The following is a 56,190-nucleotide window of genomic DNA, read 5'->3' as shown; positions in this document are numbered from 1 at the left end:
GCGAGTAAGCGTGTGAGGCGTGAGGCCGCCCTCGTTGAGAGCGGCCTCACGCCTTATCATTGAGAGCTGGTGCGCAGGTCGCGCACCCTAAGCGCCCTTTTCAGGGCACGATGCGGTTCCGGTTCACGGCTTGCAGCCGACCCGGCGACCCAGAGAAAGGGAAGTCATGAAAGACGGGATCCACCCTCAGTACGTCGTCACCGAGGTGACCTGTTCCTGCGGGAACGCCTTCACCACCCGGTCGACGGTGGCCAGTGGCAAGATCCAGGCTGCGACCTGCAACAAGTGCCACCCGTTCTACACCGGTAAGCAGCGCATCCTCGACACCGGCGGTCGCGTGGCCAAGTTCAAGGCCCGCTACGCCAAGACGCAGGAGAAGGCTCAGGCCGGTAAGTAGCTTTGCCGCGCAGCGCTCGTGTCGATTGACGCGGGCGCTGCGTTTTTCGTATCACATGATTGCTCGCAAGGCTCTTTCGAAGGATCTGCAATGACGACCGCTGCCGACAACCGCCTGGACTCCCTCCTCGCCGAGTTCCGCGACCTGGAAGTCCAGATGGGCGACCCGGCGCTGCACGCCGACCAGGCCCAGGCGCGGCGGGTCGGGCGCCGCTACGCCGAGCTGTCCCCGATCGCGAAGACCGCCGAGGACATCGCGGCAGCGAAGGACGACCTCGAGACCGCCGAGGAGCTCGCCAAGGAGGACTCGGATTTCGCCGCCGAGGCCGAGCAGATCAAGAAGCGCATCCCCGAACTCGAGTCGAAGCTGGCCGAGCTGCTCGTCCCGCGCGACCCCGACGACGCGAAGGACGTGATCATCGAGATCAAGGCCGGCGCGGGCGGTGAGGAGTCCGGCCTGTTCGCCGGTGACCTCATGCGCATGTACCTGCGCTACTTCGAGCGCATGGGCTGGGCCGTCGAGACCCTGGAGATGGTGCCGACCGACCTCGGCGGCATCAAGGACTCTTCGATCGCCGTGCGCACCAAGGGCACGCCCGAGGGCGGCAACGGCGTCTGGTCGCGGCTGAAGTTCGAGGGCGGCGTGCACCGCGTGCAGCGCGTGCCCGTGACCGAGTCGCAGGGCCGCGTGCACACCTCCGCCGCGGCGGTCGTCGTGATGCCCGAAGCCGAAGAGGTCGACTTCGAGCTGAACATGAACGACGTGCGGGTCGACGTCTACCGCTCTTCCGGTCCCGGCGGCCAGTCGGTCAACACCACCGACTCCGCCGTGCGCCTCACCCACGTGCCCACGGGCGTGGTCGTGACCAGCCAGAACGAGAAGAGCCAGCTGCAGAACAAGGAGGCCGCGATCAAGGTCCTCCGCGCCCGCCTGCTCGCCAAGCAGCAGGAGGAGGCCGCGGCCGCGGCCGGCGCCGCCCGCCTCTCGCAGGTGCGCACCGCCGACCGCTCCGAGCGCATCCGCACCTACAACTTCCCGCAGAACCGGCTCACCGACCACCGGATCGGCTTCACCGCCTACAACCTCGACCAGGTCATGGACGGTGCGCTCGACGAGGTCCTCGACGCCCTCGCGACCGCCGACCGGGCCGAGCGCATGGCCCGCGGCACCGACGATTGATGGACCTTCCGGCATCCCGAGCAACCTGGCCCCGGGTCATCGCCCAGGCCGCGAAGCGGCTCGAAGCGGCCGGCGTCCATTCCCCGCGAAACGACGCCGAGCTGCTGGCCGCGCACGTCTCCGGGCTCAAGCGGGCGCAGCTGCTCATCGCGGACGCGCCGACCGCCGCGCAGCTCGCGGTGTTCGACGCGCTCGTCGCGCGCCGCACCACCCGTGAGCCGCTGCAGCACCTGACCGGTTCGGCCGCGTTCCGCTACGGCGAGCTCGCGGTCGGGCCCGGCGTCTTCGTCCCCCGGCCCGAGACCGAGTTGCTCGTGGACTGGGCGCTCTCGCGCCTTCCCAAGGGCGGCACGGTCATCGACGCATGCTCAGGCTCCGGCGCGGTGGCGCACGCCATCGCGACCGAGCGGCCCGACGCGACCGTGTGGGCCGTCGAGATCGACCCCGACGCCTTCGAATGGCTCGAATCGAACCTCGAAGGCACCGGGGCGACCCCGGTGCTGGCCGACGCGACCGCCGCCTCGACCCTGAACGAGCTCGACGGCACCGTGGACCTCGTCACCGCGAATCCGCCGTACGTGCCCTTCGCGATCGAGGTCGCGCCCGAGGTCGATTTCGACCCGTCCGGCGCGGTCTACGCCGCCGAGGCGGGTCTCGCCGTGATCCAGCCGCTGGCCGTGCGCGCCGCGTCCTGGCTCAAACCGGGCGGCTGGTTCGGCTTCGAGCACGACGACACGCATGGGAAGGCCGCCCCGGAGATCCTGAACGTCAGCGGCTTCACCGAGACCGAGGACCACGAGGACCTGGCGGGCCGCCCGAGGTTCGCAACGGGAAGGCTAGGCTTGTCGCCGTGAGGCTGTTCAATTGCAGGAAGATCAAGGACCGCGCGACCGGGCTGAAGTCGGCCACCAGGGCCGTGACCGGCGGTCGGCTCGTCGTCATCCCCACCGACACCGTCTACGGCATCGGTTGCGACGCGTTCAATCCCACGGCCGTCAAGGCCCTGCTCGCCGCGAAGGGGCGCGGTCGCGACATGGCGCCACCGGTCCTCATCGGCTCGAAACGGGCGCTCGACGGCATCGCCTCCGACATCCCCGACTCCGCCAAGGAGCTCATCGAGGCGTTCTGGCCCGGGCCCCTCACCATCGTCGTGCCCTACACCCCGTCCCTGACCTGGGACCTCGGTGACACCGACGGCACGGTCGCGGTGCGCATGCCGCTGCACCCGCTCGCGCTCGAACTGCTCAAGGAGACCGGCCCGATGGCCGTCTCCTCGGCGAACAAGACCGGGCAGCCCCCGGCCGAGACCGCCGCCGACGCGAAGGCCCAGCTCGGCTCCGACGTCTCCGTGTACCTGGAGGCCGGTCCGAGCGAGGACAACCTGCCGTCGACGATCATCGACTGCGTCGCGCACCCGCCGCAGCTCCTCCGCGAGGGCGCCTTGAGCCTCGACCAGATCCGCAAGATCGTGCCCGACACCCTCGACCGCGACGGCTACGGCCCCGGTCAGGGCCCCGAGGACGACGAGTCGGAGGCGAACCAGGCCGAAGCCGACGAGACCGCCGAGCCGAAGGCCGACGAGGAGTCGGCGTGACCTCGCCGTTCACCGTGCTGCACGTGTGCACCGGCAACATCTGCCGGTCGCCCATGTCCGAACGCATCCTCGCCGGGCTCACCGGCGAGGACGTGTACAACCACGGCGCGGGCATCTCGGCCTTCCACGAAGGCGAGAACATGCAGCACCCCGCGATGGACGAACTCGAATCGCGCGGCTACGACTTCGACGGCCACCGGGCGCGCCACCTCCTGCGCGAGCACGTCGAGGCCTCGGACCTCATCCTCGTGGCCACGATCGGGCACCTGGAGTACATCGCCGAGCGCTTCCCCGAAGCCTTCGGGCGTACCTTCCTCGTCCGCTCGTTCGGGCCGATGGCCGCCGACCTCGCCGACTCGCTGCCCGACGGCGACACCGCCGTCCGCGGCAAGGCCCTCGTCGATGCCGCCTCCACGCGGCGCGGCGACTACGACGAGATCGACCTCGCCGACCCGTGGGGGATGAGCCAGGCCGTCTACGCGCAGATCGCCGACCAGCTCGAGGCGGCGCTGAAACCCGTCGCGGGCGCCCTGGAGCCTCGCGCATGACCAAGATCAAGGGCTTTCTCAAGCCGTGCCTCATCGTCGCGGGGATCGCGGCGGTCATCGCCGCGTTCATCGGCGGCATCACAGCCGGTGGCACCGGCGCGTGGGCCGCTCCGGCGGGAGTAGCCCTGGCCGCGTTGGGTTTCGCGGGTTCTGCGGCGGCGGTCGCACTGGCCGAGACCTTTGACTTGCGTCTCACTTTGCCTATGGCTCTGATCACGTACTCGATCAAGCTCGCGCTGGTCCTGACGATCCTCTCGATCGTCAAGACGGCCGCGCCCGACGCGCTGCCGCCCTTCGCCTACGGCGTCATCGGCGGGGCCATCGCCTGGCTGTCCACCCAGGTCGCCTGGGCATATAAGGCCAAGATCCCCTACATCGAACTCGACCCGCGATCTTGACGAATTCTTGACGCCGAGCGCGACACACGGTGTTTCCCGTAGGTTGACAACTCCGCACCGACGGCACTCATCTCCGCGAACCCGCTGGGCAGTTCCTGTGTAGTAGCTGTTAGAGTTCAGCTCGACATGGCCGACATGGAACCCCCCGATCGCAAGCCCCAGCCGGATGGTTCGGACATGGGCTGGCGCGCGCTGGGATATCTGCTGTCCGGGATCATCTTCTGGGGTGGTCTTGGATATCTGGTCGACCTTTGGCTCGAACTGCCCAAAGTCGGGCTCCTGGTAGGGATGCTTGTCGGTGCTGCAGCAGGGATCTACCTGCTGATCAAGCAGATGTCGCCGTAATTTGACCGACACTGACTGAGAGGCGTGGCTCACGTGACCGACTCAGCCATCGTGCTGGCCGAAGGGGACTCCCACTTCCCGCCCGGTACTGACAGCTTCAACTTCCGGGACTGGTTCACCGGGCTCAGCGACACGGCTCTCGTCCACATGTTCACCACGATCACGTTCGCGGTGTGGGCATCGGTCGCGATTCTCATCGTCTTCTTCCTGTGGGCCTATCGCAAGCCCCAGATCGTTCCCACCAAGAGGCAATGGATCGCCGAATCGGCGTACGGCTTCATTCGGAACACCGTCTCCATCGACCTGATGGGGAAGAAGGACGGCGTCAAGTTCGCTCCGTACCTGGCGACCCTGTTCCTCTTCATCCTGATCATGAACATGTGGGCCATCGTGCCCGGCATTCAGATCTCCCCGAACTCCCACATCGCGTTCCCGGCCATGCTCGGCGCGCTCTCGTGGATCATCTACAACGTGGTGGGCATCAGGAAGCACGGCTTCCTCGGGTATCTCAAGATGACCTGCGTCCCGCCGGGCGCCCCGTGGTTCATCTACCCGCTGCTCATCCCGATCGAGTTCCTGCAGAACCTGATCCTGCGTCCCGTGACGCTCGCCCTGCGGCTCTTCGCGAACATGTTCGCCGGCCACCTCATCCTGCTGGTGTTCATCCTCGGCGGATTCGAGATGCTCAACGCGGGCAACATCTTCATCCAGGGCCTGTCGGTCTTCTCGTTCGCCATGGGCATCGCCATGACCATGTTCGAACTGATCGTCATCCTGCTGCAGGCATATGTGTTCACGCTGCTCACGGGCATGTACATCCAGGGGTCCCTCGCGGACGAGCACTAGCGCTCCCCGAATTCACCCCGACCCAGATTTCGCAATTGAAGAACATCGTGCGCGTGACGGACACGCCACGCTGACACCTAGGAGAAAACGCCATGGATGGCAGCCTCAACGTCATCGGTTACGGCCTCGCTGCGATCGGCCCCGGTATCGGTGTCGCCCTGATCTTCGCCGCGTGGATCACCGCCACCGCGCGTCAGCCCGAGTCGGCCGGTATCACCCGTCCGATGCTCTTCATGGGCTTCGCCCTCGTCGAGGTGCTGGCCCTGTTCGGCCTCGTCCTCGCGTTCATCAACTAACCACCTCACGGAGCGAACATGATTCACGCCGCCGAAGGAGGCACGGCGATTCTCTTCCCGATCTGGCAAGAGATCCTCGTCGGTGCCATCGCCTTCGGTCTGCTGTGCTTCGTGCTCATGAAGTTCGTCTTCCCCATGATGGAGAAGACCTTCGAGGCACGAGTGGACGCGATCGAAGGCGGCATCGAGCGGGCTGAGCGGGCTCAAGAAGAGGCCAATCAGACGCTCGAGGAATACCGTCGCAAGCTCGCCACCGCGCAGGAAGAGGCCGCCGCGATTCGCGACGAGGCTCGTGCCGACGCTGTGGCGGCCAAGGAGGAGATCCTCGTCTCCGCCCGCGAAGAGGCCAACCGCGTCATCGCGGCCGGTCACGCGCAAATCGAGGCCTCTCGCCAGCAGCTCGTCCGCGAGCTGCGCAGCGAGGTCGGCAACCTGGCCGTTGACCTGGCCGGGAAGATCATCGGCCAGCGCCTCGCCGGCGACGCCGACACGACGGCGACCGTGGACCAGTTCCTGGCCCAGATCGCCGACGACACGGCCGAGACGAGCGGAGCACGCTGATGTCGACGACTGGACGCGAAAGCATCGAGGCCGGCCGTGCCGTGCTGGAGGCAGCCGCCTCCGGCGCGTCGGCCGAGCAGCTCACCGAGTGCGGCGATCAGCTGCTGGGAGTGACGCGCTTCCTCGTCGACCAGCCTCGGCTGCGTCGCGCCCTGTCCGACCCCGCCCGTGAGGCGGACGACCGGGAGGGCCTGATCCGCGGGCTCATCGCGGGCCAAGTGGGCGGGACCGCCGCTGACGTGGTGGCCGCGCTCGTGCGGGGCCGCTGGGGCAGCCCGTCCGAACTGGTAGGCGGCACCGAGCAGCTCGCCGTCAAGGCGCTGCTGCTCGCCGCGACCAAGGAAGGCAGCCTGGCGAACGTCGAGGACGAGCTGTTCCGCTTCGGACAGCTCGTCGACGGCGACGCCGAACTGGCCTCGGTCCTCGGCGCTTCGGGCTCCGACCCGAAGGGCCGGTCCGAGCTCGTCGAGCGCCTGCTCGCGGGCAAGGCCGAGCCGGTGACGGTGACGCTCGCTTCCGCCGCGTGCTTCGGCATCGGCGGCCGCAGCTTCCACGCCTCGTTGGCCCACCTCGTCGAGGCCGCCGCCGCGGCCCACGACGAGACCGTGGCCTACGTGACCGTGGCGAGGCCGCTCGACGAGGCCGGGGAGCGTCAGCTCGCGGCCAAGCTCACCCTGGTCTACGGGCGCCCGGTGGCGCTCAAGGTCACGGTCGACCCCGCGATCGTCGGGGGCATCCGGGTGCAAGTCGGCTCGGAACTGTGGGACGGTACCGTCTCGCGCCGCCTCGACGAAGCCCGCCAAGCCTTGGCCGGACGCTGATCCAGCCGGTATCAACAGAAAGGGAAACGTTCAGATGGCTGAATTGACCATCTCCTCAGACGAGATTCGTAGTGCGCTCGACGACTACGTCTCGTCCTACCGGCCGGAGATCACCCGCGAAGAGGTCGGTGTCGTCACCTCCGCCGGCGACGGCATCGCCGTCGTCGAGGGCCTGCCCTCCGTCATGGCCAACGAGCTCCTGGAGTTCTCCGGCGGCGTGATGGGCCTGGCCCTGAACCTCGACGTCCGCGAGATCGGCGCCGTCCTCCTGGGCGACCCGACCAAGGTCGGCGAGGGCCAGACCGTCAAGCGCACCGGCAAGGTCCTCTCCGTGCCGGTCGGTGACAAGTTCCTGGGCCGCGTCGTCGACGCCCTGGGCAACCCCATCGACGACCTGGGCGAGATCGAGGCCGAGGGTGAGCGCGAGCTCGAAGCCCAGGCCCCGAACGTCATCAACCGCCAGTCGGTGTTCGAGCCGGTCGAGACCGGTATCAAGGCCATCGACTCGATGACCCCCATCGGCCGCGGCCAGCGCCAGCTGATCATCGGCGACCGCAAGACCGGCAAGACGCAGGTCGCGATCGACACGATCATCAACCAGCGCGCCAACTGGGAGTCCGGCGACCCGGACAAGCAGCTGCGCTGCATCTACGTCGCGGTCGGCCAGAAGGGCTCCACCGTCGCCGGCATCAAGGGCATGCTCGAAGCGCACGGCGCGATGGAGTACACCACCATCGTCGCGGCGAACGCCGACGAGCCCGCGGGCCTGAAGTACCTGGCGCCCTACACCGGTTCGGCCATCGGCCAGCACTGGATGTACGGCGGCAAGCACGTCCTCATCATCTTCGACGACCTGTCGAAGCAGGCCGAGGCGTACCGCACCGTGTCGCTGCTGCTGCGTCGTCCGCCGGGCCGCGAGGCCTTCCCCGGCGACGTCTTCTACCTGCACTCCCGTCTGCTGGAGCGCTGCGCGAAGCTCTCCGACGAACTGGGCGGCGGTTCGATGACCGGTCTGCCGATCATCGAGACCAAGGCCGGCGACATCTCGCAGTTCATCCCGACCAACGTCATCTCGATCACCGACGGCCAGGTCTTCCTCGAAGAGGGCCTGTTCAACTCGGGTGTGCGTCCGGCGATCAACGTCGGCACGTCCGTCTCCCGTGTCGGTGGCGCCGCGCAGACCAAGGGCATGCGCTCGGTCGCGGGTTCGCTTCGTCTGGACCTGGCCCAGTACCGCGACCTGGAGGCCTTCGCGGCCTTCGCGTCCGACCTGGACGCCGCGTCGAAGGCGCAGCTGGAGCGCGGTCTTCGCATGGTCGAGCTGCTCAAGCAGGGTGTGGCCGCGCCGCTCCCGATGGGCGAGGAGACCATCTCGATCTGGGCCGGCGTCTCGGGTTCGCTCGACGACATCCCGGTCGGCGAGGTCCGCCGCTTCGAGGACGAGTTCCTCACCTACATGCGCGCCAACCACAAGGACGTCGTCGCCCAGCTGAACGCGGGCAAGGACAAGGTGGCCGGCGACATCGAGGACACCCTCAAGCGCGCCATCGCCAAGTTCAAGCAGATGTTCAAGGCCAACGCCGACGACCTGCACGTGACCGACGCCGCCGAAGACGCCCTCGAGGGCGACGTCGACGTCGAGACCGTCAAGCGCGTCAAGAAGGGTTAGCCATGTCAGCGCAGCTTCGTACTTTGCGCAAGCGGCTGAAGTCGACCCAGTCCATCCGGAAGATCACCAAGGCGCAGGAGCTGGTCGCGACCAGCCGCATCGCCAAGGCGCAGGAACGGGTCGCGGCCTCGCTGCCGTACGCCCGTGCCATGACCTCGGTGATGACCTCGCTCGCGAGCAACGCGTCGATCAACCACCCGCTGCTCCAGCCGCGGGCGCAGGTCCGTCGCGCCGGGGTGCTCGTGGTCACTGCCGACAAGGGGATGTGCGGCGGCTACAACGCCAACGTCATCCGCACCGCCGAGCAGCTGGTCACGCGTCTCACGGAAGAGGGCAAGGTCCCGGTCCTGTACGTCGCCGGCCGCAGGGGCGTCGACTACTACCAGTTCCGCGGTCGCACGATCGAGCGGTCCTGGACCGGGTTCTCGCAGAAGCCGGCCGTCTCGGATGCGCAGGAGATCACACGGACGCTGCTCGCGGCGTTCATGTCCGGCGCGGACGACGAGGGTGACGATGCGGGCGCGGACGGTATCCTCGGAGTGGACGAGCTGCATATCGTCCACACCAAGTTCGTCTCGCTGCTGACGCAGACGCCCGAGCCGCGGCAACTGGCCCCCCTCGAAGTCGAGGAGGTGGAGGAGAGCGAGCTCGAAGAGCACGTGCTCCTCCCGGACTACGAGTTCGAGCCGAACCCGGAGGCGCTGCTCGACGCGCTGCTGCCGAAGTACTTGACGACTCGGATCTACGCGGCGCTGATCGACGCCGCGGCGAGCGAGTCGGCGGCGAGGCGTCGGGCCATGAAGGCGGCCACGGACAATGCCGATGAATTGATCAAGACCCTGCGGCGGAGCGCGAACGCGGCGCGGCAGGCGGCGATCACGCAGGAGATCAGCGAAATTGTGGGTGGGGCCAGTGCCCTTTCCGCCGCAGGAAGAGAGTAACGATGACCGACACTAATGGAGTGGGACGCGTCGTACGGGTCATCGGGCCGGTCGTCGACGTGGAGTTCCCGCGCAACGCCATCCCGGCGATCTTCAACGCGCTGCACGTTGACGTCGCCTACGGCGAGCACAACAAGACGCTGACCCTGGAAGTGGCCCAGCACCTGGGCGACAACCAGATCCGCGGCATCTGCATGGCCCCGACCGACGGCATGGTCCGCGGCACCGAGGTCCGTGACACCGGTGCGCAGATCAAGGTCCCGGTCGGCGACGGCATCAAGGGCAAGGTCTTCAACGTCCTCGGCGACTGCCTCAACCTCGAAGAGGGCGAGGAGCTCCAGGCCGACGACTACTGGGAGATCCACCGCCACGCCCCGGCGTTCGCGCAGCTGGAGCCGAAGACCGAGATGCTGGAGACCGGCATCAAGGCCATCGACCTGCTCGCCCCGTACGTCAAGGGCGGCAAGATCGGCCTGTTCGGCGGCGCCGGCGTGGGCAAGACGGTGCTCATCCAGGAGATGATCATCCGTGTCGCCCAGAACTTCGGTGGTTCTTCGGTGTTCGCCGGTGTCGGCGAGCGCACCCGTGAGGGCAACGACCTCATCGCCGAAATGGCCGAGGCCGGCGTTCTGGAGAAGACCTCGCTGGTCTACGGCCAGATGGACGAGCCGCCGGGCGTGCGTCTTCGCGTCGCCCTGTCGGCCCTGACGATGGCCGAGTACTTCCGGGACGTCAAGAACCAGGAGGTGCTGCTCTTCATCGACAACATCTTCCGGTTCACGCAGGCCGGTTCGGAGACCTCCGCGCTGCTGGGCCGCATGCCCTCGGCCGTGGGTTACCAGCCGACGCTCGCGGACGAGATGGGTGAGCTCCAGGAGCGCATCACCTCGCTGCGCGGCAAGGCCATCACCTCGATGCAGGCCGTGTACGTCCCCGCGGACGACTACACCGACCCGGCGCCGTTCACCGCGTTCACCCACCTGGACGCGACGACGAACCTCGAGCGGAAGATCTCCGACAAGGGCATCTACCCGGCGATCGACCCGCTCGCCTCGAACTCCCGCATTCTGGAGCCCGAGGTCGTCGGCGCCGAGCACTACGCGGTCGCCTCGACGGTGAAGCAGATCCTGCAGAAGTACAACGAACTGCAGGACATCATCGCCATCCTCGGCATGGACGAGCTTTCCGAAGAGGACAAGCTCGTCGTGGGCCGCGCGCGCCGCATCGAGCGCTTCCTGTCGCAGAACACGTTCGCGGCGAAGCAGTTCACCGGCGTCGAGGGCTCGTTCGTCCCCGTCAAGGAGACCGTCGAGGCCTTCAAGAAGATCGCTGAGGGCGAGTACGACCACTTCCCCGAGCAGGCGTTCTTCATGTGCGGTGGCCTCGAGGACCTGCACAAGAACGAAGAGGAGCTCCGCAAGAAGGGCTAGCCCTCCCTGCAGTGCTTGAACGAGAGCGGCCCCGGAACCTCACGGTTCCGGGGCCGCTTCGCTTCGTCTAGATGCCGCGGCCGCGCCGGTGCAGCGCGGCCATCACCGCGGGGACGCCGACGATGCCCGCCGCCGCGGCGGCCGCGACCGCCGCCCGCGGCTCGCCCGGGTTCGCCTTCGTCGCCCTGATCGCCCAGCGCAGGGCCTCCTTGCGGTCGCCCGTGGCGGCGTGCCAGCAGGCGATCTGGCCGTAGACGCGCGCGGCGCCCTCGGGGCTGCCGTGGATCTCCGGGTGCCGGTCGAGGATCCACCGCAGCGAGGAGATCTTGGTGTCCCAACGGGTCTCGAAGTGCGAACCGGCCCAGTTGACGAGCGCGTACGGCACGTCCACGTGCGCGATCGGCCGCCGCCGCGAGGCGCGCAGCAGCATGTCCCAGTCCTCGTTCTGACTGCCCGGCGCGTCCTCCGCGACCAGGCCGAGCCCGCCGAGCAGCGCGGACCGGCGGAACAGGAACGTCGAGGAGTGCAGCATCATCATGCGCGAGCGGAGCAGGTCGACATGGCGCACCATGGTCTTCTGCGCCAGGCGCGGGTTCCGGCGGCCCCGGTAGTCGACCTCGATCGCGGTGGTGCACAGCTCGGCTTCGGTGCCGAGTGCGGTGACCTGCGCCGCGAGTTTCCCGGGCAGCCATTCGTCGTCGTCGTCGAGGAACGCCACGAGGTCGGTGTCCAGCGCGGTGATCCCGGTGTTCCGGGCGCCCGCGAGACCGGGTGTGCGGTCGTTCTTGACCACCCGCACGAGCCGCTCGCCGTCGGCGGCGAGCGTTTCGTCCACTTTGGCGCGATCGAAGACCACGACCACTTCGAGCTCACCGGGGTAGAACTGGGTCAGCACCGATCGCAGCGCGGCGCGCACCTGCTGGGGGCGGTCGTGCGTGGGGATCACGACGCCCACCGAAGGCCAGTCAGTCACGGGCGGTCACCTCTTCCAGAGCGGGTTCGTCCACAGGGGCCTCCTCGTCGTCGAGGTAGCCGTAGCGGCCCAGGAGGGGCCGGGTCAGGGTGGAGACCATCCGCCGCGTGCCGTCGGGCAGGTCGGCGGTCCAGGCCTCGTCGGGGTAGATCGGGATGCGCCCCACGGTGAACCGCATCGGGTTGCCGGCCGCCGAGTGGCTCGGGCCCAGATCGGCCCAACCGTCCCCGATGAAGTTGTAGTCCGACTCCGCAAGGTCGAGCCCGCAGAACCGGCCGAGTGAGGCGATCACCTTCCTGGGGCGCTGGATCACCCGCTCGTACCGGACCCGCCGCACCGGCACGCCGCGCCGGGCGAGGAGGCTGAACGCGGCGTTCTGCGCGTTCCACAGCATGGCGGCCTTCGCGGGGGAGTAGCGGGTCATCTGGTCGCCCGTGGGGGACTCGGGGCGGGCCACCTTCTTCGTCCACGAGTACGCGACGCCCCGCGAGTCGCGCACGACGTGCAGCACCCGCAGGTCGATCTTCGGCGACCAGCGCAGGCAGTACGCGAGGGACGCGTGCTTGGAGGAGTCGACCACGACCCGGGCGCGGGTGTCCTTGGCGGCGGCGGTGTAGATCTTCTCGAAGTACTCGGCGTACTCGGTGACGAGCTGGTGCTGCGCGGGGGCGAGCCGCTTCGCCGCGAGCGCCGGGATGTGCCGGGTGCGGTCCACCGTGGCCTTGAGGGCGTTGAGCCGCTCGATGTCGACCCGGTCCCAGGAACCGAAGGCGCGCTGCCCGATCCGCTGCCAGAACTCGCAGTGCGAGAACGTGGCGCCGCACGCGCACATCTCGTTGCCGACCAGGTCCCGTTCCCACAGGTGGGTGATCTCGCCGAGTGGGACCACCCCGGGCAGTTGGCCGAGCAGGCGTTCGAGGAGCGTCGTGCCGCTGCGCCCGAGTCCTCCGATGAAGACCACTTTGACGCGGTTCTCGGACTGCTCGGCCGTGTCGGCGATCTTCACACTCACTGATCCCTCGCTCACCCTGGTGCTCCACTGCTTTCGGGGCCGCGATCCGAGCCGGGCTCGGAAACCCGCAGACGCCCCTTGATGATTCCTATAACGACTCGGGGTGGGGTGGGGGACACGCCCTGGGGCCAAAATTCCCGGAAAATCGCACGCGGACCTCTAACGTCTGATCGCATGGAGCGTTTGGGCCCTTCGCGCGCGGACCGCGGCAGCGGCGCGGCTTCCCCTCGGTCGGACTCGGGACCCGTGAAGCGGGTGGCGTTGGGCGGCATCGCGATCGACCCGGTCACCGAAGCGGAGGCGGTGGCGCGCGTCATCGACGCCATCGAAGCCGGGCGCGGCGGCCAGATCGTCACGCCGAACGTCGACATCGTCGCCGCCGCGCGCAGGAGCCGCGAACTGCGGGCGATCATCGCCGCGTCCGACCTCGTGGTCGCCGACGGCGCCCCCCTCGTCTGGGCCTCCCGAGTGGCCGGGACGCCGCTGCCCGCCCGCGTCGCGGGCTCGGACCTCGTCTGGTCCCTTTCCGAGGCCGCCGCCACACGCGGCCTCCGCATCGCCCTCCTGGGCGGCACTCCGGACGGCGCCGCGCGCCCCACCGAACGCGCCGCGGATCTGCTCGAGGCGCGCTACCCGGGCCTCAAGGTCGTGGGCGCCTGGTGCCCGCCCATGGGCTTCGACCGGGACGACTCGCAGTGGCGCGCCCTCGTCGAACGCGTCGTGGCCGCCGACCCCGACCTCGTCTACGTCGGCCTCGGCTTCCCCAAGCAGGAGCACGTGATGGTGCGCCTCCGCGCGGTCGCCCCGGGAGCCTGGTTCCTCGGCTGCGGCGCGAGCATCGACTTCATCGCCGGCTACCGCCGCCGCGCCCCCAAATGGATGCAGCGCACCGGCACCGAATGGCTCTTCCGGATGCTCTCCGAACCCCGCCGCCTCGTCCGCCGCTACCTCAAGGACGACGTCCCCGAAGCCTTGCGCCTCCTCGCGGAGGCCTACCGCCGGCGCCGATGACGTCATACCGGTATTCATGACGGTATACTTTCGGTATGAGCGCGATGACTACCATCAAGGTCCCGGTTGAGCTGCGCGACCGTATCGCAAGACTCGCGGAAGAGCGACACTTGTCCATGGCCGGCGCGGTCGAGCGCGCTATCGACGTCGCCGAGGAAGAGGAATTCTGGGCTCGCGCGAGGGCCGTGATGGGCACCGTCGAGGCCAGGGTCGGCCTTCAGCGGGAGAGCGAGCGACTCGCGCCTTCATTGGGCGATGAGCTCGAAGCCGAGGACTGGAGCGACATCCTGTGAACCGAGGCGACATCTACCTGTGCGACTTCGGCGACCCGATCGGCCACGAGCAGGGCCACCAGCGTCCGGCCGTCATCGTGTCCCGCGACGACATGGCCCGCTTCGGCATACCGGTCGTCGTGCCGATCTCGCGCACGCGGAAGGAGTACCCGACGCACGTGGAACTGGAGGAGGTCCTCCCGGTCCCGAGCTATGCCCAGTGCGAGCATCTGCGAACGGTCTCGACCCAGCGGTTCGTCAAGCGAGTCGGCGCAGTCGACAGCCTTCAAATGATGAAGATCGAGCTGGTCCTGCGCCGAATCCTCGGCCTGTCCTGAGCGATCAGCGCCGCCGCGCGATGTAGACCACGTCCGTGGCCCACTTCGAGAGCGGCGACGCCAGCGCCGCGTCGGCGGCCCTGGAGGCCCAGCCCCACGGGGCGCGGTAGCAGCCCTGCGTGAACAGCGTGAAGCCCTGCATGCCGACCAGCTCGAAGCCGTGGCGCGCGAACAGGTCCCGCATCTCCAGGTGCGAGAGCTCCTGGAACCAGGTGCTCGCGTCCAGCCGCCCGAAGGTCTTGCGCAGGTGCCGCAGCGATGAGGCGTTGCCGTGGTTCTCCACCAGCAGCAGCCCCGCGTCCGCGTCCGGCAGCGCCGCCGCGGCGAAGTCCATCATCTGGTCCCGCAGATGCAGGTCCACATTGAGCACGAACCGGAACGCCGTCACCAGCGCCGGCCGTCCCGGGTCGACCTCGGGCGCGGCCAGGCCCGGCTGCACCAGGTGCGCGTACCCGGGCGTGCCGAGCTCGCGGCCCTTCTGGAGCATCGCCTCCGAGGTGTCGTAGCCGTGCGAGACCGCGACCATCCCCGCGAGCATCCGCGACACGCGGCCGGTGCCGCACGCGAAGTCGTGGTGGGTCGGCTTGGTCCCGAACGCGTTCGGGACGAACCCGCGCAGCCATCCGGCCTGGCGGTTGGAGACGATCGATGAGAACGTCCCCGGAGCGTACGTCCGCTCGGCGTATTTCTCTACCGCGGTCGGGTCCTGGAACACCTCGGTGTAATTGCTGGCCACGAAGTCCCTTTCGATTTCAAATCCTGGTCCGGTAGCGCAGCAGCGCCACCGCCCACGCGAGGCCCGCGGCCGCGAGCGCGGCCGTCGTCCACAGCGGGCCGAGCGGTGCGACCGCCAGCGGCAGGACCCCGAATCCGAGACCGGCCGCCGACAGCGCCCGCCTCGTCAACGCCCCGAACGGGTGCAAGCCGAACGTGCGCCACAGTTGCACGAGTGGAATCAAATTATTGACCAGAACGGCCGCCGACCACGCGATCGCCGCGCCGACGACCCCCATGGAAGGGATCAACGCCAAGTTCAACCCCACGTTGACGACGAGTGAAATCGAGACGTCGATCAGCTGCCACGAGGTCTTCCCGGCCATCGCCAGCATCGAGTCGACCACCCCGCACGCCGAGCTGATCATCATGGCGGGCACCAGGATCCACACCACCAGCCGCGCGTCCCCGCCCACGTACTCGCCGCCGAACAGACGCAGGTACCAGTCCGCGAGCAGACCCACCCCGAGGTACACCGGCCACGTGAGCGCCACGATCCACGCCGTCGACTCCTGGTACAGCGACCGGGCCGAAGCGGGCTTCCCGGCCGCCATCGCCGCGGCCGCGCGCGGCTGCACCGACTGCCCGACCGCCCCGGAGGCCATCTGCCCGACGATCACGAACCGCGTCGCCACCGTGTACACCGCCGCCGGGCCCAGCCCGGCCAGCGCCGCCACCATGATGATGTCGAGCCGCTGCAACCCCAGCTGCGCCACGCCCGCCGCGGCGCGCGGTGCCGTGAACCCCCAGAACGCCCGGGCCGAGACCCGGTCCGGGAACCCCTGATCCGTCCGCGACCTCCGGTGGCGCCGCGCCAGATACCAGGCCGCCGCCAGCGCCGCGGGCAGGTACGGCAGCACCCACGCGAACGTGATCGTGAACGGCGACGCCGTGCCCGCCAACGCGATCGCGCCCAAACCGACCAGCTGCGCCACCGTGCGCCCGAACTTGTCGATGAGGACCGAAGGCCCCATCAGCCGGTACCCGCGCGTGGCGGCGAGCAGCGCCTCCATCGCGACCGACGCGGGCAGGAACACCGCGATGAGCCGCACCAGATCCGGGCTCTGGAACATCGGCGCCGCCAGCAGCAGGCCGAACGCCGCCGCCATCGACACGATCGCCGCGGGCCACAGGCCGAGCTTCAGGACCGAGCCGACCGCGCCGTCCCGTCCGTTCCGGTGCAGCCGCGCCACCCAGTACACGAGCCCCGTGGGCGTGCCCAGCCGCGCGATCGCGCCCGCCAGCAGGAACACCGAGGTCGCCGCGAAGAACGCGCCGGCCTCGGCGGGCGAGAGCGCCACGGCCGCCAGCCAGGTGACCGCCAGGCCTCCGAACCCGGAGACCGCCGCTCCCACGAGGTTGACCAGCCCGCCGCGGGCCGTGCCGCGCAGCTCCTCACGCCCGGCTTCCTCCGCGGTCGCGGTGGAAGTCAGCGCCGCCAACTCGGCACGCTCCCGAGCCAATCCGCGAGCCGTTCGTCATAGGGCCCGTACAGCTCCGTCAACTGCTCGCGCAACGACGCGGACATCGGGGAGGGACGCCCGCGCGCGTTGTGCCGCGCGAAGGCGAACTCCCCGAGCCACGGCAGGCCCAGGAACCGCAGCACGCGCTCGAACGCGTCCTCCGGCCTGGAGAAGAACTCCCCGGAGTCGAGCACCAGCACCCGGTCCCGGCCCACCTGCTCCGCGAGGGGCTCGAGGAAGTCCGTGTACCGTCCCCGCTCCGTGTACGCGTGGTGCTGGTGGTCGAAGTCGTACAGTGAAGGATCGGCCCGCAGCCGCTCCTCCACACCGTGGAGCCGCGTCTCCTCGGCCGCCACGGCCTCCTCGAAGTCCGCGATCGGCTCGAACCCGCGCGCCACCTCGTGCGCGTGGTGCGACCACGCCCGCTCCACCGGGTCGCGCACCAGCACGATCACCTTGACCCCGGGCAGGTCCCGCGCGAAGCGCGCCGCCGCCAGCGGATGGTAGAGGTAGTACGGGCTCGACTCGAACGCGATCGGGGCGAGCCCGGTGTGGTCGGCGATCCGCCGCGCGGCCGCCTGCGTCGGGAAATGCCCCCGGTACCAGGACATGCCCTTGTCGTAGCCCGTGTCGAAGTAGTGCACGCCCTTGTGGAACACCGGCTTGAGGACCGCCGGATGCTGGGCCAGGGCCCGGTACAGGGACGTGGTGCCGCAGCGCTGGCCGCCGCAGATCAGCAGGCCCGGCAGGATCCGGGACGAGGCCGTCAGTCGCCCGAACGTGCGGGTGGAGTGCCCGACGACGGCTTTCAACTGGCTCGGGATGCGGTCCCTGATCTGGCTCATGACTGTCCCCCCGCCTCGGAGGCGGTGCGCTGGCGGGCGATGTGGCGCAGCAGCGTCGGCAGGAGCCACCGGCCGAGCGCGCCGAGCGCCGCGCCCGCGCGTTCGGCCTGGTCGCCCATGTAGCGGGCGGCGAGGTCCACGAGGTACAGCAGCGCGGTCGGCTCGGCCTCGCCGGGCGCGATCCCCATGGGCGCCAGTACGGCCGGTGCGTCGGCGACGAGGCCGAGCACGGCCGTCGTCGGATCGGCCCCGCGGGTGACGATGTGGTCCTGCAACTGGTAGTGCACGGCGTCGAACCCGTAGGGGACGCCGGTCTCGAAGCGCTCGAGGTCCCACAGGTACACCAGCGTCTCGGTCTCGCGGGTGTTCCACGGGGCCCAGTCGCCGTGCCACGCGCCGAAGGTCAGTTCCGTGCCCGCGTACCGGTCGAGCAGGGTCTCACCCGCGGTCTGGAGCGTGTCGGCGTCGGTCTCGCCGCGGGCGGTGAGGTCCTTGAGGCGCGATCGCAGCCGCGTCGCGTAGTCGGATTCGCCGAGCGGGAAGCGGCCGGTGCCGCAGGCGTCGGCGAGCTCGCGCATGGCGGCGACGCGGCGGGCGGGCCCGGTGTCGGCCGGGGCGTCCCAGGACGGGAGCGCCGAGGTCACCATCAGGTTGTGGCCGTTCCAGTTCCCGGCGTGCAGGAGCCGCGGCACCTGCAGCAGCTTGAGGTCGCAGAACTCGTTGAGTCGCCTGGTGGCGTTCGTCTCGGCCTCCACGAGCTCGCGGGTGAGCGGGTTGACGCCGAGCTTGGCGAACGCCACGGTCGCCGCGTCCCCGTCGAGGATCTGCAGCACCGGTTTGCGGTTCGCCCGCGCCGGTCCGATGTGGATGCTCAAATGCACCTCGTGGCCGAGCACGGACGCGAGGTGGTCGTCGATGCCTTCGGCGCCGCCGACCTTGATCCGGTGCGGCAGCAGCATCCGGTCCAGGCCGAGGCGCAGGGCCCACACGGCGGCGTCGCGCTTGAGGCGCGCGCCGCGCGCGGCGGGCCGGGCGTAGCGGTGCAGCGCGGCCGCGGCGACCTTGCGGTCGGCGGCCGGGATGAGCACGCGCGGCTTGCGCCGGCCGGGCACCACGATGTACGGCCGCGGTGCGTCGTCCTGCGCCGCGCCGGGATACAACTGGTCGAGCACCTCCGCGAGGTAGGTCGCGCGCCGGCGCAGGTCGTCAGTGGTCTTCAGGGCTCGGCTCATCGGTTCTCCGTATCTGGGCCGTGGTGTGACACCCCGGGCGGGCGGCCCGCGGCGAGGAGGACGTAACTGAGCAGGGTGAACAGGAGGGGCGTGACGAGGGCGTTGTAGTAGAACATCGTGATCAGCGAGAAGCCGACGACGGCGCTCCCCGCGATGCCGACCGCGGTGTGGTCGTGGCGGAACCGCCACAGGACCGCGAGCGCGAACCCGAGGTACGTGACGGTCCCGAGGATGCCGTGGGCGAACATGACCTGCCAGAGCTGGCCGTTCCCGCCGAGCGTGCGTCCGCCGCAGCGCGGGCATTCGGGGGTCGGCCCGACGGCGATCGACTCGCCCGAGCCGAGGGTCTTCCGCGTCGATCCGAAGCCGATCACGGGGGAGTGCTCGATCACGAGCTCCGTGGCGCGCTCCGAGGAGAACGCGCGGCCGTCATCGGAATGCCCGTTGTCGAGCCGCGTCTGCACCACCGTCCCCAATGGTGTGAGCACCACGAGCAGCACGGCCGCGCACCCGGCGCCGCCGAGTGCGAGCATCCCGCCAGGGCGCCCGGAGACGAGCAGCCGGAGCGCCGCGAACACCGCGATCGCGGCGAGGCCGAGCCACAGGCCGCGGTTCATCGAGTACACCGCGGGCACGAGCGAGGCCACGAGCAGCACGACCGCCGCGACCCGCCACTTCGTCCGCAGCGGGGTGCAGAACGCCGCGACGACGAACCAGACCGCGGTGATCGCGAAGTTGTTGCCCCACGTGTTGGTGTAGCCCCAGGGCGCGGCCGGGCGAGGCGTCTCGTAGCCGAGGAAGTCCATCGTCTGCGCGGCCGCCGGGTGCACGAGCGACTGGACGAACCCGTCCTTCGCCACGGCTTTCGGCAGCAGCGCCTCCACGGGCGACGTGTACTCGAAGGAGCCGAGGAAGGTCCCCAGGAACCCGCCCGCCACCGTGACGACGAACAGCCACCCCAGCAGCCGGATCAGCCTGTCCCGCTCGAGCTTCCCCTCCGCCAGGAGGTTGTGCGCCCACAGCGCGATGAGCGTGCAGCAGCAGTAGAACCCGAGCCGGAAGGTCGCGCCGGGCAGGCTCGAGAACCACGTCTCGCGCACGGTGCCCGGCGGGTCCACGCCGAGGTTCGCGAGGCTCAGCGTGACCGCGAGCAGGAACAGCAGCCACCACCCGAACGCGGGCGGCACACTGATCGACCTGCGGCGCACCAGCTTCACCGCCGCGACGGCGGCCACGAACGGGATCACGAGGACTCCCATGCCCAGTGCCCACCACAGCGGGAAACCCGCGAGCAGCCAAGTGAGCGAGGCGCCTTCGCCCGCGCCGCGCGCCTCCGGGCCGATTCGGCCGCGCCCGGCGGCGCGGGCGGCCGCGAGGAGCGTCATCGCGACTCAGCCGAAGGGACTGCGGCGGGCACGACCGGTATCACCTGGGTCGTCGCGGCCCGCTCCTCCGCCTCGCCCTCGACGGGCTCGAGCGAGTCCGTGGGCGTCTCGTCCTGGGAGACCTTGCGCGGCGACGGGTTCTCCCGGCGCGCGCTCGGCAGCGGGACCGTGTTCATCGGACCGAGCGCGCTCGGCAGCAGGACCGCCCCGAGCAGCGGCGTGTCGATCTGACGCATCGCCAGCGCGGCGGCGGCGGTCTCGGCGATCGCGTCGCGCCCGGACTGGACGGCGAGGATCACCGCGTCGGCGTGCCCGGCGAGCAGCTGCGCGTCCGCGCTGCACGACAGCGGCGGGGCGTCGACGACCACGAAGCGTCCGGCTTCGGCGAGCTTCGAGAAGGTCTCGGCGGCGGCCTCGCTGGTGGGGCCGGCGGCCCGGGCCGCTGCGCCGGGGCCGATCACGCTGAGGCTGGGCTGCCTGGGCGCGGCATGCGCGGCCTCGGCGAGGTCGACGCGGCCGGACCAGACGTCCGCGAGGCCCGGCACCGAGTCCGTGCCGAAGAGCTCCGGCAGGCCGACGGTGGTGCTCGGGTTGGCGGCGACGGCGGTGGCGCGGTCGCCCGCGCGGGCCATCGCGGTGGCGAGGTTCGCGGCGACGACGCTCGCGGCGGGCCCGGGGGCCACGCCGGCGACGACGATGACGCGCTGGTCGTGCGTCAGCTGGGAGGCGACCACGTTGCGGAGTTGGGAGAAGACCCTGCCGCCGGGACTGTAGGCCCCGAAGACCTCGCGGCGCTGGAACTTCACGGCCGGGGGCACGGAGGCGAGCACGTCGAGTTCGCACCGTTCGACCAGGTCGGTCGGGTAGCCGACCTTGCGGGCCAGGCGGTGCCGGGCCCACGCGAGGATGAGGCCGAGTGGCAGGCCGAGGCCGAGTGCGGCGGCGAGGTTGAACATCGCCTTCGGACTCACCGGCGCCCGGGGCACGGAGGCCTGGTTGATGACCCGGCCGGGCGAGACCGCGTCCTGCTGAGCGCCGAGTTCGGCGATCTCGGCTTCGAACTCCTCGGCCTCCTGCCGCAGCGCGTCGAGTTCGGATTCGAGACCGGACCGGTCGTCGTCGCCGGAGTCCATCCGGGACAGTTCGTCTTCGGCGGCGGCGACGTCGGCCTTGACCCCGTCGAGTGCGACGGCGGCGGCGGCGATCGCGCGGTCGATGGAGGCCGTGGCGCCGGAGCGGCGGTGCTCGAGGTAGGCCTCGCTGAACGCGACGGCCCCGGACTGGGCGGCCTCAGGGTCCCCCGCGCGGAAGGTGATCTCGAGCACGGCGGTGTTGGGCGGCACGGTGACCGACACGCGCGGGACGAGGTCGTCGGGATCCTTGGTGCCGAGCGCTTCGGCGGCTGCCAGGGCGACCTCGGTGGATTTGACGAGCTGGGCCTCGGTGTCGAGGTTGACCTGTCCGGCGGTGCGGGCGCCCGCGACGGCGGTGTCGCTCGCGGTGGGCAGCACCAGGATCGAGGATGTGGACTCGTAGACCTCCTCGCTCAGCGAGGTGTGGGCGAACCCGGCGGCCAGAGCCGCGGCCACCGTTCCGATGATGAGCCACCAGGAACGGCGGACGATGACGCCGTAATCGGCGAGCGTGCGGGCGGCAGGGGTCCTCAACGCGAAGGCCTTTCTCGTTCTCGGTATCTCGGTTGAGTAACGAGCGATGCGACCTTGAGGTGACGGGCGTGCCACACGCCCGCGTCGGGGTGAGGTTGCGTTTGCGAGAAGAAGCGAGTAAAAACCATTATGGTCGATAATATGGAGGATTGCGGCAATTGGTCGAAGATCACATTGGACGGAAGAAGGTGAAAGATGCGCGACACTGACACACGCCAGCGCCTGCGGGCGGGTCGCGGCATCGTGACCGCCCTGGCGGTGCTCCCGCTCGTGTTGGCGGGCTTCGTGGTCGGCTACGGAGTCGGCGTGGGCGGGGACCGTCTGGGCGACACCGTCGGCGAAGCCTGGCAGGACGGGAACGGCACCTACGATCACGAGCCGCTCGCGGCCTCCTTCACGGCCACCGAGTTCGAGAATCCGGCTCCCCAGTCGCCCGCCGTGCTGCCCGTCGGCTTCTCCGCGGACCTCGGCGTCACCGTCACGCACCTCCAGTTCTTCCTCGACGAGTCCACGGTCCGGCCCGAACACACGGCCGAGCTGCGCCTGCCCGTCGCGGTCCCGCCCGGCGGCGAAGGGATGACGTTGGAGGTCGCCTCCGTGCACCCGGTGAGCTGCCTCTGTGCGCTGACGGCCGCGACCGCTCCGCCGTACGGGGCCGTATGGGACGCGGTGGAGGTCGACGCCGGCACGACGGAGGTCGTCTTCGACGTGACGGGCGCGATCGACGCGCCCGGCCGCTACGGATTCGCGGTGACCTCTCCGGACCGCGATGCGTACCTCGAACTCGCGGGCACCGCATACGGCGAGGGGCCGAGCCTGCGCGCCATCTCACCGGTGCCACCGGTGAGTCCGGTGTCGCCGAGCCCGTATCCGACCATGGAGCCGCCCTCGCCGGTCGAGCCGACCGACGCGCCGACCGCCCCGGTGCCGTCCGACCCGACGCTGCCGTCGGCTCCCAGCTCCCACCAGTCGCCGACCCCGCCCTCCTCCGGCCCGCCGCTGCAGCCCGAGTCCGGTCAGGCCGCGGACACGCTGACCGAATGCGCCACGGACGAGAAGCTCGTGCCCGCCTGCGGGGCCCTGGTCGGCGCCGCGGCCGGAGGGAAGACCTCACTGGACAAGGAAGACGCCTTCCTCGATTTCGAGGCCACAGTAGATCGCACGCAGCAGATCTACCACGCATATGAGCGGGCCGACAACCGGCTGTTCCCGACCAGGGACCAGATCGCGCTGACCGAGGATCCGGAGCGCCCGCGGACCCTGTTCATCAACTGGAAGCCGCAGATGGCGAAATGGGCCGAGATCGCCGAAGGCGACCCGGAGGTGGACGCCTACCTCGACCGGCTCGCCGCGCACATCAAGGCGAACTTCGACAAGCCGTTCTTCTTCACCGTCCACCATGAACCCGAGAACGACGTCGTCCAGCGGCCGGGCTCGGGCATGGAGGCCCGTGACTATCCGGCCATGTACCGCTACGTCATCGAACGCCTGCGCGGGAACGGCGTGGACAACCTGGTGTCGGTCATGAACTACATGGGCTATCTCAAATGGGTCGAGGTGCCGTGGCACGACGAGCTGTACCCCGGCGACGACGTGGTCGACTGGATCGGCCTGTCGGGCTACGGCCAGTCCCTCAAGGACGACGGCCGGTTCGACTTCGGGGAGCTTCTGGACACGACCCACCCCGAATTCGGCTGGCCCGGTTACTACCACTGGGTCGCCCAACACCATCCGCGGAAGCCGATGATGCTCGCCGAGTGGGGCGTCTTCACCGACGACAAGCATCCAGGCCGCCAGCAGACGGTGTTCGAGGCCGCGATGGACCAGATGGCGCACTATCCGCGGCTGAAGGCGATCGTGTACTTCTCGTCCCCGAACGCCGAAGGTCGCAACTCCGAAGTGGACCAGGATCCGGAGGCGCTGGAATCCTTCAGGGCGTTGATGCGATCGCCGTATCTGAACGTGAGACTCGATCTGGATCCCGAAAACCCGCCGAGGTAGCGGAACGGCGGTGGCGTGACGGTAGGGACGATCGCCCGCCCGGCACCGGGGACCGGGGCGGGATGCTCGGGGCGGTGGGTCGCGGCACCCGTCCTGAGCGGAAGATCAGCCCGCTGCCTGCGGCGCCTTCGGGTGGCGCTTGTACGGGGACACGAACCGGTCGCCCGGAATCCAGAAACGCCAGGCGGTGTCGGCCGCCTTCGTGATGCCGGTCCTCGGCCCGGCGGCCACCGCCGCCGCGCCGCCACCCTGCCGCACCGCGCCGATCATGTCGCTGCCGTCGTCCTCGCGGTCCCAGCCCAGCGCCTGCGCCAGCCGCGCCGGGCCGCGCGCCAGATCCCGGTCCGGGACTTTTGCGCCGCGCCGCTCGCGCGCCGCATCGAGGCCGTCGACGACCTCCCCGGCTCGCAGCAGCACCGCCGCCCCCGACCCGTCCGGGCCGCACACCAGGTTCGCGCAGTAATGCATCCCGTACGTGAAATAGACGTACAGGAACCCGGGCGGGCCGAACATGACGGCCGTCCGCTTCGTCTGCCCACGAAAGGAATGCGAGGCCGGATCGTCCTCGCGGTACGCCTCGACCTCCGTCAGCCGCACCGTGACGCCGTTCGCGGTCACGGTGCAGCCCAGCAGTTCCGGGGCCACCTGCACCGAATCGCGCTCGAAGAACGAACGGTCGAACTCCCCGGCGCGCGGCGCCGGGGCGGAGCGACGGCCTCCTTCGGTCACGCGCACCCGGTCGGTGCTTCCGCGGCGGCCGGAACCTTGGCCGCGATCACCGTCGACAGGTCGTTCAGCACGTCCACCGGCTGCTCGTCGGCATCCGGCACGTTCACGCCCACCGGCACCTGCCGGTCGAGCGTCGTCCACTCCACGCCCGCCTCGTCCGAGTACCAGCAGACCCCGTTGAGCTTGTAGACCAGCGCCGTGTCCTCCACCGCGACCGGCTCGACCCCGCAGGACGCCACCACCGCCGGATCGCCGTACGCCAGAACGGCCTCCGCCGCGCTCGCGTCGCCCTCGCCGCCCGAAACCGGGCGCGCCCGCAGGCCGCCCGCCGTCTCCGGCGCGGTCGCCGTCAGCGCGAGGCAGATCACCGCGTCCTCGTCGCTCAACACGGGCACCTCGACCGACACCGCCGACAGGTCCTGCCGCGCGTGCTCCTCGGCCTCGGGAGCGATCGCGTTGAACACCAGCACACCCGAGACCACCGCGACCGGCACGGCCACCGCGGTCGCCACGATCGCCGGAAGGCGCGATTTCTTCTCGGAACCCACCAGGACCGCACTCCTCAGGCGTTGAGAATCGAACAGGTCAACGTGCGGGTAATGCCCGGCACACGCTGGACTTTACTCACCACCAGCGTCCTGAGATGGTCTCCGGAGGCGGCCTCGGTGAGCACCACCACGTCATAGGGACCGGTCACGATGTCGACCCGGACCACGCCCTCGATCGCCGTCACGCCCTCGGCCACCTGCTCGGCCATGCCGACCTCGGTCTGGACCAAGATGTACGCCTGCACCATGCGACAGGCCTCCTCAGGAGAACGGGCAGAAAGGGATCGTGGGGCCTAACCCGACACGGGCGGGCCTGACCGCATCGCGATCGCCGTTGAGCGAAGATTACCCAGTGCTTCACCGACCAACAAACGCCCGAGAAATGATCCCCACGTGAGTGAGACCGTCGCCGAGGTCGGCGAGTTCCGCCTCATCGAGCGCTTCACGCGCCATTTCGCGACCACACCCGCCGTCGTGCTCGGCCCCGGTGACGACGCCGCGGTCGTCACCGCCCCCGACGGTCGCGTGGTCGCCTGCACCGACATGCTCGTCGAAGGCAACCACTTCCGCCGCGATTGGTGCTCCGCCGCCGACGTCGGCCACAAGGCCGCCGCCGCCAACCTCGCCGACATCGCCGCCATGGGCGCCCGGCCCACCGCGCTCCTGGCCGCCGTCGCCGCGCCGCAGGACCTCCCCGCCGAATGGCTCGAAGGCCTCGCCTCCGGCCTCGCCGCCGAAGCCGCAGCGGTCGGCGCGGCCGTCATCGGCGGCGACACCACCCGGGGCGAACTCCTCACCGTCACCGTGACCGCTCTCGGCGATCTCGAAGGCCGCGATCCGGTCCTTCGCTCCGGTGCGAAACCCGGCGACGTGCTCGCGCTCGCCGGCCGGATCGGTTGGGCCGCCGGAGGACTCAACGTCCTCTCCCGCGGCTTCCGATCCCCGGGCGCGCTCGTGGGCGCCTACCGCAGGCCGCAACCGCCGTACCCGGCCGGGCGTGACGCCGCCCTCATGGGCGCGCGCGCCATGATCGACGTCTCCGACGGCCTCCTCGCCGACGTCGGCCACATCGCCGACGACTCCGGCGTCGCCATCGACGTCGACACCGCGGCCCTTCCCGTCCCCGAACCGATGCGCAACGCCGCCGAAGCCCTCGGCGCCGACGCCCGAGGCTGGCTCCTCACCGGCGGCGAGGACCACGCGCTGGCCGCGGTCTTCCCGCCCGACGTGCTCCTCCCCGAAAGCTGGCGCCGCATCGGCGCCGTCAGCGAAGGCGCCGGCGTCACGGTCGACGGCCACCGCTGGACCGGCCCGACCGGCTGGGACCACTTCGCGAGAGCATGACGATCAGGCGCGGCACTGCAGACGCCCGCGGAGCCGGTGCGACCCGCCGCGCGCCGGCAGGCGGCTCGACCATTTGGGGCTGGGGCTGGGGCTGGGGCTGGGGCTGGGGCTGGGGCTGGGGCTGGGGCTGGGGCTGGAGCACGTAGGCGCGCGGCGCGGTCGGCCGCGCCTGCCTGCCCGCCCTGGGCGGGTCGGTCGGCCTCCCACCCGGGTCCGACAAGACGGCGGCGGTTTCGCCGTCGGTGTCGGCGCACTCACGACAAGCGCCGAGCCCGGATGGCCGCACGGCGATCCAGACTCGGCACTGCTTCGGATACGACAAAGCGCCGCCGGGGCACAGCCCCGGCGGCGTAAGACTTCGCGGCGTCAGCCCTTAGCGGGTGACCTTGCCGGCCTTGATGCACGAAGTGCAGACCTTGGCGCGGCGCTTGTTGTCACCGGAGCCAGTCGCGATGCGGATGGTCTGCAGGTTCGGGTTCCAACGACGACGGGTCTTCTTGTGGGACCACGGGACGTTGTTGCCGAAGCCCGGGCGCTTGGCGCAGACTTCACACACGCTCGACATAATCCAAAACTCCTGCATTGACGTTCATTCGGCCCACCCCGACGGTGGGCAACCCGGTAATTCTAACGGACCCGGCAGACCGCCGGCCATCCAGGTGGCGGGACCTGCGCCACAACCGCCGGGAGCTCAGGTCCCGGCAGCCGGGCCGACCGCGGACGGGTCCGGTCCCACCCGGGCGGAACACCTGCGCCGCAATCGGACCCAGGCCCGTATCGCGCCGTTTCGTCGGTCCTCCCAGGACGCTCCGCGGCGGCACTGCGCTGTGGCGGCTGCCGCGGTCGGCTACCGTTGGTGACTCTAGGATGGGTTCAGATCCCGTAGGCTGGCCGCATACACACGATGTGCCGATGCCCATATCTTCTTTGGTGAGTCGAACATGAGCCACACCCCGCAGCAGCCTGCCGACGGCTGGCAGCCGCCGCAGCAACAGCCCCCGGTGTACCGCCCGAACGAGCAGCCTCCTCAGGAGGAGGCGCCGTGGTCGCCGGAAAGCCAGCGCATGGCGCAGTCGGGCCGGCAGGGCCCGGTCGAAGAGGACGGGACCGTCAAGTACGTCGGCGGACCCGGCCAGCCCTCACCACAGCAGTTCGGTCCGCCTCCGGGTGTCCCCGTCTCTCCGTTCGACGCGCCGATGCAGCAGAACTTCCAGGGCATGCCCGCACAACCGCAGCAGCCCTTCCAGGCGTCTCCGCCGCCTCAGGCGGCCTCGGATCCGTTCGGCCCCGCCGGCGGCATGCCCGTCTCGGGTATGCCGGTCTCCGGGATGCCGCCCGTCTCCTCGATCCCCGCTTCGGGAATGCCGGTCTCCGGCATGCCCGTCTCGTCCCCGGTCGGCCAGCCGCCGTTCGGCGGCGGTCAGTTCGGACCCCAGGGCGGTCAGCTAGTCCCGGTCTCGGGCGGCGGCGCCCAGCCGTGGGGTGCTCCCGACACGATCCAGCGCAAGAACAAGAAGAAGGGCGGCAAGGGCCCGATGTGGCTCATCGTCGCCGGCATCGTCGTCGTCGCGCTGGCTCTCGGCGTCGGCGGTTTCATCCTCTTCAACCCGCTGGACGGCGATGGCGACGGCGACGGCGGTGACCCGACCGGCACGATCGAGACCGGAGCCGCCGAGACGGTGAAACCCGAAGTGGCCGCCGATGCTTCCGGGCTGAGCATCCTGGCCCCGGAGAACTCGGCCGCGGCGGAGAACCCGCCCGCCGTCTTCACGGAAGCGACCGGACTCATTCTGGGAGACGGCGGACCGACGGTGTTCTTCGGCGCCCTCGACCCCGCAGTGATCGGCGCCGGTGAGGGCGTGACCTCCAACGACCTCAGCCTGACGCTGCAAGGCCTGGCCGCGACCTGGGCGGGCGGCACCGCTGAGGGCGCCACCGCGGCGCCGTACCGGGTCGACGCCCGGGAGGCAGTGTTCGACACCTTCACCGTCGGCGATCTGACCGTGATGACCGCGGTCATCATCAACGGCGACGGCTACGTGGGCTTCGTCGGCTCGGCCACCGCCGACCAGGTCGAAGCGCTCGAAGCGGCCCGCAACAGCCTCAGCTTCGGCTCGTGACCAGCGCATAGGCATCGACCGGCCCGCACGTGCGAACGTGCGGGCCGTTTCGTCCCCGCCCGGCTCGGCCACTTGCGCTTCCGCCGGACGCCGCAGGGGCGTATCCTCATGGCCCGTGGCCGAAATCCCTGAAACCGGACGCCAGGTCCTCGACGCCGACATCATGCGTGAGTGGGCCGCGCGCGGCATCGACACGTTGACCCGCCACCGCCGCGGCGTCGACGAGCTCAACGTGTTCCCCGTGGCCGATTCGGACACGGCGACGAACATGGTCGCGACCCTCCAGGCCGCCTTCCAAGGCGCCACGCCCAGGCTCCGACTCGAAGCGCTGCTCGACGAGGCCTCCGGGCGCGCGCTGCTCTCGGCCCGCGGCAACTCCGGCGTGATCCTCGCGCAGATGCTCCGCGGGCTCGCGGACGTCTGGAACAGCGACGAGATCGACGCGAAGGGCTTCGCCGCCGGACTGCGCTCCGCGACCGACGCCGCCACCGCCGCCGTCGCCGTCCCGACGGCCGGCACCATCCTCACCGTCGCCGAAGCCGCCGCCTCAGCGGCCGGGAAGGCCGCCCCGTTCGGGCTCGTCTCGGCCGCCCGCGCCGCCGCTGAGGCCGCGGCCGAGGCCGTCGCGGCCACCCCCGGCCAGCTGCCCGCGCTCGCCCGCGCCGGGGTGGTGGACGCCGGGGGCCTCGCGCTCACCGTGATCCTCGAGGCGCTCGTCGAGACCCTCACCGGCTCGGTTTCGACGGGGGCGCTCGACCTCCTCGAACGCCATCGCGTGCGGACCGTGTCCGAGGTCGAGGAGGTGCCGCGCGAGACCGGTTCCGAGGTCTTCGGCTACGAGGTCCAGTACCTCCTCGAAGCGAACGCGGCGGCCGCCGCCGACCTGCGGCACGACCTCACCGCGCTCGGCGACTCAGTGGTCATCATCGGCTCGCGCGCCGCCGAGGCCGTCACCACGTTCAACGTCCACGTGCACGTCAACGACATCGGCGCGGCCATCGAGGCCGGGATCGAACGCGGCCGCGTGCACCGCATCTCCGTGACCCGCTTCGACGACACCCTCGGGGGCCACGCGAGCGCCCGCATGCACGCCGCGCCCGCGCGCCGACCGGTCCAGGAGACCGAGGCGCCGACGCGGGCCCTCGTCGTCGTCACCGACGCCGCGGGGATGCGCGAATTCCTCGCCGGCGAAGGCTGCCGCACCGCGACCGCCGCCACCGTCGGCACCGAACTCGCCGCGGCCCTCGCCGACGGCGTGGGCAACGCGGTCGTGCTCACCGACAGCCTCGACGCCGAGCGCGCCGCGCACCGCGCCGCAGAATCCGTCCGGAGCGAGGGACACCGGGCGACCGTCCTCGCCACCGGCACCCTCGTGCAGGCCGTCGCGGCCGTCGCCGTCCACGACCCCGAGCGGCAGTTCGACGACGACGTCGCCGCCATGGCCGAGGCGATCAGTTCCTGCCGCACCGGCGAGCTCCGTGCCGAGGCCGAGGGCATCGCGGTCGTCGTCGGCGAAGCGGACTTCGGCGTGCTCGACACGGTGGAGGAAGCGGCCCGCGATCTCGCCGACCGGCTCTGCTCGAACGGCGCCGAACTCCTCACGGTCCTGCCCGGTGCCGGTTCGAACGCCGGGATTGTCACAGCCTTGAGCGATCATGTGCATGAGGCGTGGCCGCTCGTGGAGATCCAGCAGCTGCCCGCCGGAGACGACGAACCACTGTTGCTGCTAGGAGCCGAATGACCATTGGGCTGGAGACCCGGCTGCGAGAGGTCCTGGGCAAGAAGACGGTGGAGGCCCTCAGCGAGGGACTGGGCCTCGACACCGTGGGCGACCTTCTCGGACACTATCCGTTCCGCTACGCCCAACGAGGCGAGCGCACCGACCTCGGCGCACTCCAGATCGGAGAGGACGTCACGGTCGCCGCGCAGGTGCGCGCCGCCATACCCAAGTCGTTCGTCCCCAAAGCCTCCGCCCATGACAGAGGCGGCCGCGGAGGGCGGCCGGGCGGCAAACCCCGCGACCTCCTCGAAGTGATCGTGGCCGACGAGGCCGGGCGCTCGCTCACCCTCACGTTCTTCAACCAGCCCTGGCGGGCGAAGGAACTCGTCGCCGGACGCTGGGGCCTGTTCGCGGGCAAGGTCGCCCAGTTCCGCGGCCGCCTCCAACTCAACTCGCCGCAGTACCGGCTCCTCGCCGAGGACGCCGTCGCCGGGCCCGCCGACACCGCGGTGAGCGCGATCGAGGAGTTCGCCGGGACGCTCATCCCCGTCTACCCGGCCACCGCCGAGATCCCGACCTGGAACATCGCCAAGGCCATCCACACGGTCCTCGACATGGTCCCGAACCCGCCTGATCCGCTCCCGCGCTCGCTGCGCGAAAGCCTGAACCTCCTCGACTACGGCACCGCGCTGCGCCAGATCCACCGACCCGACTCCCACGAAGCCCTCGGCGCGGCCAAGAAGCGCCTCAAATGGCAGGAGGCCCTGGTCCTCCAGGCCGTCCTCGTACGCCGCAAGGCCGAGGCCGCCGGTGAGGCCGCCACCGCCTACGCCCGCGGCGGCGCGCTCCTCGAGGCCTTCGACGCCCGCCTCCCGTTCGCGCTCACCGAGGGCCAGCGCCAGGTCGGCGACGAGATCGCCGCCGAACTCGCGGGGGAGCACCCGATGCACCGCCTCCTCCAAGGCGACGTCGGCTCCGGCAAGACCCTCGTCGCGCTGCGAGCGATGCTCCAAGTCGTGGCCCACGGCGGCCAGGCGGCGCTCCTCGCGCCCACCGAGGTCCTGGCGGCCCAGCACCACCGGTCCATCGTCGAAATGCTCGGCGACCTCGCCCGCGGCGGCGCCGACCTCATTGCCGAACTCGAGAACTCCTCCGGGCGCGGCGCACCGCCCGAAGCCACCCGCGTCGCGCTCCTCACCGGCTCGGCCACGGCCGCGCAGCGCCGCACCGTCCTCGACGAGGTCAAGACCAACACCGCCGGGATCGTCATCGGCACGCACGCCCTCCTCTACGACGGCGTCGACTTCGCCGAGCTCGGCTTCGTCGTCGTCGACGAGCAGCACCGCTTCGGCGTCGAGCAGCGCGACGCCTTGCGCGCCAAAGCGAGCCGGACACCGCACACGCTCGTCATGACCGCCACCCCGATCCCGCGCACCGTCGCCATGACCGTCTACGGCGACCTGGAGACCAGCCGCCTCACCGAGCTCCCGGCCGGGCGCACCCCCATCGCCACCCACGTCGTGCCCTACACCGACCAGCGCTGGATGGCGCGCACCTGGAACCGCGTGCGCGAGGAGGTCGCCGCCGGACGCCAGGCCTACGTCGTATGCCCGCGCGTCGGCGACTCCGACCAGAAGACCGCCAACGGCGACGAGCCCGAAGCCTTCGTCGAAACCGACGGCGACAAGCGCCCGCCGCTGGCCGTCGTCGACGTGATCGAGCAGCTCCGCGCCGGCGCCCTCAGCGGCCTGCGGCTCGGCCTCCTGCACGGGCGACTCGACGCCGACGAGAAGGACCGCGTCATGCGCGCCTACGCCGCGGGCGAGATCGACGTGCTCGTGGCGACCACCGTCATCGAAGTGGGCGTCAACGTGCCCAACGCCACAGCCATGGTCGTGCTCGACGCCGAGCGCTTCGGCATCTCCCAGCTCCACCAGCTCCGCGGCCGCGTCGGCCGCGGCGCCCATCCCGGCCTGTGCCTGCTCGTGAGCGAAGCCGCCGAAGGCTCCTCCTCCCGCGAGCGCCTCGACGCGGTCGCCTCGACCACCGACGGTTTCGCGCTGGCCGAACTCGACCTGGAGCAGCGCCGCGAGGGCGACGTCCTCGGCGCGGCCCAGTCGGGCATGAAATCGCACGTGAAGCTCCTGTCGCTGTTGAAGGACGCCGACATCATCGAGGCGGCCCGCGCCGCGGCGACCGAGCTCATCCGGGCTGATCCAAAGCTCAAGGCCGAGCCGGGCCTGGCCGCGCTCGTCGACGACCTCGCCGCCGACCGCGGCGAGTTCCTGGAGAAGGGCTGACCCGAGCGAATCGGGAAGGCTGGAAGGCTCGGGGCCACGACCCGGTCCTGCGTGCACCGTGCTCGGACGACCGCCGTGAACACCGAAGGGACACCCGCGAGCCGCATCGCGGCGAACCGGCGGCGCTCGCCGCGCGACGGGTCGCCCGCATCGCACCGCGGCACGACTGACGGCTCGCGCCGCGCCGCATTATTGTTGGGGGCAAATGACTAGGATCATCGCCGGCAGCCTCAAGGGCCGCCGCCTCGCCACGCCCCCGGGGGACCGCACCCGGCCCACCTCCGACCGCGTCCGCGAAGCGCTGTTCAACTCGCTCGCCCCCGGCGGCGACCTCGACGGACTGCGCTTCGCCGACCTCTACGCCGGGTCCGGCGCGGTCGGCCTCGAGGCGCTCTCGCGCGGTGCCGCGTCGGCGCTCTTCGTCGAGTCGCACGTGCTCACCGCGAAGCTCTTGCGCCGCAACATCGCCGACCTCGGCGTCACCGGCGCGGAAGTGATCTGCGCCCCTGTCGAGAAGGCCCTCCAGAACGGACCGGTCGAGCCGTTCGACATCGTCTTCGCCGACCCGCCCTACGCGGTCACCGACACCGCCATCGCCGATGTGCTGGTTGCGCTGGTCGCGAACGGCTGGCTCGCCGAGGACGCCGACGTGGTGGTCGAACGCGGCGGCAAGGACGCCTCCGTCCCGTGGCCGGACAAGATCGCAGAAGACCGCGTCCGGCGCTACGGCACCACGGCCCTTTGCTACGGTCACGCCCTGTGAAACCTGAAGCTCGCATCGCCGTGTGCCCCGGTTCATTCGATCCGGTGACCTACGGTCATCTCGACATCTTCGGACGCGCCGCCCAGCTGTACGATGAGGTCTGGGTCGCGGTCTTCCACAACGCCTCCAAGAACGCGCTGTTCAGCGTCGAGGAGCGGGTGGAACTCCTCCGCGAGACCACCACGGACATTCCCAACATACGAGTGGCGTCCTTCCGGGGGCTCGTCGTCGACTTCTGCCAGAAGCACGGCGCCGGTGTACTCGTCAAAGGCGTCCGCGCGGTCTCGGACTTCGACTACGAACTGCAGATGGCCCAAATGAACTACGGGTTGCGAGGCATCGAGACGGTCTTCATTCCGACCAACCCCCTGTACTCCTTCCTGTCGTCCTCGATGGTCAAGGACGTGGCGAAATGGGGCGGCGACATCTCGCCCTACGCGCCTGAAATCGTCCAATCGCGACTGATCGAGCGTTTGGGGCAGGATTAGCCACGTTTCACACCCTCATCCGGGACAATGTCCCCATGACTGACATCGACGGGAGCAAATCGGTGGGTGCGCTCGACCGGATCGAAGAGATCATCGCCTACGTGGAGCAGGCCAAGGCCGTGCCCATGTCCCGGGCCTGCAAAGTGGACCGGGCCGAGATGATCGCCATGCTCGAAGAGCTCCAGAACGAACTCCCCGGCGACCTGCGTCGCGCCGAGGCCATGCTCCAAGAGCGCGACAAGATCATCGACGCCGGCGAACGCGAAGCCGAGCGGATCATCACCGAGGGCGAGACCGAGCACGCGCGGCTCGTCTCCCGCCACGAGATCACCGTCTCCGCCGAGCACGAGGGCAACCGCATCATCGCGGAGGCCCGCGGCGAGGCGCAGCGGCTGCGCGACGAGGTGGACGAGTACGTCGACACGACGCTCGCCAACTTCGAGCAGTTCCTGCACCGCGCCCTCTCGGGCGTGGAGCGCGGCCGCGACAAGATGCACACCCTCCGGGAGATCGGCACCTTCGCGCCCTCGCCGCAGGAACCCGTCGAAGAAGAGAAGCCGCTGCCGCAATTCTAGGGAGTGCGCCGACCGGCGACGGCCGGTGCTCCCGCGCGCCCGCGTCCAGGGGCAGGAGTCGCGTCACGGTGCCCGCCACCTGGGTTGGGGCCGCTGCCGCCGCTGATGTAGCATTACCGGTCGGCCTCGATCGAGGCGCACCTCCCTATCGAAGGACCGCAGTACACCCATGACGACGACCGCTCTGGATCCCGCCGCGCCGCTGGTGTTCGACACCGCGGAGCTGCGTGGCGCGGGCACGACGATGCACGTCGCGCGCGAGATCCCCGCACCCGAGGCCTACGGCCTCGAAGCGGTGTACGCGGTCCCCCAGGGCGCGGTCCTCGACCTCGACGTCCACCTCACCGGCGTCAGCGAAGGCGTGCTCGCCACCGGCCAGGTCGAGGCGGTCGCCGAAGGCGAGTGTGCGAGGTGCCTCGCACCGGTGCAGGACGCTCTCAGCGTCCAGGTGCAGGAGCTGTACGCTTATGAAGGCTCCGTCACCGAAGCGACCACAGAAGCCGACGAGATCTTGCGGCTCGAGGGGGATCTGCTCGATCTGGAGCCCGCGGTCCGGGACGCGCTGGTGCTGGCGATGCCAGTCACCCCGCTGTGCCGACCTGACTGCCCGGGATTGTGCGCCGAATGCGGCGTTCCCTGGGACGAACTGCCCGACGACCACGTTCACGAGACCGTGGACCCCCGTTGGGCGGGCTTGGAGAAGCTTCGACTCGCCGACAATGACGGCGAATCGAAATAGCACAGCGTAAGCGTATAGGTATGGAGTTCTGAAGTGGCTGTTCCGAAGCGTCGTATGTCGCGCAGCAACACCCGACACCGTCGGTCGCAGTGGAAAGCTGCCCCGATCCAGTTGATCGAGTGCCCGCAGTGCCACGCCAAGAAGCGCGGCCACCAGGTCTGCGAGACCTGCGGCACCTACAGGGGCCGTCAGGTCCTCGAGGCCTAAAGTCCTCCCGCACATGGGCGACAAGGCAGTACAACATTTCGAAGCGGTGTTCGGGGTCAGCGATATCGACCCCGAACTGCTGCGTCTCGCCCTGACACACCGCTCCTACGCCTACGAGCACGGCGGACTGCCCACCAATGAGCGCCTGGAGTTCCTCGGGGACTCCGTGCTCAGCCTGGTGGTCACCACCGCGCTCTACCAGGATCACCCCGACCTGCCCGAAGGGCAGCTCGCGCGCCTGCGCGCGTCCGTGGTGAACATGAAGGCGCTGGCCGGGGTGGCGCGTCGCATGGGCGCCGGCGGGATCGGCCCGCATCTCCTGCTCGGCAAGGGCGAGGAGACCTCGGGCGGTCGCGGCAAGAACTCGATCCTCGCCGATGCGGTGGAGGCGCTGCTCGGCGCCGTCTACCTGCAGTACGGCGTGGAAACGGCCAAGACCGTGGTGCACCGGTTCTTCGACCCGCTCATGGAGGCCGCGGCCGGTCAGGGCGCGGCCCTGGACTGGAAGACCAGCCTTCAGGAGTTGACGGCCGACTCCGGACTCGGCGTGCCCGAGTACCGGATCAGCGAGTCCGGACCCGACCACGCCAAGCAGTTCACGGCCTGGGCGGTCGTGGCCGGCGAGGAGTTCGGCGAGGGCTCCGGCGGTTCCAAGAAGGACGCCGAGCAGATCGCCGCCCAGCTGGCCTGGCAGGTCCTGTCAGAACGCCTGGGCGTGAAACAGCGGTGATCACGACATAGTCGCGAAGCGGCTTCATGACTTGCAGGCTTCGCGAAGAGGGGGCGGAACCGGTTTCGGTTCCGCCCCTCGCGTTTGCGCCGCGGCCGAAACCCCCGTCCACCAACCCCCACCCACCACGAGAGGGGAATGTAGCCTCCAGCGTGGCGCGGGGGTCCGACGAAACGGTGGCCCGGTGGCGCTCGTGTCACCCGAAAGCGTGGCTCAACGCTGGCATTTCGGGCAGTAGTGGGCCGATCGGTCGCCGATGACCTCCCGTCTGATCGGCGTGCCGCAGCGTTTGCACGGCTGTCCCGCACGGCCGTAGACCGCGAGTTCGCGGGCGAAGTACCCGTTCTCGCCGTTGGCGTCGACGTACAGCCTGTCGAACGAGGTCCCTCCCGCGTCGAGCGCCTCGGCGAGCACGTCCTTGACGTGGCCGATCAGCTCCATGGCCTTGCGCTTCGAGATCGAGTCGCCGCTTCTCCTGCCGCGCAGTCGGGCGCGCCACAGCGCCTCGTCGGCGTAGATGTTCCCGACGCCGCTGATCCAGCGCTGGTCGAGCAGGGCCTTCTTGACCTCGATGCGGCGACGCAGGAGCTTCGCGACGCAGGCGTCCGCGTCGAACTCGTCCTCGAACACGTCAGGGGCGATGTGCGCCAAGGTCGCCGGCACCGGCCCGTCCATCTCGGCCAGTTCCAGGAACCCGAACGTGCGCTGATCGACGAACCACAGTTCGCGTCCGTCGGTGAAACGCAGCCGGACCCGCAGGTGCTTGTGCGCCTCGCGCTCGTGGGTGATCACCAGGAACTGGCCGCTCATGCCGAGGTGGCACACGAGGGCCCGGCGGTCATCGAGTTCGAGCCACATGAACTTGCCGCGGCGCCCGCTGCCGGTGATCGTGAGCCCTTGCACGTGCCTGCAGAAATCGTCGACGCCGGGGGCGTGGCGGCGCACGGTCCGCGGGTTGTAGACCTCGACGCTGTGAATGCGTCCGCCGCGGAAGGCCTGATCGACCCCGCGGCGGACGGTCTCTACTTCGGGAAGTTCTGGCACCGCTCAAGTATGGGCCTTCGGGAGCGCGCCGCTCCCGCGGCTCAGCTGAGCTGCGGGTGCTGCTCCCTGACCGTGTCGATGCCGTAGTTGATGGCGAAGGCGATGGCCGCGAGCCGCGAGTTGACGCCGAGTTTGCCGAGCACGTTCTGGACGTGCGAGCGGACGGTGGACACCGAGACGCCCATCTGCGTGGCCATCTGCGCCGTGGGCTCGCCGCGGACGATGCGGCGCAGCACGTCGTCCTCTCTCGGTGTCAGATGGTGCGCGAGTTCGAGTGCGTCGTGCTCGCCGAGGAGTGGGGCCGGCTGAAGGGCCGCGCGCAGGAGCTGCGGATCGTAGTAGGGCGGACTGAGGAGCCCGCGGTCGATGGCTTCCAGCAGGTCGCCGGGCATGATGTGGGTGTTGGCTATCCCGGCGGCGGAGACCGAGACGGCTTTGCGGAGGACCGAGCCGTCCTCGCGGTCGGTGATGAGGAAGAGCGGCCGCTTGCAGTCGGTCAGGACCCGGTTCCGGGAGACCGCCTCGAGTGCGACCAGGCAGCAGTCGATCTGCGCATCCGCCGCCACGAGCGCTTTCGCGGTCCTGGCCTCCACTGGGATGTCACCGCGTCGGTGGAGCAGGGGTCGAATGCTGGCGGAGAAGACCTGATTCGGGTCGTACAGCATGACACGCACGGTTGGCACCTCGTCCTTCAGGTTTTTTGGTCGCCTCCCCAGATGCGCGCCTCAGCGGGCGGCCATCCCAGCATGACTGTTGGTAATCATTCAGTCCAGCGTTGAGTCGGATGGACGACAGTAAGAGGTTCCAGCGGTCTTCACCTGCGATAATGCAGGCTCGCTACCCGAAGTTCTGGACCCAGTAGAGGGTGCCGTCGCGGTCGGCGACGCCGATGCCGATCACGCTGTAACCGCAGTTGAGGATGTTGGCTCGGTGCCCGTCGGAGTGCATCCAGCCCTCCATCACGGCCTCGGCGTCCGGGTATCCCGCGGCGATGTTCTCGCCGACGCCGCCTTCGTAGCCCTGCTCGGCGGCCCGTTCGGTCGGGCCGCGGCCGTCCTGCGAGGTGTGGTCGAAGTAGTCGTTGACCGCCATGTCCTCCGCGTGGAGGCGGGCGGCCGCGTCGAGGCGGGGGTCGCGTTCCAAGGCGCCGCAACCGGCTTCGGCGCGCTCATCGTTCACGAGGTCGGCCACGGCGGCCTCGACGTCGGCGTGGGGGCTGGATTCGGCCCCGCCCTCGCCGTCGCCCGATCCGCCGTCGTCGGCTTCGGTAGGCGCCTCGGTGGTCTCCTCGGGCGTCTCGGTGGTGGGGACTTCCTCGGCCTCCTGCGTGCGCATGCCCGCTTCGCCGGGCGCGGCCTGCCCCGGGGCCTCAGGGGACGAGGGGTCTTCCGCGGGGGTGGTCTCGACGACTGCGGTGGTGGGGGCGTCGCCTGAGACGGCGAGGCCGTCGAGTGGCGATCCGAGCGCCCACAGTGAGGTCGCGCCGGCCGTGAGGCCGAAGACCGCCGGGATGATCATGAGCATCCGGCGGCGCTGCTCGGCGCGGTCGCGGTGGCGTCCGCCCTGGAGTCTTCGCATGAGGGTACGGCCTCGTCACGTGGCGTTACGTGTAGATCGTTCGGATTTTCCGGGACCTTACCAGGTTCTGGCGGCCCGTGCACGGACCAGTTCGGCCGCGATCGGCCGCGAGGCACCCCCCTCAGGTGTGACCCCCGTCGAATCCAGTGGGCAAAGCATGTGCAAAGCTTGACGAGAACCGTCGATCAGGCGGATGATGTCAGGAGACGGCCAGTGTTCACGAGCCGTGCTCCACTGGTCCGGCTAGGGGCAATCGGCCCCAGCGGCTAAAAAAATTCACTCAGCAAAATGCGACGTTTTCATGGTGCGTACGCCAACGCCACCAGTCGACGTGATCGCAAGGAGAAACCATGGCGAAAGCCCTCTACGGCCACATCGGCCAGGCTCCCAACAAGCGCCTGCTCGAAGAAGTGGTCCAGCTACGCGCGCGAGTACGTAACCTCGAGTCCGAGCTTGCCGAGCTGCGGGCCCGAGAAGACGAGATCGAGCACGATCATGTCGAGGAGTTGATGCGGCTGCAAGAGCCCGCGTTGACCTAGTTTCGTCTCGCGACAACGGAACACCAGCGCGCCTGCTGCGGGACAGCCGGCGCGCATTGTCATGTTCAGGGGCCGTCGGGCCCGCCGCGCCCGCCGATATCCCCGCCGATCCCTCCCCGGTTCGTCCCCTTTGGGGCCTTTGATATACCACGCTCCGTGACGGCGGCCTTGTAGGCTGGGGCGGTCCCGCACCCGAACCGACGCACACCAGCCCGGAGCGACCGTTGTACCTGAAGAGCCTCACGCTGAAGGGCTTCAAGTCCTTCGCCTCGGCCACGACCCTGCGTTTCGAACCGGGGATCACCTGCGTCGTGGGCCCGAACGGCTCCGGGAAGTCCAATGTCGTCGACGCCATCGCCTGGGTCCTCGGCGAGCAGGGCGCGAAGTCCCTGCGCGGCGGCAAGATGGAGGACGTCATCTTCGCCGGCACCACCGGCCGCCCCGCGCTCGGCCGCGCCGAGGTCACCTTGACCATCGACAACTCCGACGGCGCCATCCCCATCGACTACTCCGAAGTCTCGATCACCCGCCGCATGTTCCGCTCCGGCGAGGGCGAATACGAGATCAACGGTGACCGCTGCCGCCTCCTCGACGTGCAGGACCTGCTCTCCGACGCCGGTATCGGCCGCGAGATGCACGTCCTCGTCGGCCAGGGCAAGCTCGACTCCTACCTGCACGCCCGCCCTGAGGACCGCCGCGCGTTCATCGAAGAGGCCGCGGGCGTCCTCAAGCACCGCAAGCGCAAGGAGAAGGCCCTCCGCAAGCTCGAGGGCATGCAGGGCAACCTCGACCGCCTCGCCGACCTCACCGGCGAACTGCGCCGCCAGCTCAAGCCCCTCGGCCGCCAGGCCGAGCTCGCCCGCCGCGCCCAGACCATCCAGATGGACCTGCGCGAGGCCCGCCTGCGCCTCCTCGCCGACGACCTCACGTCGCTGCGCGGCAACATCGCCAAGGACCTCGCCGACGAAGAGGCCCTGAAGGAGCGCAAGGAAGTCCTCGCCGACGAGCACGAGCGCCTCAACGCCCAGGTGGGTGAGGTCGAGGCCGCTCACGCCGCGGACAAGCCGCGCCTCGCCCGGCTCCAGGAGACCTGGTACCGCCTCCAGGCCGTGGCCGAACGCCTGCGCTCGACCGCCCAGCTCGCCGCCGAGCGCCGCCGCTACCTCTCCGAGGACGCCGTCGACGACCGCGCCGGGCGCGACCCCGACGTCCTCGAGACCGAAGCCGAGCGCATCCGCGAGCAGGAGGTCGAACTGCGCGAGTCCATCGCGGAGGACTCCGAACGGCTCTCCTCCGCCGTGGAGGCCCGTGAGGAGACCGAAGCAGCGCTCGCAGAGGCCGAGCAGCGCATCGTCACCGCCGTGAAGGCCGCCGCCGAGCGCCGCGAAGCCCTCGCCACCCTGCGCGGCCGCGTCGACTCCCTGCAGACCCGCACCGCCGCCGCCGCCGAAGAACTCGAACGCGCCAACATCGCGCTCGCCGAGGCCCGCGAACGCGCCGAAGCCGCCGCCGAGGCCTACGCCGAAGCCGAGGCCGAGAACGAAGCGGTCGAATCGAACACCGAGTTCGACGAAGCCGTCGCCGAAGCCAAGGCCCGTGTCGCGGCCGCCAAGGCTGCGGCGGACCGCCTCCAGGCCGCCGAGCGCGAGGCCGACCGTGAAGCCTCGCAGTGGGCCGCCCGCGAGGAAGCCCTCGCCGTCGGCCTGCGCCGCAAGGACGGCGCCGCCGCGCTCCTCGCCCGCGATGAGGCCATGCCCGGCGTCCTCGGCTCCGTCGCCGCGCTCCTCACCGTCGAACCCGGCTACGAGTCCGTGCTCGCCGCCGCGCTCGGCCGCCTCGCCGACGCCATCGCCGTCGCCGATCCCGCCAGCGCCGCAGAGGCGCTGCGGTTCCTCCGCGACGAGGACGGCGGACAAGCCGCGTTCTTGATCGAGCGCGGCCTGGCAGCAGGTGCAACGACGCATGTGGACCTGCCGAGCGGCTGCAAGGCCGTCGCCGACATGGTCTCGGCACCGGCCGAACTCGCCTCCACCGTCCGCGCCGTGCTCGCCGGGATGTGCGTCGCCGACGACCTCGACGCCGCCCGCGCCATCGTGGACGCCCACCCGCAGCTCACCGCCGTCACCCGCGCGGGCGACGTCCTCGGCGCGGCGACCGCCTTCGGCGGCTCCGCGAAAGCCCAGTCCTACATCGAGATCCAGGCCGCCGTCGACGAGGCCCGCGACCGCAAGCTCGGCTCCGAGTCCCTCGCCGCCCAGCTGCGCGAGCAGTACGAGGCCGCCCGCGAAGCCCACGCCGAAGCCGAGGCCGCCGCCGAAGCGGTGCGCACCGCGCAGCGCCAGGCCGAGGCCGCGCACAGTGTCCTCGCCCGCCGCCTCGCCGAACTCGGCGCCGCCGCCCGCAGCGCCGAAGCCGAGGTCGCCCGCCTCCAGCAGGCCAAGGACCGCGCCCAGGCCGCCCGCGAGACCGACGCCGCCGGGCTCACCGACCTCGAAGCGCGCCTCGAGGAACTCGAATCGCTCCCCGCGATCGAGGAGCCCTCCACCGACGAGCGCGACGTCCTCTCCCGCGCACTCGACGCCGCCCGCCAGAACGAGATGGAGACCCGCCTCTCCGTCCGCACCGCCGAAGAGCGCGCCTCCGCGCTCGCCGGCCGGGCCGACGCCCTCGCCCGTCAGGCCCAGTCCGAGCGCGCCGCGCGCGCCCGCGCCGAGGCCCGCCGCGCCGCCCGCGCCCGCGGCGCGAAGGTCGCCGCGCTCGTCGCCGAGGCGGCCGAGAACGCCGGCGTCGCGCTCACCGACTCCCTCGAGGCCGCGGCGATCGAACGCGACCAGGTCGCCGCCGAGCAGACCCGCCGCGAAGCCGCCCTCGCCGACCTCCGCAACCGCGCCGGAGCCACGGCCGCCGAACTCGAACGCATCACCTCCGCCGCCCACCGCGACGAGGTCGCCCGCGCCGAGCAGCGCCTGCGCATCGAGCAGCTCGAGGAGAAGGCCGGAGCCGAGTTCGGCGTCGACATCGAGACCCTCCTGGCCGAGTACGGACCCGACCAGCTCGTGCCGCCCAGCACCGAGGAGGTCAACGCCGCGCTGGAGAAGGGCAGGCCGGAACCCGGGCCTTACGAGTTCGACCGCGCCACGATGGAGAAGCGCGCCGCCCGCGGCGAGCGCGAACTCAAACTCCTCGGCAAGGTCAACCCGCTCGCGCTCGAGGAGTTCGCCGCCCTCGAGGAGCGCTACAAGTTCCTCAACGAGCAGCTCGAGGACGTCAAGAAGACCCGCGCCGACCTCACCACCGTCGTGAAGGAGGTCGACGACCGCATCCAGCAGGTCTTCGCCGAGGCCTTCGCGGACACCGCCCGCGAGTTCGAGAACGTCTTCCAGACCGTCTTCCCCGGCGGCGAGGGCCGCATCCTGCTCACCGACCCGGACGACCTGCTGCGCACCGGCGTCGAGGTCGAGGCGCGCCCGCCCGGCAAGAAGGTCAAGCGGCTCTCGCTGCTCTCCGGCGGCGAGCGGTCCCTGACCGCGCTGGCGCTGCTGGTCGCGATCTTCCGCGCCCGCCCCAGCCCGTTCTACCTGATGGACGAGGTGGAGGCGGCGCTCGACGACGTGAACCTCGGCCGCCTGCTGGATCTGCTGCGGCGGCTGCAGGAGAACTCGCAGCTGCTCATCATCACCCACCAGAAGCGCACGATGGAGATCGGCGACGCGCTGTACGGCGTGACGATGCGCGCGGGTGTCACGCAGGTCATCAGCCAGAAGTTCTCCCGCGAAGAGGACTGAGCCCCTGCCAGTAGAGTGGTCGCACGTGCGCGACTCGCGGTCGCGCGGGTGCGATCGAAGCTCTGGTGGAGGACTTACCTGTGGACAACCTGTGGATCTGGCTGGTCGCGGCCGTCGTCGTGATCGCCGCGGTGGTCGGCGTCGCGTTCGGTGTTCGCTCGTCCCGGTCGCGGTCTGAAGCGGCGCAGTCGGGGCCCGTCGAGGCGCCCGAGGAACCGCAGGTCGAGGCCCCGAAGCAGGCCGGGCCGAAGGTGGAGGAGCCGCGGGCTCCGGCCGTCGAGACGCCCGAGCCCGTCGAGGGTCGCCTGGTGCGGCTGCGTTCGCGGCTGGCCCGTTCGAACAACGCGCTGGGGAAGGGCCTGCTGGCGCTGCTGGCGAGCGACAAGCTCGACGACGACGTGTGGGACGAGGTCGAGGAGACCCTGCTGACCGCCGACGTGGGCATCGCGGACACGACCGCGGTTGTCGAAAGCCTGCGCGAGCGCGTGAAGGTCCTCGGCACCCGCGACCCCGAGGAGCTGCGCCGCCTGTTGAAGGCCGAGCTCACCGCCGTCCTGGAACCGGAGCTCGACCGCTCGATCGCGACCGTCGCGCCGTCGGGGGAGGGCCCGGCCGTGATCTTGATGGTCGGCGTCAACGGCTCCGGCAAGACCACGACGTGCGGCCGCGTGGCCCGCGTGCTCATCGCCGAGGACAAGACCGTGCTCATGGGCGCGGCGGACACGTTCCGCGCCGCGGCCGCCGAGCAGTTGGAGACCTGGGGTTCGCGCGTGGGCGCGAAGGTGGTGCGCCGCGACGCGGGCGCCGACCCCGCATCGGTCGCGTTCGACGCGGTGAAGGCCGGGGCCGCGGAGGGCGCCGACGTCGTCCTGATCGACACGGCGGGCCGGCTCCAGAACAAGGCCGGGCTGATGGACGAGCTCGGGAAGGTCAAACGGGTCGTCGAGAAGCAGGGCCCGGTGGCCGAGACGCTGCTGGTGCTCGACGCCACGACCGGCCAGAACGGGCTGCAGCAGGCCAAGGTCTTCGGCGAGGTCTGCGACGTCACCGGCATCGTGCTCACCAAACTCGACGGCAGTGCCAAGGGCGGGATCGTGATCGCGGTTCAGCGGCAGTTGGGGGTACCGGTTAAGCTGGTCGGACTCGGAGAGGGGCCGGACGACCTGGCCCCGTTCGAAGTCGGGGCGTTCGTCGACGCGATCGTCGATGGAAGCGCCGGCGACGGCGACGAGTCCTGACACCCCCTATCAACGAAGACGGCAGGCACTGCGGGGACCGGTGAGCCAAGACGAGATTCCGCTGATCGGCGGTAATACGAGCACGGTCGTCCGGCTGGGCGACACGGTCCGCCGGAACACGGGACCCTGGACGCCCGCCGTCCACGCGCTGCTGCGGCACCTGGACGGCGCCGGTTTCACGGGCGCGCCGCGGGTGCTGGGCATCGACGAGCACGCCCGGGAGGTGCTCTCGTTCGTCGAGGGCGAGCCGGGCAAGTACCCGCTGGCGCCGCATTGGACCACGGACGAGACCATGAGCGCGGTCGCGAAGATGCTGCGGATGTTCCACGACGCGCAGTACGGCTTCCGGCCGCCGCAGGGGGCGACCTGGCGGTCCTTCGGGCCGCCGCCGCCGGACACCGAGGTCATCTGCCACCACGACGCCGCGCCGCACAACGTGGTGTGGCGGCCGGACGGGACGCTCTCGCTCATCGACTTCGACCTGGCGAGCCCCGGCGCGCGGATCTACGACGTCGCGTACGCGGCCTGGACCTGGGTGCCGATCTTCACCGACCGGGATTCGATCACGTTGGGCTGGAAGAAGCCCGACCGGGCCCGGCGGCTGCGGATGTTCGCGGACGCGTACGGGCTCTCCGACCGCGACCGGCAGCGCTTCATCAAGGTGATCCGGAAGCGGATCGTGGACCACATCGAGGGCATCCGGCGGATGGCCCAGGCGGGCGATCCCGCGTTCGAGCGGATCGTCGAGAAGGGGCATCTGCGCCGCCCGGCGCGGGACCTGCGGCTGCTGGACGCCGAGCGCTACATCCTGGACGAGGCGCTGCGCTGAACGCCGCCCGCGCTGTCCGACGCGGGCGGCCCTCTGCGACGAAGACTCCCGACGAGCCGGGAGCCGGGGGCCTTCGCCGAAACCGCAGGGCCCGAGGCCAGGCGGTCCGCATCGATGGAGCGCTCCCAACGATGAACGGCGGTGGGCTGTCGTTCACTGTGCCGGAGCGCCGCCGGTGCGGCTTCTTGATGGTTTTCGAGGGAAGTGCAGCAAATCTATCGTGCGAGCGCTTGCCTGTCAATAGATAGGCAAATGTCAATATCTGCTGATCGGTATCGGTTCAGCTCGCGGTCCAGCGCAGCTCGCGAGATGCCAACGGCCCGAACGGGGTCACCGCGGCCAGCGCCGCCCGGTGCTCGCCCGGTTCGCGGTCGAGCACCCGGGCGAACCGCTGCCGACCCTGCCCGGTGATGGTCTCGCCGTTCCAGGACCCGCCGATCGCATAGGGGTGCACCGGCTTCAGTTCCACCGCCGGCGCCCCGCCGAGCGCGGTCACGCCGATCCCGAGGTCGGAGAGCCGCGGATAGGCGTCCGCGCTGTCGCGTACCAGGCGTTCGGTGGCGAGGACCTGCCCGTCCTGGAAGACCGGCACGAAACCCGTCGGCTCCCAGGCGATCCCGGTGACCGAGGCGTGCGCGAAGTACGCCGCCCACAGCGCCGGGTCCTTCATGAGCTCGCGCGCGCCGACGTGCACCGGCCGCGCGGGTCGTTCGCGCGCCTGCAGTTCGGGCAGGCTCAGCGGTTTGCCGTTCTCGTCCGCCCAGTACGCCCCGTGCTGGCCGTCCAGCAGCACCCACTGGTCCAGGTCGTCGATCCAGGCCTCGGCCACGGCATGGCCCTGGCCGACGCCGTCGTGGTAGTCCCCGCGCCGCAGCCAGACCCGGCGGGCCGGGACGCGGAGCGCGTTGAGCCCCTGGGCGAGCACGATCGAGTACTCGACGCACGAGTAGCGCGCGCCGTTCGCGACCTGCTCGAGCACGTCCAGGGCGTCGCCCGCGTTGATGCGAGCGTTGGCGTGCCGCCACAACCCGGACGTCCACCCCAGGAGCGCCTTGGCGCTCTCCCAGGCGCCCGCGCCGGGCCGGGGGAGGCGTGGCACCAGCTGCGGCTCGCGGTGGGCCTCAGCGCGGTCGAGGCGCAACGGCGCGGCCGGTCCCGGCTCGGGCCAGGCGGTGAGCCGCAGTGCGGGCACCGGGACGTTCGCGCGGGCGCGCTCCATGACCAGCGGCCAGTCCGGGTCCGCTCCGAACGCCGCCGAGAGCTCGGGCTCGAACAGGTCGATCTGGTGGAATCCGGCTTCGATGGCCTCGTCGAACCGCGACCGCGCGTTCCTCAACCCGACCTTGTGCGCGGCGATGGCGAGGGACGGGGCCCACAGGTCGCGCCAGAACTCGGTGTCGGCGCGGAGGACCCGCTCCAGGTCGAGGAGGGTCCACCAGCGGGCGCCGCGCATGGCGTCCTGGGCGACCGTGCGCACGCGCGCGAGCTTCGCCGGGCTGTGCGCGGGGGCGGCCGTCGAACCTCGGCGGCTGGACTGAGTCATGCGTATGAGGGTAGAGTCACCCGCCCGCCACTCGCAAACGTTGTTGTGCCGCGCACGCGCAGCCGCTAGAGTGGGCGGCATGATCCTTTAGAAGAGATTCGGCCGCCCCCTACGATGGGGCCGCCAATACGACTGAGTGCCAAGTTCTTGAGACGTCGAGTATTGACTCCGTTTCGCGCTCACGTCTCTTCACGCTCTACCCGAAAAGGGGATCCGTATGACCGCCGAAGCTCCCAAGCCCGAAGAGGCCGCAGAAGCAGCTCCCGTCGAGGAGCCGCTCAACCGCGAGCAGCGCCGTGCGCTCGCCCGCGGCAAGAAGGCCGAGAAGACCGGCCACCAGCCCATCGGCAACAAGAAGGGCGGCGTCCGCTCCCAGATGCCGAAGGGCGGGCCCGGCAAGTTCCAGCTCCCGACCAAGAACGGCTGAGGCCGGAACGACCGGTACATGAGCGAAACGGGCGGCGGACCGAAAGGCCCGCCGCCCGCGTTCATGCCCTGATCAGATCGCCTCGCAGGTCACGACCGGCGTCTCGGTGGCGCCGGACGCGATGAAGCCGAAGACCTCGCGGCTCTGGCCGCTGGCGACGGCGGCGTTCCAGCCCACGTCCTCCGCGGTCACGTTCGCGCCCGAGGCCGTCAGGTCGGCGTTCCAGCTGCTCGTGATCCGGGCGGCCCCGGCCCACGTCCAGGTGAGCCGCCAGCCGTCGACGGCGCCCTGGTCGGCGGTGACGCTGACGTTCCCCTGCCAGCCGCCGCCCCAGGAGCTGACCGCGGTGATGTTCGCGGTGCAGTCGCCCTCGGTCGGGCCGCCGGTGGTCGGCTCTTCGGTGGGGCTGGTGGTCGGCGTGGTCGGGTCCGGGTCGTCGCCGTAGACCGTGGCGCGCTCGGCGGTGTTCCCGATGCCATAAGTGGAGTTGAAGATCCGCTCGCCGTAGGTGGTCATCTGGTTCGGGTCGAAGTTGAGCACCTGGTCGAGGATCGGGTCGCTGTTGCCCGAGTAGGACCAGCCGATCCAGCCGATGCCGCGCGCGTGCGCCTCGGACTGGATGGTCTCCCAGGCGACCGTGGAGCCCTGGTGGGTGTCGGCGTACTCGCCGACGATGAGCGGCAGCCCCATCGCCTCGAACGCGTCGAAGTAGTCGATGACGGTCTGCGGGGAGCTGTAGACCTGGTACATGTGCACCGAGAACAGCGTGTTGCCGAGCGGGTCGGCCGCCGCCACCGTGGGGGCGTCGTCCCGCATGGTGTTGGTCCAGTCCTGGCCCCAGTTCGGCGCGTCCACGACCAGGGTGTGCTCGAAGCCGATGTCGCGCATGCGGTCGACGGCGTCCACCGTGGCCTGGGTCCACTGGCCCGGGTCGGTGTTGCCGATCGGCTCGTTGCCGATGTTGATGAGCACGTAGGCCTCTTCCCCCTCCAGGACGGAGTACAGGCCCTCCCAGTAGGTCACGGCCTGGTCGAGGCTCGCCGCGCTGGCCTCTTCGCCGTAGCCGGTGGTGTCGTGGACTTCGAGGACGCAGATGAGGCGCTGGGCCTTGCATTCGTCCACGATCTGCTGCACGCGCGCGGCGCTGGTGGTGCCCCAGTCGCGATGGCCGGAGCCGAGGACGACGCGGACGGTGTTGGCGCCGAGGTCGCTGATCTCGCCGAAGCTCTCGAACTCGCCCTGGTACCAGACGTCGGGGTGGGTGGAGCCGCGCATGATGAACGGGTTGCCGTTGGCGTCGACGAGCTGCGTGCCCTCGATCGAGAACCCGCCGGTCTGCTGCGCGCCCGCAGGGACCAGCTGCCATACGCCCGCGAAGACGACGGCCAGTGCGGCGGCGGTTGCCATGAGCCACTTGCGCATGCGGCGGCGGCGCGTCATTCGACGCCGTGCCGGGGCGGCGTCGGGTGAGCCGGTTTCCATGTCGATCCCATCTGTAGATCCGGGTGGGAGGTGAATCGGTTAATCACCACTTCAACATAGAGAACCATAAATATTGATGGGGTTCAAGACGTGCCGTGAGATTGGCCGTGGCCGCGCCGGTACTGCGGGGACCGCTTCGGGCGGTTCAGGACTGGACCGGTCCCGTGGAGCCGCGCGGCGAGAGCTGCGCGGGCCTGCACTGAACCGAGAAAGTTCGCGACTCGGCGCTCGGCGGCCCGCTCTCCCTGTTGGCGCCGATGAGCGTCAGGAGGACTTCGGCGCAGTTGGAGCCGTACGCCGGGATGTCCCGGGTCAGCGAGGTGAGCGCCGGGTGGGTGAGGCGGCACAGCGGCGAGTCGTCCCAGGCCACGACGGAGAGCTGCTCGGGGATCTCGAGCCCGAGTTCGTGCGCGACGCCGAGGCCGGCCACGGCCATCACGTCGTTGTCGTAGACGATCGCGGTGGGGCGCTTGGAAGAGGACAGCAGTCGTCTGGTGATCTGGGCTCCCTGTTCGCCGGTGTAGTCGCTGTGGACGGTCGTGACGGAGGCGAAGTCGAGTTCGGCCGCCATGTCGGCGTACGCCTGGTCGCGGATCGCGGTGTGCAGTAGGCCGGGGATGCCCGCGACGCGGGCGACGCGTCGGTGACCCAGCGTGTACAGGTACTCGAGGATGGCGCGGCACGGTTCGACGTCGTCGTGCCATACCGCCGGGAACCGTGCGCCTTCGACCGGGCCGCCCACTGCCACGGCGGGAAGTCCCAGGTCGGCGATGAAGTCGAGGCGGCGGTCGCTGGTGCCGATGTCGCACAGCAGCACGCCGTCGACGCGCCGTTCGGCCCACCAGCGCCGGTAGACCTCCAGTTCCTCCTCGACGGTGCCCACGATCTGGAGCGTCAGGCCGTAGGACCCGGCCGAGAGGGTGGCCTCGATGCCGCTGATGAGCTCCATGAAGTAGGGCTCGATGCCGATGGTCCGCGCGGAGCGGCGCAGTGCGATGCCCACGGCCTGCGCCGAGGAGACCGAGAGGGATCGGGCGGCCCGGTTGGGGACGAAGCCCATTTCGGCGGCGATGGCGAGGATCTTGGCCCGCGTGGTCTCTGAGACGCCGGGCCTCCCGTTGAGGGCGTAGGAGACCGCGCCCTTCGACACTCCCGCCGCAGCGGCGATGTCGGCGATGGTGACTCGCCTGGTCATCGGTGGTCCTCTCAGGTGGCTTCGGCACGGTCGCGCACTGAGCGCCGCCGGTTTCCAGACTCTAGCGCACCGGTTCGACGAACCGGTTCAGCATAGTTTTTCGATACATCGACAACCATGATTTCAATTCGGTCACGGTGCGGTCAAGGCATTGACTGAGTGTGATCCGGGATATAAGTTCGGGTCACTTATCCGGTTAAGCGCTGTGGTCCCACGAGTCCCGTGAGCCGCGCTGTGCCCGCCGGTGGACCCCTTCCCCTGAACGGAGTGAACGTCACCGTGATCTCGAGAACCAAGCGCTTCGGCGCGGCCGCCGCCGCGGCCGCGATCGCGCTCACCGCAGCCGCCTGCTCCGACGGCGGCGGTGGCCAGGACGCCACCAGCATGGAAGAAGAGAACGTCGACTCGATCACCGTCTGGCACACCGGCGACGCCACCCAGCTGCCGATGATCGAGGCCGTCGGCAAGCTCTTCGAGGAGGAGCACGGCGTCAAGGTCGAGGTCGAGGCCATCGACTGGGCCGACGCCCACGCCAAGATCCTCACCGCCATCCAGAGCCAGGACGGCCCCGACATCTTCACCGGCGGCCTCTCCTGGGGCATCGAGTTCGGCGAGCTCGGCGGCCTGGTCGACTTGCGCCAGTATGAGACCGAGAATCTCGAGTCCAATGTGATCGATGGCCTGTGGCAGTCGATCGAGTCGCCCGGCGGCGAGCTCTACGGCGTGCCGCTCAACATGACCACGTACTCGATGTACTACCGCTCCGACATCCTCGAGGCCGAGGGCATCGCCGTCCCCGCCACCTGGGAGGAGATGGACGCGGCCATCACCGAGCTCCAGGGCGCGGGCTACGCGACCCCGTTCGCCGCCACCTGGGAACCCATCGGCTGGCTCGACTGGTTCAACTACATGCACCAGGCCGGCGGCACCCTCTACAGCGAGGACTGCTCCGAGGTCACCATCGACTCCCCTGAGGTCGCCCTGGGCACCGAGTACTGGGCCAAGCGCTTCAGCGAGCAGAACGTGCCCACCGACCAGCCCGACCTGGGCGCCGGGTTCTCCGCGGGCGAGTACGTGTTCGCCACCGGCGGCTCCTGGAACTACGACACGCTCACCGTCGGCTTCCCCGAGCTCGCGGGCAAGTGGAGCTCCGCGCCCCTCCCGGCCGGGCCCGCCAACGCCGGTTCCTTCATCGGCGGCAACGTCATGGGCGTGATGGCCCAGTCCGAGGCGCCGGGCACCTCCGCGGCCTTCATCGACATGGTCTACTCCGACGCGGGCGTCGACGCCATGCTCACCACCGCCGCCGAGAACAACGTCCTGTGGCTGCCCCCGCGCACGGACAAGGTCGCGGACACCCACCTCGACGACGCCAACAAGCAGGCCCTCACCACGATCTTCGAGACCTCCGTAGGACCGCCCAACTGCACCGGCTGGGAGCCCTCGTCCCCTGACGTGCAGCTCGCCCTCCAGTCCATTGTGCTCGAAGGCGTGCCGGTCGAGGAGGCCCTCGCGAACGCCAAGACCGCCATGGAAGCCAACCAGTAGCAGTCGCCCGGGCGGGCGCGGCCCGGTGCCCTCGAGCGGCACCGCCGCGCCCCGCCCGCCTTCACCGTCCCGGAGCACTCCCTTGACCCTCAAGCAGACCGCCGACCCCGAGCGGGCCGCAGCGCCCGGCCCCGCGCCCGCGCCGCGCCGCGGCCGACCGTCCCACCGCCTCCAGCGGTACGGCCCCGCTTACGCCATGCTGCTGCCGTTCGCGCTGCTGTTCATCGTCTTCCTGATCTTCCCGCTCGGCCGCTCCTTCTACTACTCGCTCACCGATTTCAACGGCATCAAGGCCCCCGAGTTCGTCGGCTTCCAGAACTTCAGCGAGCTCATCGTCAACGACGACCGCTTCCACAAGGCCATCTGGAACACCGTCAAGTACGTGCTCGGCTCGGTGATCCTCACCATCGCGCTCGGTCTCGTCCTCGCCATCGCCTTCAAGACCACCTCGCTGCGGGACCGCGTCCTGCGCACGATCTTCTTCCTTCCCTCCGTCTCGGCCGGGGTGGGCGTGATCCTGGTGTGGCGCTGGATCTTCATGGTCGACTCCTGGGGCCTCGGCAACACCGTCGTGCGCTTCTTCGGCGGCGAGAACCGCGCCTGGCTCGCCGAGCCCGGAGTGAGCATCCCGATCCTCACGACCATGGCCGTCTGGGGCGGCGCGGGCTACGCGATGGTCCTCTTCGTCGCCGGGATCAACGCCATCCCCGACGAGCTGTACGAACAGGCCTCCATCGACGGCGCCTCCAAGGCCCGGCAGTTCTGGCACATCACGCTGCCGCTGCTGCGGCCCGTGCTCGTCTTCGTCGTCATCACCTCCACGATCGGCGCGTTCCAGATCTTCGAACCGGTCTACCTGCTCTGGCGCCGCTCGGCCTCCATTGTGGGCGGACCGCTCGACAGCGCGCTCACGATCGTCCCGTACCTGTACGACATGGGCTTCAACCGCTTCCAGCTCGGCTACGCCTCCGCGATCGCCTGGGTGCTGTTCCTCATCATCTTCCTGGTGACCCTCGTCCAGCTGCGCGTCACGAAGACCTTCAAGGAGTTCGACCGATGAGCGTCAAGACCCTCGCCTCGGCGGGCACCGCCACGAAGCGGCCGACGCCGTTCAAGCGGCGCGTGAACTGGGCCGCCGAACTCGCCCGCCTTCCGCTCTACCTCTGGGCCCTCGTCGTGCTCATCCCGTTCTGGTGGATGATCATCGCCGCCTTCAAGACCGTGCCCGAGCTGATGAAGAACCCGCCCACGTTCTTCCCGCAGGACCCCTCGCTCGACTCGTTCTACGACCCGACCCTCGGGAACAAGGACAGCGTGGAGGGCGTCTTCCAGCGCTGGGACGAGGTCGCGGGAGGGTTCCTCCGCTTCGCGTTCAACAGCTTCTGGATCACCGTCACGGTGACCGTGATCAGCCTGCTCATCGCCTCGCTCGCGGCGTACATGCTCACCAAGACCGCGGCGCCCGGCCGCCGCATCGTGTTCGTCACGATCATCTCCTCGATGATGATCCCGTGGCAGGTCAGCCTCATCCCGAACTACCTGCTGACCTCGGACCTCGGCATGACCGACTCCTACCTCGGCTACATCATCCCGGGCCTCGCGAAGGCCTTCGTGGTGTTCTTCCTGGTGCAGTACCTGCGGTCGATCCCGGACGACCTCGTGCACGCCGCCCGGGTCGACGGCGCGAGCGAATGGCGGATCTGGTGGCAGATCATCCTGCCGCTGCTGCGGCCCGCCCTGGCGGCCATGGCGATCTTCGTGGCGCTGGGGGAGTGGAACAACTTCCTGTGGCCGCTCATCATCATCCGCACCGACGAGCTGTTCAACCTTCCGATGGCGCTGTCGAGCCTGAACAACTCGATCGTCTCCAGCCCGGGGTCGATGGGCGTGGCGATGGCCGCCTCGCTGCTGGCTACGCTGCCGACGGTGGTGTTCTTCTTCCTGTTCCAGAAGCACTTCATCAAGGGCATCGCCCTGTCCGGAATCAAAGCGTGAGGTACCTCGCGATGCTCTTGATGAAGCGGAGGCACAGCATCATGGGCATCGCCCTGTCCGGTATCAAAGCGTGAGGTACCTCGCGATGCTCTTGATGAAGCGGCAGTGCAGCATCAAGGGCATCGCCCTGTCGGGTACCAAGGCATGAGAACGTTCGGACCGGGACGCTCGAGGGCGAGCGTCCCGCGCCGTGCCCACCGCTCGCTAACCAAGGCATAGGAGTCTCTTTGACCGCCAAGCGAACCCTGCACGAAGGCTGGACCGTCACCGGCGACCCCGGGGCACCGGTGGCCGTCGACGCGATCCCGGCCTCCGTGCCAGGCGATGTGGTCGCCGACCTGCTGACCGCCGGCCTCATCGGCGACCCGTACGTGGACGAGGCCGAGCGCGACCTGGCCTGGGTCGGCCGCCACGACTGGACCTACCGGACCGCCTTCACCCATGAGGCGGGCGACTGGGACGGGATCGACCTGGTCTTCGACGGGCTCGACACGGTCGCCCGGGTCAGCCTCAACGGCACCGTCATCGGCGAGACCGCGAACATGCACCGCCGCTACCGCTTCGACGTGCGCGACCAGATCCTCGAGGGCGACAACGAACTCGAGGTGCACTTCACCGCGCCGTACACCTACGCCGAGGCCCAGCGCGACCGCCTCGGCGACCGGCCGAACGCCTACCCCGAGCCCGGCAACTTCATCCGCAAGGCCGCCTGCAACTTCGGCTGGGACTGGGGGCCGAACCTCGCCGGCGCCGGGATCTGGCGGCCGGTGCGCCTGGAGTGCTGGAAGACCGCGCGCATCGACGAGGTCGTCCCGCGAGTCTCCCTTGAGGACGGCCAAGGGGCCGTCGACTTCTCGGTGAGCCTCGCGAAGGCCGCCGACACCGACGCCGAACTGGTCTGCGAGGTCGCAGGGCGGCGTTCCGCGATCCGCCTCGCGGCCGGGGTGGCGACCGCGAACGTGCGCGTAGAGGTCCCCGACCCCGAGCTGTGGCGCCCGCACGACCGAGGCGAGCGCAGGCTTTACGACGCCAAGGTGACCCTCGACGGCGGCCTCGACACCTGGGAGCACCGCATCGGTTTCCGCACCGTCGAACTCGACACCGAGCCCGACGACGACGGCCGCCCCTACAACCTCAAGGTCAACGGCGAGCCGATCTGGGTCAAGGGCGTCAACTGGATCCCCGACGAGGCCCTGTTCAGCCGCATCGACCCCGCGCGCCTCGAACGCCGCCTCCGGCAGGCGATCGCCGCCGGGATCAACTACATCCGCGTCTGGGGCGGCGGGGTCTACGAGTCCGAGGACTTCTACCGGCTCTGCGACGAACTCGGCCTCCTCGTGGGACAGGACTTCCTGTTCGCCTGCGCCGCCTACCCCGAAGAGGAACCGTTCTGGTCCGAAGTGGAGGCCGAAGCGCGCGACAACCTCGCCCGCCTCGCGCCCCACCCGAGCCTGGTCACCTGGACCGGCAACAACGAGAACCTCTGGGGCTGGCACGACTGGGACTGGCAGGGCGACCTCGGCGAACGAACCTGGGGCGCGGGCTACTACCACGACCTCCTCCCCAAACTCGCGGCCGAAGTGGACGGCACCCGCCCGTACTGGCCCGGCAGTCCCTACTCCGGTGCGCGCGACCTGCACCCGAACGAGCAGGCGCACGCCTCCGCCCACATCTGGGACGTCTGGAACGACCTCGACTACACCCACTACCGCGACTGGAAGCCGCGCTTCGTCGCCGAATTCGGCTACCAGGCCCCGCCCGCCTGGGCCACGGTGCGGCGCATGGTCACCGACGAACCGCTCGAAGCCGCGAGCCCGTCGATGCTGTGGCACCAGAAGGCCGCGAACGGCCAGGAGAAGCTCCAGCGCGGCCTCGACGCCCACCTGCCGCCCGTCCGCGACTTCGACGACTGGCTGTACTACACACAGGTCAACCAGGCCCGCGCGATCCGCCTCGGCATCGAGTACTTCCGCTCGCTCCAGCCCTACTGCTCGGGCGCGATCGTGTGGCAGCTCAACGACTGCTGGCCCGTCACCTCGTGGGCCGCGATCGACGGCGAGGAGCGCCTCAAGCCGCTCTGGTACGCGCTGCGCGACGTCTTCGCCGAACGCCTCGTGACCTTCCAGCCCGAAGGCGACGGCCTGAACATGGTGGTGGTCAACGACGCCGCCGAGGCCTGGACCGGCGTGATCGGCTTCTGGAAGTGCAACGCCGAGGGCCGCATCATCGGCCGGGCGCTCGTCCAGATGGAGATCGACCCGCGCGACACCGCCGTGCTCGAACTCGAGCCCGGCGCGATCCCGAAGGACGGCGAATTCCTGCTGACCGGCCGCGAGGACTTCCCCCGCGCGACCTGGTTCACCAAGGAGGACAAGGACATGAACTGGCCGAAGGCCCGGTTCACGACCGACGTCGCCGCCATCGACGGCGGCGTCACGGTCACCGTCCACGCCGAGAGCGTGCTCCGCGACCTCTGCCTGTTCGCCGACCGTCTCGACCCGGATGCGGTGGTGGACAAGGCCCTCATCACGCTCGTCCCCGGCGAGCAGGTCACCTTCACCGTCCAGAGCGAGGCCATCGCCGCCTCGCCCGAACTCCAGCGGGCACTGACCGCGAAACCGGTCCTGCGGACGATCAACGACTGAAGCAGTCCGGCGGGGGGGGGGGGGCCCCCCCCCCCCCCCCCACCCCCCCCCCACCCCCCCCCCCCCCCAAACAAAAACACA

At 70.0% G+C, this 56,190-nt stretch carries 57 protein-coding genes (1 of these 57 running past the window's edge); 39 read left to right on the top strand and 18 right to left on the bottom strand.

The window, feature by feature from the left end; genetic code table 11:
* The 15 genes from rho to atpD form a co-directional block, all read left to right on the top strand.
* Positions 1-8, top strand: the end of a protein-coding gene (gene rho / locus JHY01_RS08615; RefSeq protein WP_240192549.1) for a transcription termination factor Rho. It extends 1,966 nt beyond the left edge of the window; only the last 8 of its 1,974 coding nucleotides appear in the window; its start codon lies beyond the left edge, outside the window; the stop codon is at positions 6-8.
* Positions 9-166: 158 nt separating this feature from the next.
* Positions 167-397 (top strand): 50S ribosomal protein L31, encoded by a 231-nt coding sequence (rpmE, locus tag JHY01_RS08610; protein WP_205325217.1) that lies wholly within the window; start codon positions 167-169, stop codon positions 395-397.
* A gap of 90 nt (positions 398-487) precedes the next feature.
* Positions 488-1,576: a peptide chain release factor 1 gene (prfA, locus tag JHY01_RS08605; RefSeq protein ID WP_205325216.1), complete on the top strand. Its 1,089-nt coding sequence runs from the start codon at positions 488-490 to the stop codon at positions 1,574-1,576.
* Entirely contained in the window at positions 1,576-2,430 is an 855-nt protein-coding gene (prmC, locus tag JHY01_RS08600; protein WP_205325215.1) for a peptide chain release factor N(5)-glutamine methyltransferase, read from the top strand. Before prfA ends, prmC begins: the two co-directional genes overlap by 1 nt.
* Positions 2,427-3,170 (top strand): L-threonylcarbamoyladenylate synthase, encoded by a 744-nt coding sequence (locus JHY01_RS08595; RefSeq protein WP_205325214.1) that lies wholly within the window; start codon positions 2,427-2,429, stop codon positions 3,168-3,170. Before prmC ends, JHY01_RS08595 begins: the two co-directional genes overlap by 4 nt.
* Positions 3,167-3,718, top strand: a complete 552-nt coding sequence (locus tag JHY01_RS08590) for a phosphotyrosine protein phosphatase (RefSeq protein WP_307814331.1) — start codon at positions 3,167-3,169, stop codon at positions 3,716-3,718. The genes JHY01_RS08595 and JHY01_RS08590 overlap by 4 nt, the downstream gene beginning before the upstream one ends.
* Positions 3,715-4,116, top strand: a complete 402-nt coding sequence (locus tag JHY01_RS08585; RefSeq protein WP_205325213.1) for a hypothetical protein — start codon at positions 3,715-3,717, stop codon at positions 4,114-4,116. The genes JHY01_RS08590 and JHY01_RS08585 overlap by 4 nt, the downstream gene beginning before the upstream one ends.
* 126 nt (positions 4,117-4,242) lie before the next feature.
* The gene (locus JHY01_RS08580) at positions 4,243-4,461 is read left to right on the top strand and encodes an AtpZ/AtpI family protein (protein WP_205325212.1); all 219 of its coding nucleotides are present in this window, start codon (positions 4,243-4,245) and stop codon (positions 4,459-4,461) included.
* Between the two features lie 33 nt (positions 4,462-4,494).
* Complete coding sequence (atpB, locus tag JHY01_RS08575; RefSeq protein ID WP_205325211.1) at positions 4,495-5,307, top strand: F0F1 ATP synthase subunit A; 813 nt, start codon at positions 4,495-4,497, stop codon at positions 5,305-5,307.
* A 92-nt stretch (positions 5,308-5,399) separates the two neighbouring features.
* Entirely contained in the window at positions 5,400-5,603 is a 204-nt protein-coding gene (locus tag JHY01_RS08570) for a F0F1 ATP synthase subunit C (RefSeq protein WP_205325210.1), read from the top strand.
* A gap of 18 nt (positions 5,604-5,621) precedes the next feature.
* The gene (locus tag JHY01_RS08565; RefSeq protein WP_205325209.1) at positions 5,622-6,164 is read left to right on the top strand and encodes a F0F1 ATP synthase subunit B; all 543 of its coding nucleotides are present in this window, start codon (positions 5,622-5,624) and stop codon (positions 6,162-6,164) included.
* Positions 6,161-6,985 (top strand): F0F1 ATP synthase subunit delta, encoded by an 825-nt coding sequence (locus JHY01_RS08560; protein WP_374199512.1) that lies wholly within the window; start codon positions 6,161-6,163, stop codon positions 6,983-6,985. The genes JHY01_RS08565 and JHY01_RS08560 overlap by 4 nt, the downstream gene beginning before the upstream one ends.
* Positions 6,986-7,019: 34 nt before the next feature.
* The gene (gene atpA, locus JHY01_RS08555; RefSeq protein ID WP_205325207.1) at positions 7,020-8,654 is read left to right on the top strand and encodes a F0F1 ATP synthase subunit alpha; all 1,635 of its coding nucleotides are present in this window, start codon (positions 7,020-7,022) and stop codon (positions 8,652-8,654) included.
* A 2-nt stretch (positions 8,655-8,656) separates the two neighbouring features.
* The gene (locus JHY01_RS08550; protein WP_205325206.1) at positions 8,657-9,595 is read left to right on the top strand and encodes a F0F1 ATP synthase subunit gamma; all 939 of its coding nucleotides are present in this window, start codon (positions 8,657-8,659) and stop codon (positions 9,593-9,595) included.
* A 2-nt stretch (positions 9,596-9,597) separates the two neighbouring features.
* Positions 9,598-11,025 carry a F0F1 ATP synthase subunit beta gene (gene atpD / locus JHY01_RS08545; protein WP_205325205.1) on the top strand — a complete coding sequence of 476 codons (1,428 nt, stop codon included), beginning with the start codon at positions 9,598-9,600 and terminating at the stop codon, positions 11,023-11,025.
* A gap of 67 nt (positions 11,026-11,092) precedes the next feature.
* Here the strand turns inward: atpD and JHY01_RS08540 are convergent, their stop codons facing one another.
* Both JHY01_RS08540 and JHY01_RS08535 read right to left on the bottom strand, forming a co-directional pair.
* Positions 11,093-11,998: a glycosyltransferase family 2 protein gene (locus JHY01_RS08540; protein ID WP_205325204.1), complete on the bottom strand. Its 906-nt coding sequence runs from the start codon at positions 11,996-11,998 to the stop codon at positions 11,093-11,095.
* Positions 11,991-13,025: a sulfotransferase gene (locus tag JHY01_RS08535; RefSeq protein WP_307814327.1), complete on the bottom strand. Its 1,035-nt coding sequence runs from the start codon at positions 13,023-13,025 to the stop codon at positions 11,991-11,993. The genes JHY01_RS08540 and JHY01_RS08535 overlap by 8 nt, the downstream gene beginning before the upstream one ends.
* Positions 13,026-13,256: 231 nt before the next feature.
* Between JHY01_RS08535 and JHY01_RS08530 the strand changes: the two genes are divergently transcribed.
* From JHY01_RS08530 to JHY01_RS08520, 3 genes are read left to right on the top strand one after another with little or no spacing between them, the layout of a single operon-like run.
* Positions 13,257-14,021 (top strand): WecB/TagA/CpsF family glycosyltransferase, encoded by a 765-nt coding sequence (locus JHY01_RS08530; RefSeq protein ID WP_307814325.1) that lies wholly within the window; start codon positions 13,257-13,259, stop codon positions 14,019-14,021.
* A gap of 35 nt (positions 14,022-14,056) precedes the next feature.
* The gene (locus tag JHY01_RS08525; protein ID WP_205325203.1) at positions 14,057-14,314 is read left to right on the top strand and encodes a hypothetical protein; all 258 of its coding nucleotides are present in this window, start codon (positions 14,057-14,059) and stop codon (positions 14,312-14,314) included.
* The gene (locus JHY01_RS08520) at positions 14,311-14,631 is read left to right on the top strand and encodes a type II toxin-antitoxin system PemK/MazF family toxin (RefSeq protein WP_205325202.1); all 321 of its coding nucleotides are present in this window, start codon (positions 14,311-14,313) and stop codon (positions 14,629-14,631) included. The genes JHY01_RS08525 and JHY01_RS08520 overlap by 4 nt, the downstream gene beginning before the upstream one ends.
* Positions 14,632-14,635: 4 nt before the next feature.
* Here JHY01_RS08520 and JHY01_RS08515 read toward each other — a convergent pair whose 3' ends face one another.
* Genes JHY01_RS08515 through JHY01_RS08490 form a run of 6 tightly spaced genes read right to left on the bottom strand, consistent with a single transcriptional unit; the run spans position 14,636 to position 21,997 of the window.
* Entirely contained in the window at positions 14,636-15,367 is a 732-nt protein-coding gene (locus tag JHY01_RS08515) for a methyltransferase domain-containing protein (RefSeq protein WP_205325201.1), read from the bottom strand.
* A gap of 16 nt (positions 15,368-15,383) precedes the next feature.
* Positions 15,384-16,847 (bottom strand): lipopolysaccharide biosynthesis protein, encoded by a 1,464-nt coding sequence (locus JHY01_RS08510; RefSeq protein ID WP_205325200.1) that lies wholly within the window; start codon positions 16,845-16,847, stop codon positions 15,384-15,386.
* Positions 16,835-17,713 carry a sulfotransferase gene (locus tag JHY01_RS08505; RefSeq protein WP_205325199.1) on the bottom strand — a complete coding sequence of 293 codons (879 nt, stop codon included), beginning with the start codon at positions 17,711-17,713 and terminating at the stop codon, positions 16,835-16,837. Before JHY01_RS08505 ends, JHY01_RS08510 begins: the two co-directional genes overlap by 13 nt.
* A complete protein-coding gene (locus tag JHY01_RS08500; RefSeq protein ID WP_205325198.1) occupies positions 17,710-18,945 on the bottom strand; it encodes a hypothetical protein in 1,236 nt (411 codons plus the stop codon). Before JHY01_RS08500 ends, JHY01_RS08505 begins: the two co-directional genes overlap by 4 nt.
* Positions 18,942-20,330, bottom strand: a complete 1,389-nt coding sequence (locus JHY01_RS08495) for a hypothetical protein (protein ID WP_240192547.1) — start codon at positions 20,328-20,330, stop codon at positions 18,942-18,944. The genes JHY01_RS08500 and JHY01_RS08495 overlap by 4 nt, the downstream gene beginning before the upstream one ends.
* The gene (locus tag JHY01_RS08490) at positions 20,327-21,997 is read right to left on the bottom strand and encodes a Wzz/FepE/Etk N-terminal domain-containing protein (RefSeq protein ID WP_205325197.1); all 1,671 of its coding nucleotides are present in this window, start codon (positions 21,995-21,997) and stop codon (positions 20,327-20,329) included. The genes JHY01_RS08495 and JHY01_RS08490 overlap by 4 nt, the downstream gene beginning before the upstream one ends.
* A gap of 195 nt (positions 21,998-22,192) precedes the next feature.
* Here JHY01_RS08490 and JHY01_RS08485 point away from each other — a divergent pair, with 195 nt between their 5' ends.
* Complete coding sequence (locus JHY01_RS08485; protein WP_205325196.1) at positions 22,193-23,998, top strand: hypothetical protein; 1,806 nt, start codon at positions 22,193-22,195, stop codon at positions 23,996-23,998.
* 105 nt (positions 23,999-24,103) lie between these two features.
* On the opposite strand, the gene JHY01_RS08480 is transcribed toward JHY01_RS08485, so the two are convergent.
* From JHY01_RS08480 to JHY01_RS08470, 3 genes are read right to left on the bottom strand one after another with little or no spacing between them, the layout of a single operon-like run.
* Positions 24,104-24,727: a DNA-3-methyladenine glycosylase gene (locus JHY01_RS08480; protein ID WP_205325400.1), complete on the bottom strand. Its 624-nt coding sequence runs from the start codon at positions 24,725-24,727 to the stop codon at positions 24,104-24,106.
* The gene (locus tag JHY01_RS08475; protein ID WP_205325195.1) at positions 24,724-25,275 is read right to left on the bottom strand and encodes a DUF3515 family protein; all 552 of its coding nucleotides are present in this window, start codon (positions 25,273-25,275) and stop codon (positions 24,724-24,726) included. The genes JHY01_RS08480 and JHY01_RS08475 overlap by 4 nt, the downstream gene beginning before the upstream one ends.
* Before the next feature lie 14 nt (positions 25,276-25,289).
* Positions 25,290-25,523 carry an Lrp/AsnC family transcriptional regulator gene (locus JHY01_RS08470; RefSeq protein ID WP_205325194.1) on the bottom strand — a complete coding sequence of 78 codons (234 nt, stop codon included), beginning with the start codon at positions 25,521-25,523 and terminating at the stop codon, positions 25,290-25,292.
* Between the two features lie 145 nt (positions 25,524-25,668).
* Between JHY01_RS08470 and JHY01_RS08465 the strand changes: the two genes are divergently transcribed.
* Both JHY01_RS08465 and JHY01_RS08460 read left to right on the top strand, forming a co-directional pair.
* Positions 25,669-26,619, top strand: coding sequence for a thiamine-phosphate kinase (locus tag JHY01_RS08465; RefSeq protein WP_205325193.1), 951 nt, complete (start codon positions 25,669-25,671; stop codon positions 26,617-26,619).
* A complete protein-coding gene (locus JHY01_RS08460; RefSeq protein WP_205325192.1) occupies positions 26,616-26,765 on the top strand; it encodes a hypothetical protein in 150 nt (49 codons plus the stop codon). The genes JHY01_RS08465 and JHY01_RS08460 overlap by 4 nt, the downstream gene beginning before the upstream one ends.
* Before the next feature lie 227 nt (positions 26,766-26,992).
* Here the strand turns inward: JHY01_RS08460 and rpmB are convergent, their stop codons facing one another.
* Positions 26,993-27,184, bottom strand: a complete 192-nt coding sequence (gene rpmB, locus JHY01_RS08455) for a 50S ribosomal protein L28 (RefSeq protein ID WP_030157716.1) — start codon at positions 27,182-27,184, stop codon at positions 26,993-26,995.
* Between the two features lie 376 nt (positions 27,185-27,560).
* On the opposite strand from rpmB, the gene JHY01_RS08450 reads away from it, so the two are divergent.
* The 9 genes from JHY01_RS08450 (at position 27,561) to rnc (ending at position 36,261) form a co-directional block, all read left to right on the top strand.
* Positions 27,561-28,739, top strand: a complete 1,179-nt coding sequence (locus JHY01_RS08450) for a hypothetical protein (RefSeq protein WP_205325191.1) — start codon at positions 27,561-27,563, stop codon at positions 28,737-28,739.
* Positions 28,740-28,854: 115 nt separating this feature from the next.
* The gene (locus tag JHY01_RS08445) at positions 28,855-30,480 is read left to right on the top strand and encodes a DAK2 domain-containing protein (RefSeq protein WP_205325190.1); all 1,626 of its coding nucleotides are present in this window, start codon (positions 28,855-28,857) and stop codon (positions 30,478-30,480) included.
* On the top strand, positions 30,477-32,759 hold the full coding sequence (gene recG / locus JHY01_RS08440) for an ATP-dependent DNA helicase RecG (RefSeq protein WP_205325189.1): 2,283 nt from the start codon (positions 30,477-30,479) through the stop codon (positions 32,757-32,759). The genes JHY01_RS08445 and recG overlap by 4 nt, the downstream gene beginning before the upstream one ends.
* Before the next feature lie 205 nt (positions 32,760-32,964).
* Positions 32,965-33,522, top strand: coding sequence for a 16S rRNA (guanine(966)-N(2))-methyltransferase RsmD (gene rsmD, locus JHY01_RS08435; protein ID WP_205325188.1), 558 nt, complete (start codon positions 32,965-32,967; stop codon positions 33,520-33,522).
* A gap of 20 nt (positions 33,523-33,542) precedes the next feature.
* A complete protein-coding gene (coaD, locus tag JHY01_RS08430; RefSeq protein WP_374199511.1) occupies positions 33,543-34,010 on the top strand; it encodes a pantetheine-phosphate adenylyltransferase in 468 nt (155 codons plus the stop codon).
* A 35-nt stretch (positions 34,011-34,045) separates the two neighbouring features.
* Entirely contained in the window at positions 34,046-34,585 is a 540-nt protein-coding gene (locus JHY01_RS08425) for a hypothetical protein (protein WP_205325186.1), read from the top strand.
* 169 nt (positions 34,586-34,754) lie between these two features.
* Positions 34,755-35,324, top strand: a complete 570-nt coding sequence (locus tag JHY01_RS08420) for a DUF177 domain-containing protein (protein ID WP_205325185.1) — start codon at positions 34,755-34,757, stop codon at positions 35,322-35,324.
* A 33-nt stretch (positions 35,325-35,357) separates the two neighbouring features.
* Positions 35,358-35,531: a 50S ribosomal protein L32 gene (gene rpmF / locus JHY01_RS08415; protein WP_205325184.1), complete on the top strand. Its 174-nt coding sequence runs from the start codon at positions 35,358-35,360 to the stop codon at positions 35,529-35,531.
* A gap of 13 nt (positions 35,532-35,544) precedes the next feature.
* Positions 35,545-36,261, top strand: a complete 717-nt coding sequence (gene rnc, locus JHY01_RS08410) for a ribonuclease III (protein ID WP_205325183.1) — start codon at positions 35,545-35,547, stop codon at positions 36,259-36,261.
* A gap of 213 nt (positions 36,262-36,474) precedes the next feature.
* Here rnc and mutM read toward each other — a convergent pair whose 3' ends face one another.
* From mutM to JHY01_RS08395, 3 genes are all read right to left on the bottom strand, one after another.
* Positions 36,475-37,305: a bifunctional DNA-formamidopyrimidine glycosylase/DNA-(apurinic or apyrimidinic site) lyase gene (mutM, locus tag JHY01_RS08405; protein ID WP_205325182.1), complete on the bottom strand. Its 831-nt coding sequence runs from the start codon at positions 37,303-37,305 to the stop codon at positions 36,475-36,477.
* A gap of 41 nt (positions 37,306-37,346) precedes the next feature.
* Complete coding sequence (locus tag JHY01_RS08400) at positions 37,347-37,970, bottom strand: response regulator transcription factor (protein WP_240192559.1); 624 nt, start codon at positions 37,968-37,970, stop codon at positions 37,347-37,349.
* 172 nt (positions 37,971-38,142) lie between these two features.
* On the bottom strand, positions 38,143-38,883 hold the full coding sequence (locus JHY01_RS08395; RefSeq protein ID WP_205325180.1) for a CAP domain-containing protein: 741 nt from the start codon (positions 38,881-38,883) through the stop codon (positions 38,143-38,145).
* Between the two features lie 350 nt (positions 38,884-39,233).
* On the opposite strand from JHY01_RS08395, the gene JHY01_RS08390 reads away from it, so the two are divergent.
* The 4 genes from JHY01_RS08390 (at position 39,234) to JHY01_RS08375 (ending at position 45,274) form a co-directional block, all read left to right on the top strand.
* Positions 39,234-39,422, top strand: coding sequence for a hypothetical protein (locus JHY01_RS08390; protein WP_205325179.1), 189 nt, complete (start codon positions 39,234-39,236; stop codon positions 39,420-39,422).
* A gap of 224 nt (positions 39,423-39,646) precedes the next feature.
* Positions 39,647-43,207 (top strand): chromosome segregation protein SMC, encoded by a 3,561-nt coding sequence (gene smc / locus JHY01_RS08385; RefSeq protein ID WP_205325178.1) that lies wholly within the window; start codon positions 39,647-39,649, stop codon positions 43,205-43,207.
* An 89-nt stretch (positions 43,208-43,296) separates the two neighbouring features.
* Positions 43,297-44,445: a signal recognition particle-docking protein FtsY gene (ftsY, locus tag JHY01_RS08380; protein ID WP_205325399.1), complete on the top strand. Its 1,149-nt coding sequence runs from the start codon at positions 43,297-43,299 to the stop codon at positions 44,443-44,445.
* A gap of 40 nt (positions 44,446-44,485) precedes the next feature.
* The gene (locus JHY01_RS08375) at positions 44,486-45,274 is read left to right on the top strand and encodes a phosphotransferase enzyme family protein (RefSeq protein ID WP_270121377.1); all 789 of its coding nucleotides are present in this window, start codon (positions 44,486-44,488) and stop codon (positions 45,272-45,274) included.
* A gap of 280 nt (positions 45,275-45,554) precedes the next feature.
* Here the strand turns inward: JHY01_RS08375 and JHY01_RS08370 are convergent, their stop codons facing one another.
* Positions 45,555-46,817 (bottom strand): transglutaminase domain-containing protein, encoded by a 1,263-nt coding sequence (locus JHY01_RS08370; protein ID WP_205325176.1) that lies wholly within the window; start codon positions 46,815-46,817, stop codon positions 45,555-45,557.
* Between the two features lie 217 nt (positions 46,818-47,034).
* On the opposite strand from JHY01_RS08370, the gene JHY01_RS08365 reads away from it, so the two are divergent.
* Positions 47,035-47,244, top strand: a complete 210-nt coding sequence (locus JHY01_RS08365; RefSeq protein WP_205325175.1) for a hypothetical protein — start codon at positions 47,035-47,037, stop codon at positions 47,242-47,244.
* Between the two features lie 72 nt (positions 47,245-47,316).
* Here the strand turns inward: JHY01_RS08365 and JHY01_RS08360 are convergent, their stop codons facing one another.
* The gene (locus tag JHY01_RS08360; RefSeq protein WP_205325174.1) at positions 47,317-48,726 is read right to left on the bottom strand and encodes a cellulase family glycosylhydrolase; all 1,410 of its coding nucleotides are present in this window, start codon (positions 48,724-48,726) and stop codon (positions 47,317-47,319) included.
* Positions 48,727-48,871: 145 nt separating this feature from the next.
* Positions 48,872-49,921: a LacI family DNA-binding transcriptional regulator gene (locus tag JHY01_RS08355; protein WP_205325173.1), complete on the bottom strand. Its 1,050-nt coding sequence runs from the start codon at positions 49,919-49,921 to the stop codon at positions 48,872-48,874.
* A gap of 279 nt (positions 49,922-50,200) precedes the next feature.
* On the opposite strand from JHY01_RS08355, the gene JHY01_RS08350 reads away from it, so the two are divergent.
* The 4 genes from JHY01_RS08350 to JHY01_RS08335 all read left to right on the top strand — a co-directional run bounded on the left by JHY01_RS08350 (position 50,201) and on the right by JHY01_RS08335 (position 56,109).
* A complete protein-coding gene (locus JHY01_RS08350; RefSeq protein WP_205325172.1) occupies positions 50,201-51,469 on the top strand; it encodes an extracellular solute-binding protein in 1,269 nt (422 codons plus the stop codon).
* 82 nt (positions 51,470-51,551) lie between these two features.
* Positions 51,552-52,529 (top strand): carbohydrate ABC transporter permease, encoded by a 978-nt coding sequence (locus JHY01_RS08345; protein WP_205325171.1) that lies wholly within the window; start codon positions 51,552-51,554, stop codon positions 52,527-52,529.
* Positions 52,526-53,464, top strand: coding sequence for a carbohydrate ABC transporter permease (locus JHY01_RS08340; RefSeq protein WP_205325170.1), 939 nt, complete (start codon positions 52,526-52,528; stop codon positions 53,462-53,464). The genes JHY01_RS08345 and JHY01_RS08340 overlap by 4 nt, the downstream gene beginning before the upstream one ends.
* A 227-nt stretch (positions 53,465-53,691) precedes the next feature.
* Positions 53,692-56,109: a glycoside hydrolase family 2 protein gene (locus JHY01_RS08335; protein WP_205325169.1), complete on the top strand. Its 2,418-nt coding sequence runs from the start codon at positions 53,692-53,694 to the stop codon at positions 56,107-56,109.
* The last annotated feature ends 81 nt before the right edge of the window (positions 56,110-56,190 follow it).

The sequence above is a fragment of the Glycomyces sp. YM15 genome (genome assembly GCF_016918015.1).
In the GTDB taxonomy this organism is placed as follows: domain Bacteria; phylum Actinomycetota; class Actinomycetes; order Mycobacteriales; family Micromonosporaceae; genus Glycomyces.
Note: the sequence above shows the minus strand (reverse complement) of the source record. Positions and strands in the feature narration are given on the sequence as shown.

Bases quoted from the DNA above. Each gene is read 5' to 3' on its own strand.
- prmC (WP_205325215.1), top strand. From the start codon at position 1,576: ATGGACCTTCCGGCATCCCGAGCAACCTGGCCCCGGGTCATCGCCCAG.
- recG (WP_205325189.1), top strand. From the start codon at position 30,477: ATGACCATTGGGCTGGAGACCCGGCTGCGAGAGGTCCTGGGCAAGAAG.
- JHY01_RS08365 (WP_205325175.1), top strand. From the start codon at position 47,035: ATGACCGCCGAAGCTCCCAAGCCCGAAGAGGCCGCAGAAGCAGCTCCC.
- JHY01_RS08370 (WP_205325176.1), bottom strand. From the start codon at position 46,817: ATGACTCAGTCCAGCCGCCGAGGTTCGACGGCCGCCCCCGCGCACAGC.
- JHY01_RS08500 (WP_205325198.1), bottom strand. From the start codon at position 18,945: ATGAGCCGAGCCCTGAAGACCACTGACGACCTGCGCCGGCGCGCGACC.
- rsmD (WP_205325188.1), top strand. From the start codon at position 32,965: ATGACTAGGATCATCGCCGGCAGCCTCAAGGGCCGCCGCCTCGCCACG.
- JHY01_RS08425 (WP_205325186.1), top strand. From the start codon at position 34,046: ATGACTGACATCGACGGGAGCAAATCGGTGGGTGCGCTCGACCGGATC.
- JHY01_RS08460 (WP_205325192.1), top strand. From the start codon at position 26,616: ATGACGATCAGGCGCGGCACTGCAGACGCCCGCGGAGCCGGTGCGACC.
- rnc (WP_205325183.1), top strand. From the start codon at position 35,545: ATGGGCGACAAGGCAGTACAACATTTCGAAGCGGTGTTCGGGGTCAGC.
- JHY01_RS08470 (WP_205325194.1), bottom strand. From the start codon at position 25,523: ATGGTGCAGGCGTACATCTTGGTCCAGACCGAGGTCGGCATGGCCGAG.
- JHY01_RS08550 (WP_205325206.1), top strand. From the start codon at position 8,657: ATGTCAGCGCAGCTTCGTACTTTGCGCAAGCGGCTGAAGTCGACCCAG.
- JHY01_RS08420 (WP_205325185.1), top strand. From the start codon at position 34,755: ATGACGACGACCGCTCTGGATCCCGCCGCGCCGCTGGTGTTCGACACC.
- JHY01_RS08485 (WP_205325196.1), top strand. From the start codon at position 22,193: ATGCGCGACACTGACACACGCCAGCGCCTGCGGGCGGGTCGCGGCATC.
- JHY01_RS08355 (WP_205325173.1), bottom strand. From the start codon at position 49,921: ATGACCAGGCGAGTCACCATCGCCGACATCGCCGCTGCGGCGGGAGTG.
- JHY01_RS08360 (WP_205325174.1), bottom strand. From the start codon at position 48,726: ATGGAAACCGGCTCACCCGACGCCGCCCCGGCACGGCGTCGAATGACG.
- JHY01_RS08570 (WP_205325210.1), top strand. From the start codon at position 5,400: ATGGATGGCAGCCTCAACGTCATCGGTTACGGCCTCGCTGCGATCGGC.
- JHY01_RS08400 (WP_240192559.1), bottom strand. From the start codon at position 37,970: ATGCTGTACGACCCGAATCAGGTCTTCTCCGCCAGCATTCGACCCCTG.
- JHY01_RS08340 (WP_205325170.1), top strand. From the start codon at position 52,526: ATGAGCGTCAAGACCCTCGCCTCGGCGGGCACCGCCACGAAGCGGCCG.
- JHY01_RS08390 (WP_205325179.1), top strand. From the start codon at position 39,234: ATGGCGAAAGCCCTCTACGGCCACATCGGCCAGGCTCCCAACAAGCGC.
- JHY01_RS08450 (WP_205325191.1), top strand. From the start codon at position 27,561: ATGAGCCACACCCCGCAGCAGCCTGCCGACGGCTGGCAGCCGCCGCAG.
- JHY01_RS08580 (WP_205325212.1), top strand. From the start codon at position 4,243: ATGGCCGACATGGAACCCCCCGATCGCAAGCCCCAGCCGGATGGTTCG.
- JHY01_RS08585 (WP_205325213.1), top strand. From the start codon at position 3,715: ATGACCAAGATCAAGGGCTTTCTCAAGCCGTGCCTCATCGTCGCGGGG.
- rpmB (WP_030157716.1), bottom strand. From the start codon at position 27,184: ATGTCGAGCGTGTGTGAAGTCTGCGCCAAGCGCCCGGGCTTCGGCAAC.
- JHY01_RS08395 (WP_205325180.1), bottom strand. From the start codon at position 38,883: ATGCGAAGACTCCAGGGCGGACGCCACCGCGACCGCGCCGAGCAGCGC.
- atpA (WP_205325207.1), top strand. From the start codon at position 7,020: ATGGCTGAATTGACCATCTCCTCAGACGAGATTCGTAGTGCGCTCGAC.
- JHY01_RS08505 (WP_205325199.1), bottom strand. From the start codon at position 17,713: ATGAGCCAGATCAGGGACCGCATCCCGAGCCAGTTGAAAGCCGTCGTC.
- JHY01_RS08565 (WP_205325209.1), top strand. From the start codon at position 5,622: ATGATTCACGCCGCCGAAGGAGGCACGGCGATTCTCTTCCCGATCTGG.
- prfA (WP_205325216.1), top strand. From the start codon at position 488: ATGACGACCGCTGCCGACAACCGCCTGGACTCCCTCCTCGCCGAGTTC.
- JHY01_RS08525 (WP_205325203.1), top strand. From the start codon at position 14,057: ATGAGCGCGATGACTACCATCAAGGTCCCGGTTGAGCTGCGCGACCGT.
- rpmE (WP_205325217.1), top strand. From the start codon at position 167: ATGAAAGACGGGATCCACCCTCAGTACGTCGTCACCGAGGTGACCTGT.
- JHY01_RS08495 (WP_240192547.1), bottom strand. From the start codon at position 20,330: ATGACGCTCCTCGCGGCCGCCCGCGCCGCCGGGCGCGGCCGAATCGGC.
- atpD (WP_205325205.1), top strand. From the start codon at position 9,598: ATGACCGACACTAATGGAGTGGGACGCGTCGTACGGGTCATCGGGCCG.